Below are 57671 nucleotides of genomic sequence, written 5' to 3' on the forward strand. Positions count from 1 at the left end.
TGGGCTACATGTAGTCAGTAGACAACCCAAAACCGCAGGTCAACACCCACCCGTCAACACATCAGGGGGAACTTCGGTTTAGTCTATTGGCCCATCTTCGTGTCGAGTTCATCGGAGTTACCCCTGTATATTCTTTGCGATTTCAGACTGTTGCGTCTCAGATCGACAGTGCGATGTGTATCTCATTTCGGGCATCCCAGGAACGACGACGTACATATCGCACCTATGGCTGGCGTAGGAGTGCGCTCGGGTCCGCGCAGCAGGTCTGTTCTGTATGGAGGTCTCGACGCGTACGTTCTCGTTCTGCGAGCGGGTGGCGATTCCTCTAGCCGCGGCTTCTGTGGGATTCTCATCGAGATAGCGGAGGCCATTCTCTCATCTTTGTGGCGGATCCTCGGGAGCATCGTGCTCGGCGAAACCTTGGCGGTCGGCGGCTGGTGGCAGTGGTCGGTCCTCGCGGCGGCGGCGGTGGTGATCGTCGCGACGGTGGGCCTGGCGCGCGGTGAGGCCGCCTCCGTGTCGGTCGGCGCCGGGCGCGACGTGAAATCCACCGACCGGCCCGAGGCGGCCTTCCAAGCTTGAGCGGGGCCGCTACAGCAGCCCGAGTAGCTGCAAGCCGATGACGTACTGGATGATGATGGTCGGCGAGACATGCGGAATGTCGTTGTCGGGGCCAACTTTCGCGTCTTGGACCGCGGCACGGAACCGATCGGTCGGCGCAACGGGACCCGAGATCGGCTCCGCCGGCTGCAAATAATGGGAATTCCTCGACAGCAACACCCCCAGAATTGAATGCTCGCGCTGTCGATCCGGCAGGGCGCGCAGCCCGGCCTCGAACCGGTGCAGCCACTCGCTGAAGTCATCGATGCGCTCGATCGGATAACCGGCCTCGATCAGCCAGTCGACGTACTCATCGAGCCCGATGCCGTCGTCGTGCTGATTCATCACGTGGTAGGTCTGGTACCCCGTCGACGATTCCCGGCCGACCCGGGTGCCCAAGGTGGCTATGGCCTCGGCGACGAATTCCACGGGTAGCCCGTCGTAGTGCGCGCGTTGCCGATTGCCTTGGGCGTCAAGCTGATAGAATGAACGCGGTGCAACGCCGGTGGCCACCACACTGAGTACCATCCGGGTGACCATGTCGGACAGATTGAGCTGGCCAGCATAGGTGGTGTCGGCCAGAATCATTCCGCTGCGGAAGACCGCGACTGGTAACCCACACAGGTCGTTGGCCTCCCGCAGCAGCACCTCACCGGCCCACTTGCTGTTGCCGTAGCCGTTGACGCGGCTGCCGTCGTTCTTCCGGCTGGGGCTGATGATCCGGATGTCGGCGTCCTCGGTGAACGCCGACGGCGCGATCTGATCGCCCACGTTGGCGGTCGACACGTAGGTGTAGGGCTTGAGCTTGGTGGTGAGCGCCAATCGGATCAGCTCGGCGGTCCCGACGACGTTGGGCACGAATAGCTCGCTGTAGGGCAAGACGCCGTTGACCACGGCCGCCGGATCGACGATCAGATCGACCGTGTCGGCAAGCCGCTGCCAAGTCTGTTGATCCAATCCCAAATTGGCTTCGCCCTTGTCGCCGGCGATGACCTCCAGATGGTTCTCGGCCAATTCCCGGAAATACCGCAGCAGCTGCGGGTCGCCGGTATCGAAGGTCTTCTCCAGACGCGCGCGGGCTTCCTCGTCGGGCTTGGCCCGCACCAGGCAGATCAGCTTTCCGTCGGCCAGTTCGAGCCATTCGAGCCATTGCAGCACCAGGTAGCGGCCGAGGAACCCGGTTGCCCCGGTCAGCAGGACGGTGCGTACCTCCGCGTTGGGACCCGGCAGCGACGGCGCGGCGCCCAGCGTGGTGGCGTCGATGAACTTGTCCAGCGTCAGGTCGGTCGCGTACACCTCGGTGGCGTCGGGCCCGTGCGCGGACACGAAGCGCGGATCGTCGGCGTGTTTGTCCACCTGTTGGCTCAGGCCGGCGACTGTGGGGGTGTTGAAGAGGGTGCGCACGGTCAGGTGGGTGTGCAGGGTTTTGTTGAGGGTGGCGATGAGGCGCATTGCGGATAGGGAGTCGCCGCCGAGGTCGAAGAAGGAGTCATCGATCCCGACGCGGTCCAGGCCGAGCACCTCGGCGTAGGTGTCGGCGAGGATGTGTTCGATGTCGTTGCCCGGCGCCCGGTAGTCTGCGTCGCGGTAGGCCGGTGCCGGCAGCGCGCGCGTGTCCAGCTTGCCGTTGACCGTCAAGGGCAACGCCTCGATCACCACCAGGGCGGCCGGAATCATGTAGGCCGGCAACCCTTCTCGCAGCCGCGCCCGCGTGGCGACCATGTCGAGTGCCCCCGGCACCGATTCGGTGACATAACCAACCAGGCGCTTGTCACCGGGGCGGTCCTCACGCACGATCACCACGGCCTGATCCACGGCATCCAAACCGTTTAGCGCCGTCTGGATTTCGCCGAGTTCGATGCGGTACCCACGGATTTTGACCTGCTCATCGATGCGGCCCAGATACCACAACTGTCCATGAGCGCCCCAGCGCACCAAATCCCCGGTGCGGTACATGCGCTGCCCGGGGGCCCCGAACGGGCACGCCACGAACCGCGATGCGGTCAGCCCCGCCCGGCGCAGATAGCCGGTGCCGAGTCCGCGCCCGGCCACGTACAACTCACCCACGGTGCCCGCCGGCACGGGTCGCAACCACGAGTCGAGGACGAAAAACGCCGCCCCGGGCACCGGCGCACCGATCGGCGGTGCCCCCGCCCCGGCGCTCAGTCGTGGACTGACCGCCACACACATGGTGGTCTCGGTCGGCCCGTAGGCATTGGTCATGATCCGGCCCGGCGCCCACCGATCCACCAGCTCGGCCGAGCATGCCTCAGCGGCCACCACCAGCGCCATCGACGTCAACGCCTGCGGTGACAGCGCCGAGACCGCCGACGGGGTTTGATGCAGCACCGTCACGTGCTCGTCAATCAGCAAGGCCTGCAGGTCTTCTGGCAGCGCAGCTACGGATTCTGGCACGATCACCAACCGCGACCCGTGTAACAACGCGCCCCAGATCTCTTCCACCGAGGCATCGAAGGCATACGAATACCACTGCGACCACACCTGACCCGGCCCCGACGGCAACCCCACGTGCAGCGACCCCAACAACTGCGTGACGTTGTGGTGAGTGGTCGCCACTCCCTTGGGGACGCCGGTCGTACCCGAGGTGTAGATGATGTGGGCGAGGTCGTCGGCAGCAGGCAACGGCAACCCTGTGCACGGCTTGGTAGTTAGCGCGGGGTCAGCAACATCGATGATCCGCACATCGTGCCCGTCGAACCGCGCCGCCAATCCCGTACTCGTCACCGCCGCCACCGGGCGGGCATCGCCAATCATGAACTCAATCCGCGCATCGGGTACCGCCGGATCGATCGGCAAATACGCCGCCCCCGACTTGAGCACGCCCAAAATCCCCACGATCGCGGGCACCGAACGCTCGAACAACACCGCCACGCACTCACCGCGGCGCGCGCCATGATCAACAAGCAAGTGCGCCAACCGATTAGCAGCCTGGTCCAACTCCCGATAAGTCATCGAGGCACCGGCACAACTGACCGCCACCGCCTCCGGGGTACGAGCCACCTGCGCCACGAACAACTCCGGAACGGACACCCGGACCACCGACTCACCCAACGCCGCCCGATTGCCCAGCGCATCGAGGCGCGCACGCTCGGCGGTATCGAGCACATCCACCGACGACAACCGCCGCAACGGATCGGCCGTCATCGCCACCAAAACGCGTTCCAGCCGATCAATCAGCGCCCCAACGCTTTCCACATCGAATAAATCGGTGCGGAATTCCACCGCGCCGCCGATTCCGGCGGGTTCGCCGTCCTCGGTGAAGCGTTCGCCGAGCGAAAATGTCAGGTCCATGCGCGCCGTGCGGGTCTTAAGCGGTAACTGGGTGATCCGCAGGTCACCCAAGCCCAGGGCCGCGGCGGGATCGTTGTCGTGGTCACGCAGGTTCTGCCAGGTCATCGACACCTGGACCAGGGGGTGGTGGCTAAGCGACCGGATCGGGTTGAGCCGCTCCACCAGCAACTCGAAGGGCACGTCCTGGTGTTCAAGAGCCTCCAGGCTGCGGGTCCGAACCTGGGTCAAAAGGTTGGCGACGGTGACGTCGCCGCCCAGATCGACACGCAGTATCAAGGTGTTGACGAAGAAGCCCACCAACTGATCGAGGGCGGCGTCACTGCGACCCGCGATTACAAATCCCACCGAAATATCGTTGTTCGCAGTGATTTTGGAGAGCATCACTGCGAGGGCCGCCTGGATGACCATGAAGCTGGTGGCATTGCGCTGGCGGGCCACCGCGCGCACCCGCTGTTGCAACTCCGCCGGCCATTCCACGGCCACGCTCGCACCGCGGTCGTCGGCAACCGACGGGTAGGGCCGATCGGTGGGCAGCTGCAGCCGCTCGGGCATCCCCGTCAACGCTTCCTGCCAATAGGCCAGGGCGACTCCGATGGGGCTGCTGGGGTCCTCGAGATCGCCGAGGTGGGCGCGCTGCCACAGCGTGTAGTCGGCGTATTGGACGGGCAATGCGGCCCACCCAGGGGCCTGCCCCGCACACCGGCTGGCGTACGCAGCCCCCAGATCGCTGACCAGTGGGGTCACCGACCAGCCGTCGGCCGCGATATGGTGCACGGTGGCGACGAGCACATGCTCGTCCTCGGCGACGCGAAAAACCTTTGCGAGCAAGGGGATGTGAGTTCCCAGCTCGAACAAGTGATGCGCGGCAGCGCCAACGGCCTCATCCAGTCGGGCGGGCGGCCATGCGGTGGCATCGATGACCTCCCAGCCGAAGTCCGCACGCTCGGCCGCCACCACTTCCTGGTAAGGCACACCGTCGCGATGCGGAAACACGGTGCGCAGCGATTCGTGCCGGGCCACCACGTCTGCCAGCGCCGCGCCTAGCGCGCCGACATCGAGGCGGCCGCTCAGCTGCAAGGCCGCCGCCATGTTGTAAACCGGTGAGCCGCCGTAAAATTGGTCGAGGAACCACAATCGGCTCTGACCGAACGACAAAGGGATCACGGCGGGCCGTTCGCCGGCCACCAACGGCTCCGGTGCGCCCCCGTCCGTACGGACCCTGGGCGCCAGTTGGGCGACGGTGGGTGTGTCGAAGAGGGTGCGCACACCAAGGCGGGTATTCAGGGTTTTGTTGATGGCGGCGATGAGGCGCATCGCGGTCAGCGAATCGCCGCCCAGGTCGAAGAACGAGTCATCGATGCCGACGCGGTCCAGGCCCAGGACCTCGGCGTAGGTGTCGGCCAGGATTTCCTCGACGGCATTGCTCGGTGCCCGGTACTTCGCGTCGTGGTATTCCGGTGCCGGGAGGGCGCATTTGTCGAGTTTGCCGTTGACCGTCAACGGCAGCGCCTCGATCGTCACGACCGCGGCCGGAACCATGTAGGCCGGCAGCTGCTTGGCCAGCTCGGCACGTGCGGCGGCCGGGTCGATGGTGCCGGTGATGTAGCCCACGAGACGTGAGGCGGCGGGGCGGTCCTCGCGGGCGACGACCGCTGCGGCGTCCACGCCGTCCAAACCGGCTAGCGCAGTGCGGATTTCACCAAGCTCGATGCGATACCCGCGCAGCTTGACCTGCTCGTCGACACGCCCCACGTAGTGCAGCTGCCCATCGGCGCGCCACCGCACCAGGTCACCGGTGCGATACATGCGCGCGCCGGGCGCTCCAAACGGGCATGCCACGAATCGCGACGCGGTCAACGATGCCCTGCGCAGGTAGCCGACGCCCACGCCGCGACCGGCCACATACAACTCACCGACCACGCCGGGCGGCACCGGCCGCAACCACGCATCGAGCACAAACAGCGCCGCGCCCGCCACCGGCGCGCCGATCGGCACCATCGCGTCCCCGGCCTCGAGCGGAGCGCTGATGGTGACATCCACAGTGGTTTCGGTTGGGCCGTAAGCGTTCGTTAGCACTCGCCCCGGCGCCCACCGATCCACCAATTCGGCCGGGCAAGCCTCGCCGCCCACGATCAACGCGGTCGATCCCAGACCGTCAAGCGACAACGCCGCCAAAGCAGAGGGGGTCTGGCTCAACACGCTGACCTGCTCGTCAATCAATAGCGAGCGCAGCTCTTCCGGTGATCCCGCTACTGCCTCGGGTACCACCACCAGCCGCCCGCCGTGCAGCAACGCACCCCAGATCTCGCGGACCGAGGCATCGAATGCGTAGGAATGCCATTGCGCTGAAACCTTAACGGGTCCCGGTGCGGCCAGGCCGGCGTCCAGCCCTTCCATTAGTTGGGTGACGTTGCGGTGAGTGACCGCAACGCCTTTGGGGACGCCGGTGGTGCCCGACGTGTAAATGATGTGAGCGATTTCTTCGGCAGCCGGCACCGGTGGCGCGAAGCTGGGCTGGGCGTCGACCGGCGCGTCGACGTCGAAGACCTGCAGGTTGTATCCGTCCAGCCGGCCGGCCAACTCGGCGGTGGTGATTGCGGCGATCGGCCCGGCGTCGCTGAGAATGAACCCGATCCGGGCATCGGGGACCGCGGGATCGATGGGCAAGTACGCAGCCCCGGTCTTCAAGACGGCCAGGATGGCGACGATTGCCTCAGTCGAGCGCGAAAACAGCAGCGCCACAGCCTGACCCGGTCCCACTCCCTGGCCGGCCAAGAGGTGCGCCAATCGGTTGGCGGCCTCGTCTAGCTCGAGATAGGTCATCGAGCGGCCGGCGCAGCTGAGCGCCGTCGAATCGGGCGTGCGGTTCACTTGTGCCGCAAACAGTTCCGGTATCGACACGCTGACGACAGGCTGGGTCAACACCGCGCGATTGCCCATCTCGTCCAACCGCGCGTGTTCGAGCTCATCGAGGACGTCGATGGAGGACAACCGGCGGGTGGGATCCGCCGTCATCGCCGTCACCACCCGCTCCAACCGGGTGATCAGCGTCTCGATGCTTTCCGCGTCGAACACATCCGTGCGGAATTCCACCGTCCCGGAAATCCCGGCGGGCTCACCGGCCTGATTCCACCGTTCGGCCAGCGAGAAGGTCAGGTCCATCCGGGCGGTGTGAGTGTCCAGCGGCATCGGGGTGATGTGCAGATCGCCCAAAGCGAGTCCCGCAGCCGGGTCGTCGTGCTGCCCGGGAAGGTTCTGCCACGCCAAGGCCACCTGGACCAGCGGGTGATGGGCCATCGATCGGGTCGGATTGAGCCGGTCCACCAATACATCGAAGGGCACGTCCTGGTGCTCGTAAGCGGCAAGACTGCGCGAGCGAACCTGGGCCAACACTTCGGCCACGCTGCGATCACCGGCCACCTCGACCCGTAACACCAGTCTGTTGACGAAGAAGCCCACCAGTTCATCCAGCGCGGAGTCACGCCGCCCGGCGACCGGGAACCCCACCGCCACATCGCTAGTCGCGCATAACTTGCCCAGCAGCACCGCTAGCGCGGCCTGCATCACCATGAAACTGGTCGCGTCATGCTCACGGGCCAGCGCGCGCACCCGCCGCTGCACTTCGGCGGACCACTCCACGACCGCATTGGCGCCCCGATAATCGGCTACCGGCGGATACGGCCGATCCGTCGGTAGCTCCAGGCGTTCGGGGATTCCAGCCAGAGCCTTTTCCCAGTAGGCCAACTGGTCGGCGATCGGGCCGTCGCTGTCGTTGAAATCCCCGAACCGGGCACGCTGCCACAACGTGTAATCGGCGTACTGCACCGCCAGCGGCTCCCAGTCGGGGGCCTGCCCGCCACAACGGCTGGCATAGGCCACCCCCAGATCACGCACCAGCGGCGTGATCGACCACCCGTCGGCGGCGATATGGTGCACGGTGGCCACCAGCACATGCTCGTCTTTGGCGATCCCGAAAAGCTTTGCACGTAACGGTGTTTCGGCCGCCAGGTCGAACGCGTAGCGCGCTACACCGTCGATGGCCTCCTCCAGACGGGCCGCGGACCAGCCACTGACATCGACAACCTCCCAGCCCAGCTCCGCCCGCTGCGGTGACACGACTTCCTGGTACGGCACACCGTCGATGTGCGGGAATACCGTGCGCAGCGATTCGTGGCGACCCACCACATCCACTAGTGCGGCCCCCAACGCATCGGCATCCAGACACCCGCGCAGCCGCAGCCCCACCGTCATGTTGTAAACCGGTGAGGGCCCGTGCAACTGGCCAAGGAACCACAACCGGCTTTGGGCAAACGACAACGGAACCAACGCGGGCCGTTCACCGGCTACCAACGGCTCGCATCCACTCCCGTGCTTACCGAGATGGGGCGCAATCTGGGCGACGGTGGGGGCGTCAAAGAGGATGCGCACGGTCAGATCGGTGTGCAAGGTTTTGTTGATGGTGGCGACCAGCCGCATTGCGGACAGGGAATCTCCGCCAAGGTCGAAGAAGGAGTCATCGATGCCGACGCGGTCGAGTCCCAGGATGTGAGCGTAGACGCCGGCAAGGATTTCCTCGACGGCGTTCGACGGGGCGCGGTATGCGGCGTCGCGATATTCCGGCACCGGCAGCGCCCGGCTGTCCAGTTTGCCATTGACCGTCAGGGGCAGCGCCGGCACGACCACGACGGCGGCCGGAACCAGGTAGGCCGGCAACCGCTCACCCAGTCGGGTGCGCGCGGCGCCAGCATCCAGCGCACCGCTCACCGATTCGGTGACATACCCGACCAGACGCTTGTCACCGGGGCGATCTTCGCGAACGATCACCGCCGCCTGATTCACATGATCTAATTCGGTTAGCGCTAATTGGATTTCGCCCAACTCGATGCGATACCCACGGATCTTGACCTGCTCATCGGCGCGCCCCAGATACTGGAGCTGCCCATCGGGGCGCCAACGCACCAAATCCCCGGTGCAGTACATACGCGTCCCAGGACTTCCGAAGGGACATGCCACAAAGCGCGACGAGGTCAGCCCGGCCCGACCCACGTATCCAGCGGCTACCCCTTGACCCGCCACATACAACTCGCCGACCACACCCACCGGGACCGGCCGCAACCACCCGTCGAGCACGAACAACGCCGCCCCGCCCACCGGGCCACCGATCGGCGGCGTCCCCGAACCGGCCGCCAAGGGCGCACTGACCGTCACCACCATCGTCGTCTCGGTCGGCCCGTAGGCATTGAACATCACCCGCCCCGGCGCCCACCGATCCACCAACTCCGCCGAGCACGCCTCGGCGGCGACCACCAACGTCACCGACCCCAATGCCTCTGGAGACAGCGCTGATACGGCGGACGGAGTCTGGGTCAGGAAGCTGACTCGTTCGGCGGTCAGCAAGGCCTGAAAGTATTGTGGCACAGCGGCTACCGACTCGGGCACCACCACCAGCCGAGACCCGTGCAACAACGCGCCCCAAATCTCCCACACCGAGGAGTCGAATGCATAGGAGTGCCACTGCGACCACACCTGTCCGGGCCCCGACGCCAGACCCAGGTGCAGCGACTCCAGCAACTGCGTCACGTTGTGATGAGTGACCGCAACACCTTTGGGCACGCCTGTTGTCCCCGACGTGTACACAATGTGGGCGATGTCATCACCGGCCGGCACCGCCAATCCCGCACTGGACTGGGCAGCAATGCCAGGATCGTTTACGTCAACCACCGACAGTCCGTACCTGTCGAACCGCGGAGCCAACTCCGCGGTCGTCACCGCAGCGACGGGTGCGGCATCACCGAGCACGAATTCGATCCGCGCATCCGGCACCGCGGGATCGATCGGCAAGTACGCCGCTCCGGACTTCAGCACGGCCAAGATCGCGACGATCGCCTCCGCCGATCGCGAAGACAGCACCACCACACACTGACCCGGTCCGGCGCCCAACCCAACCAGCAAGCGCGCCAGGCGATTAGAGGCCAGATCAACCTCGCGATACGTCCACGAATCCTGACCACAACTGATCGCCACCGCCTCAGGCGTACGGACCACCTGCGCGCCGAACAAGTCCGGTATCGACGGCCCGGCCACCCCCTTGCTCAACACCGCGCGATTGCCGAACTCAGCCAGCCGAGCATGCTCGTCGGTATTCAGCAAGTCCACCGTCGACAACCGCCGCAACGGATCCGCCGTCATTGCCAATAGCACCCGCTCCAACCGATCCGCCAGAGCCCCAACACTTCCCGCATCAAACAACTCGGAGTCGTATTGGATGCCCAGCGCCAGCCCGGGGCCTGGTATGGCTTGTAGGGTCAATGGGTAGTGGGTGGATTCGTGGCTGGTGAACTCGGTGATGGCCAGGTCGCCGAGTTCCATCGAGGCCGCCGCGTCGAGAGGGTAGTTCTCGTAGACGAACAGGGTGTCGAACAGCTGGTCGTGGCCGGTGATGCGGTGAATCTCGGACAGCGCCAGGTGTTCGTGATCCAGCGTGTGCTGATTGGCGTTGTGCAGCTGGCTCAGCAGGTCAGCGATAGTAGTCTGCGCCGTCACTTGCGCCCGCACCGGCACCGTATTGATCAGCAGGCCCACCATCGATTCGACCCCGACCAGGTCGGCTGAGCGCCCCGAGACCGCGGCACCGAAGACCACGTCGCGCTGTCCGGTCAGCGATATCAACAGCTGCGCCCAGCCTGCCCGCAGCACGGTACTGATGGTGGTGTGGTGCGCCCGTGCCAGTTGGTGCAGCGCGCGGGTGGTCTGCTCGGAGAGCCGGTACGATTCCATGCCTCGCGACCCCGGCCGTTGCCGGTGCGGGGAGCCCACCAGCGTCGGTGTATCGAAGCCGGTCAGCACGTCTCGCCAGGCCGCCTGGGCGGAATCGAGGTGTCGGCCGGCCTGCCAGGTCACGAACCTGCGGTACGGCACCGGCGCGGCCAGGCGCTGTTCATGATAGGCGGCAAAGATTTCCTGGAGCAGGATCGGCAGGGACGAACCATCGAGCACCACGTGGTGGTTGGTGAGCACGAACCGGTAATGGTTTGGGGCCGTGCGGATTAACGCCACCCGGAAGACGGGTGGATTGGTCAGGTCGCAGACCGCGACGCACTCGTCGGCGCACAATCGTGCGACCAGATCGCCGAGCCCGGCGTCGCCATCGAAATCCACGTAGCGCCAAGGCACCGCGGGTTCGGCGGGAATGATCTGCACGGGTGGGTCGATTTCCGGACAGAAGCGGGCGGCCAGGTTAGGGTGGCGGTTGACCACGGCGTGCACCGCGGCACGCAGCCGGTGCGGGTCGAGTGGGCCGGCTATGCCGATGTTCAGCTGAATGGCGTACAGATCGACGCCGCCGGGTGGGGCGGTTGTGGCGTAGAAGAACAGTCCCTGTTGAAGTGGGGTGAGAGGCAATATGTCGGCAACGCGGTCGTGCCGTTCGAGTTCGTCGATCTGCTGCTGGGTCAGACGTGCGGGGGCCACGTCCGACGGACTGAGACCTCCCCCGCCGAGGCGCACGTGTGCGCAGATCCCGGTCAGCGCCTCAAACCACAACTGGCTCAACCGGTTTACCTGAGCGTGATCCAGCGCGGAGGTCGCCCATGTCCAGTTGGCGTGCAGCTGCGGGCCGGCGTCGCTGTCCAGGGTGCCGGCGTTGAGTGCCACGGTGTGGGTCAGCGGCGTGGGCACCGCGGTTGCGACGGCGGTGGCCGACAAACTGTCGAGGCTGGGCCGCCATACTTCTTCGGAGAGCTCGGCCGTGCCGGCCAGTCGGCCCAGGTAGTTGAACATGAGCACGGGGTCGCAATCACCCAGGTCGACATCGGAATTGAGGTAGCGCAATAGCCCATAGGTAAGGCCGTCGGGCAGTAGGCGGAGCTGTTCTTTGGCCTCTTTGATCACCGCGCCCAGTGCGGCCTCACCGGTGACCACCTGCGCCCAATGCAGGCCACCGGCGTGCAGTACCACCGGGTATTTCGCGGTGAACCAGCCCACCGTGCGGGATAGGTCGCCATCGGCGCTCAGCTCCTCCTGGCGCCCATGGCCCTCCACGTCGATACCTATCGGCGCCTTGGTGTTGCCCGAAAGCTGCACGACCGCCAGCGCGAATGCGATCAACAGAATGTCTTGCACGCCAGCGTGAAACGCCGCGGGGACATCGCCGAGGAGCATGCGGGTCGTCTCGGCGTCGAGTAGCGCCGACAGGTTGCCGGCGTTGGCATGGGTATCGATGCGTCGAACCGTCGGCAGTGCGGCCGGGGTGGCCGAGACCTGGCGCCACGCGTCGGCCTGGGCCGCCACCTCGGGGCCGCGCGCGTACTCACCCAGCAGCGAGGACCACCGGGCAAAGGAAGTGCCGCCCGGCGGCAAACACATCGGCTGCCCGCTGCGATGCTGGGCCCACGCGATGTTCAAGTCTTCTAACAGGATTCGCCAGGAAACCCCGTCGACGGCCAGGTGGTGGATGATCAACAGCAGCTGGCCGGTGCCTGCCGCCCAGAGCGCGCTGAGCATCACCCCGGCGCCCGGATTCAGCCGCGACCGCGCGTCGATGATCGCCTCACGGGAGAGTTCGTTGACCGACCGCACGCATCCGCCGGCGTCCACTGAGCCCGCGTCGGGCACCGACAGCGACCATTCCCCGGCGCCATCGTCGCCGACGCGCAACCGCAACATGGCGTGCCGATCCAGCAGGGCCTGCAGGACCGCCACCACGTCGGCCTCGCTGACCCCGGCCGGGGCCTGCACCAGCATTGTCTGGTTGAACTGATCGACCGGGCCCTCAATGTTATGCAACCACCGCATGATTGGGGTCGCGACCACCTCACCCACGCCCGGGTCGGCCACGTGATCATCGCCGGTGGCCATCGTGGCGACCCGGGCCAGCCGGGCCACGGTCTGCTCGACGAAAACGTCACGCGGGCGGCACATTACGCCTGCGGCCCGCGCGCGGGTCACCACCTGCAACGACATGATGCTGTCGCCGCCCAAGTCGAAGAACGAGTCGTCGATCCCCACCCGCTGCACGCCCAGGACTTGGGCATAGATGCCGGCCAGAATCTCTTCGACCGCGTCGCCCGGGGCCCGGTATGTCCCGGCGGAGTATTCGGGCGCCGGGAGCCCGCGAACGTCGAGCTTGCCGTTGGCAGTCAGCGGCAGCGCGTCGATCGCCACGATCGCCGACGGGACCATGTAGGCGGGCAGCCGCTCGCCGAGCCGGGTACGGAGCTGGGCGGGGTCGGCGCTGCCGGTGACGTATCCGACTAGACGCAAGGCAGCGGGGTGGTCCTCGCGCGCGATCACCACCGCGGCCGTGATGCCGTCCAGTGCGGCCAGCGCGGCCTGCACTTCGCCGGGTTCGATGCGGTGTCCGCGGATTTTGACCTGCCCGTCGGCCCGTCCGAGGTAGCGCAGTCGCCCGTCCGGGCCCCAGCACACACGGTCCCCGGTGCGATACATCCGTGTTCCGGTGCCGCCGTAGGGATCGGCGACGAATCGCTCCGCGGTCAGTTCGGGCCGGCCCAGGTAACCGTGCGCCAGGGCGGGGCCGCTCAGGTACAGCTCGCCGACCACCCCGACCGGGGTCGGGCTCAGGCGCGCGTCGAGGACCAGGGCGCGCACCCCCGGAATGGGCGCACCGATGCCGACCGGCTGTCCCGGCGCAAGCGGTGCACTGCAGGTAGCCCAGATAGTGGCCTCGGTGGGGCCGTAGGCGTTGAACATCCGCCGGCCCGGTGCCCACGTGGTGACCAGCTCTGCCGGGCACGCCTCCCCGGTCGCGATCAGCGTCCGCACATCGGGTAGCCGGGTGCGATCCAGCGACGAGAGCACCGTCGGGGTGAGCACCGCCGCGCTGATTTGCTGGTCGCGCAGCAGCGCGGTCAGCGCTTCGCCGGCGGAGGCCTCCGGTGGTGCCACCACCAACGTCGCGGTCGCCCCGACCGCCAGCAGCAACTCGCCGACAGACACATCGAACGTCGGGGCGGCCACCATCAGCACCCGCGCGCCACCGGTCAGCCCGAAAGCACGGTGGTGGGCGGCTACCCCGTGCAGACCAGCGTGGCTCACCGCCACCCCTTTGGGGACGCCGGTGGAGCCGGACGTGAAGATCACGTGGGCGGTGTTGTCCGCCCGCAGCGGGGCGAGCCGGTCGGCGTCGGTGATCGGGGCCGTCGACCGCCCGGACATGTCCAGGCCGTCGACGGCGAGCACTGGGCGCGACCCGACACCGGCCACGGTGTCGCCGCCGCGGGTCAGCACACACAACGCCGCGACCGTGTCCAGCACCGTGGCGATGCGCTGCGCCGGATGCGCCGGGTCCAGCGGCACATACGCGCCGCCGGCCTTGAGCACCGCCCACCACGCCACGACCAGTTCCAGGCAGCGATCCATCGCCACGCCCACCGCGGACTCCGGGCCGACCCCAGCCTCGATCAGCGCCCTGGCCAGCCGTGTCGAGGACTCATCGAGCTCGCGATACGACAACCTCCGGGTACCGTCGACCACCGCCACCGCGTCGGGCTCGGCCGAAACCGCCGCGGCCAACAGCTGCGGCGCCACCCCCACCGGTGTGGATGCACCGGCGCCGGACCAGGCCGAGGTGACCTGGTCACGCTCACCGTGATCCAGCAACGACACCTCGCCCAGCGCCTCCGAGGGATCCGCCGCCAGAAGGCGGTCGAAAAGTGACTCCAGACGGGTTATGTGCCTTGCGATTTCGTCGTCGGTATAGCGGTCGGGATTCCATCCGAAGTGAACCTGCGGCGCTTCGTCGTCCAGCTGCGGGTAGACGCTGAGCGCGATGTCTTGGATCGGGAAGTTGGTCAATACGGTGCACGTCGCCAGCGAGGGCCCGAAGTGAATGGGTTCCGCGAAGCCGAGGACGTTGATCACCGGCCCGAACTCGACGTTCGTGTCGAGACGGGCCCCGTCTCCGATGATGTCCGGGAAACCCCCGAACTGCTGGTGGCGCAGCGCACCGACCAGGGCCGTGCCGACCCGGTCGGTCAGTGCGCCGATGGTGTCGGTGTCTTCGACACGGATGACCAGCGGCACCATGTTGGATACCATGCCCGCACACTTTTTCAGCGCCGCGGTGGTGCGCGCCGACACCGGAAGAGACAATGAGATCTCTTGGCGTCCTGTTGTTTTCGCGATGAATACGGCCATCGCCACAACGACCCTGGCAACGTCGAACCGGTGATTCTCCGCGAGCCGATGCGTGCACTCCAACTCGCGCGTCAACTGATGGCGTGGCGGCACCGACCGCTGCGTGCCCGCCAGGTCGACGACTTCCAGCGGCCCGCGCACGACGGTCTTCCAGTACTCGGCGTCGGTAGCGCTGCGCGAAGACCGTTGGTATTTCAGATCCGCGTCGCGGATTACGGCGAACCCCGAGAAATCGACTTCGCCGGTCTGTGCCGGCGCCCCGGAGTAGACGTCCGCGATGTGCCGGATGAAATTGTTGGTGCCATACCCGTCCAGCAGAACGTGGTGGGTGCGCAGGTAGAAGTAGGACAGACCGTCGGCGATCCGCAGCAGCGCAAAGTTGGTGAGCCGGTCACGGACCAGGTCGACCGGCCGGCGGTAGTCCTCATCCATCCAGCTGCAGGCGGCTGCGACCGGGTCGGGCTCGGCACGCAGATCAAGAGTGTTCAGGGTTTGCGGAATCGAGTGATCGAGCACAAAGACGGGCTCGCCATCGACCAGCGCTACCCGCGCGCACGGTGAGCCGAATCGGGTGGCCGCCGATTCACAAGCGGCCATGAGCTTTTCGGGGTCGACATCGTGATCGATCGCGAGGAACCCGGCAAAGTTGTACGGGACTTCAGGCCGAAGTTCTTGGGCGGCCCATATCGCGCGTTGCGCGATGGTCAACGGCCCCAGCAGGTCTGGTTGCGTACCGTAGTTGAGCATCTGACGACGAACTTTCTAGTTGGGCGAGCGTGTGGACGACTCGCGACGTTGGCATCGTTGGGCCGCCTTATGTCACAGTCGATACGACCGACAGAAGCCGCCACTGGAATCATCAAATGGATGGTGCTGCATCGTATTTTCTAGCCGATTCCACTGGCAGAAATGTCGCCGCGATGATCGCGACAATCGCCAGTGCGGCGGCCACAAAAAACACCATCGCGTAGTTCCTCGGCACTGCATCTTCGTGGCGATTGAACTGAGCCGTCAACAGCACCGTCATCAACGCGGCTCCAGCGGCGCCGCCCAACTGATTGTTGACGCTTCGCAGCGTCGTGCCCCGAGCGATCTGATGCGGCGCCAACGGCTGCACGCAGGCCGCCGACAGTGGCGTCGCGGCACAGCCCACACCCATGCCCATGAGCATCAGTCCGGCCAGCAGCGTCGGTGAGTAGTCTGCTTGTCGGACGACTCCGATGGCGAAGGTGCCCAGGCCTGCTGCCATCAGGGGGAAGGCGATCAGCACGATCTTGCCCGGCCCGGATCTGTCCATAGATGCCCCGGCGAAGGGTGTGGTCAATAGGATGCCGATCCCCATTGCGATCAAGTGCATCCCCGACTGCATCGGCGTCTGGTGCAGCGCGACCTGGAAATAGCTTGGGACAAGCAACAAGATGCCCACATAAGTGGCCGCGAAGATCAGCAACGTCACGTTGGCCTGTCTGACCACGCGGTTCTTCAACAATCGCAGGTCGATGAGCGGGGCATCTGTCCGGCGCCAGGCGTGAATAATGAAGGCGGCGATCAATACCAGGCCGGCAATTGAGGGGATCAGCACATGGTGATCGGCGATCGTGCGATGTCCCGGGATGGATGATACCCCAGCCAGCAAAGTCACCATGCCGGATGACAGCAGCAGCATGCCGGTCACGTCGAGTGCCTCCGACGGCAGGGGACGATCCTTCGGAAGCATCACCGCCGCGAGTGCGAAGGCGCTCAGCCCGATCGGCAGGTTGATCAGGAAGATCCACTTCCAGCCATAGGTGCCGATCAACCACCCGCCCAGGATCGGCCCTCCAATAGGGCCGAGCAAGAAGGGAGCTGCTCCTAGCGCAACCAGGCGGCCGAGCCGCTTTGGACCCGACTCGCGGGCCAAGATCACAAAGCACAGCGGTGTCATAATGCCGCCTCCGCATCCCTGGAGCATACGAAAACTGATGAGCAGCAATATATTCGGAGTTATCGTGCACAGCAGTGACGCCAGCGTGAAGACTAAAACACCACCCGTGAAGAGCCGCTTGGTGCCGAATCGGTCGGCTGCCCAACCGGTTACCGGGACCACGGCGGCAAACGCCAACATATAGCCGCCCATCGTCCACGAGACGATCGCCTGAGTTGACCCGAATTCGGCGACAAAGGTCCGTTGAGCAACGGCGACCGCGGTACCGTCCAGCTGCCCCATCATGCTGGCCAGACCGCAGACTCCGCCGATCCAGAGCAGCCTGGCGTCTATCCTGTCCGGGTAGCCATCGACGGATTGCTGACAGACGGAGTCAGTCGGGAGAAGGCAACTTCTCATGGCCGGCCGGTCAGGTAGCCGCCTCGCCGAAAGAACTTCTCCCCGCCGCACTCGACGCCGTCCGCGGAACGGACGCGGGTGATCACCAGGCCGCGGTTGCGGCCGCGATGGGCGTCGGGTCCGCAGACCACGACGCCGCCCTCCTCCTGGACGATCACCCGGCCCGTCGTTCCGCCGTAGCCGGCGTCGGAGACACGCGCCTCGAGGATCTCGATCTGCTCCCCGCGGTAGAAGGTGAACGCGGGGGGATACGGATCGGACAAAGCGCGGACGAACCGCTCGAGATCGCCGGCCGACCAATTCCAGTCGATCAAACTGTCGCGCTCCGAACGCTTGTGGAAGTACGTCCGCTCGGCCTTGTTCTGGGGCCGCCAGACCGCGGTGCCGGACTCGAGTGCACTCAGCGCTTCCTCCAGCACATCCGGAATCAGATCCATGCCTCGCAGCACCAATTCGGTGCCGGTGTCGGTGGGGCCGATCGGCACCGATCGCTGGACGAGAATGTCCCCGGTGTCCAGCCCGTCGTCCATCCGGTGCACCGTCAACCCGAATTGGGACTCGCCACTGATCAACGCCCACAGCACCGGGGAAAACCCGGTGAAGCGCGGGAGCAACGAATCGTGCAAGTTCAGGGTTCCGTGCAGAGGCAGATCATACAGTTCCGCCGGCATCCGGTAATACCAGCTGTTGACGACGACGACGTCGGGTTCCACGCGCTTGACCAGGTCGATGGTCTCGGCGTCAACCGTCTCGGTGAGATGCAGAGGGATACCGTGCTTACGCGCGAGGTCGTCGACCGGCGCCGACCAGATCGCCTTGTACGATTCCTCGCTTGAGGGGTGGGAGACGGCCAGTAAGACGTTATGGTCCGTCTCGATGAGCGCCTTCAAAGTCCTATAGCCCCAGGTCTGGAACCCGAAGAAAACGATGCGCATGCGCGAAACCCTTCTAGCTCGTTACCGACCGACCAGTGGCTCCGCCATCGATCGAGGCAACGGCGCCCACCAGAAAGTGAGCTTACGGTAGCCTTACCTAAGTTGCACGGCGGGGCATACACATGCCGAATAGCCGTCTTATGGGCCGCGGTGTGCTGATCACGGAACCGAGCGAATTACCGTTTCTAACAAGGCTTTTAGCGTAACAGCGTTGAGCTACGCGGCACTTCCTGTGCCCGAAGACGCTACGGGTTGATCGTGTTGTCGCCGACCTGGCGGCCCCAGACGTACTCGATCGCATACGGCGATCCAGTGTCCAGGTGGTTGTACGGCGCAATGCTGTTGCCGGAGTCGATGATCAGCTCGGGTGCCGGCCACAAATAATGCGTGATCGGCTGCCAGCATCCCGGCGCATCCCCGGGCCCACCACGAGCGTTCACCCGCGGCAGATTCTCCGGGTAGATGTAGGGGTTGGGTGGCCCGCCGACCAGGCCGGGCGTAGCGCCAAGCCCCAGTGTGAGCGCGGCGAAGGCGACCAACGATCGCGGGTTCGCGACCAGCCCCAATCCAGATAGCGCCCCGGTGTTCATGTTCAGCGAGTGGGCGTTGAAGCCGCCTTCGGCGGCACCCGTCGCGGCCAACGCATCGTGTTCGTTGCGCATCAGGCAGTAGATTTCCGTGAGGTAGGCGTCCAGCAGTTGCGCCGTCGGCACCAGGTCGGCGGCCCCACGCGCCAGGTACGGCCCACCCTTGTTGAACTGATCCGCGCCGGTATTGCCAAACCCGGCCGCCGACAACAACGCCTGATCCAAATCCTTTTGCTGCGCATTGATCGTGCGCGAGGTGATCACCGCGTTGTTGAGGAAGTCGAACAAATCCGGTGAGGCGTTGGCGTAGGTATCCCCCAACCGCGCCAACCGTGCAATATCCCTACGCTGGTGCTTCTTGACCAGCTGCGGCTCGAACGTGCCTACCTGGTCCCGGGGCACGTCGATCTCGACCTGGACGCGGGCATCTGTGAGGACCGTCTTCCTGCGGATTCCGTTGCGGGAGTCGCCACTTCCATAACCTGCCGGTCGTGGCGGTCATAACCCAAATGTTCGGACAGTTCTTCGTCCAGAGCGGTTTCGATGACCGTCTTGGTCATCGCCTCGAGCAGCCCACCCGGGCCGGTCAACGCCACGCCCGCTTCGCGGGCCTGGCGCACCAACTCCCGGGCAACTTCGAGCGCGTCGACGTCCCGGGCGTCGGGGATTGATCGCCGCCACAGCGGCGGCTTCTTCAGCATTCTGCGGTGGCTCCGCAGCCACGACAGTCTCGGTCATCATCAGACGACCTTTCCGACTCCGACACACCGGGATCGATCAGGCCGTTTACACCCTTACTGCGATAGTCCCGGCACACGCGCGTAGGCAGCTGGCTGCGTTGATGATCGAACGACTCATGTAAAGGCGACTCCCATGGCTTGAGGGGCGAGGCTGGGAATGGCTTGGCTTCCTCGAAGCTCTGTCGGTGTTGGAGGCAGTGATGCAGCTGGCCGAGGAGTTTGTTGAACAGGTGTTGGGTGGCGGCGGCCATATCGCGGCCGTTACCGATAATCGTCCTCGGCTAGGTGTACCGGGACATGACGTTGGTGGCAGGCGTGTCGGCTTGATGTGAGGAGAACCCCCGGGTGGGGTGTGGCTTGTCTAGGTCCACTACCGTCCGGAGGTTCTCGTGTCCCACCGTAATGCCCGCACCACCTTTCATGGCCGCCTGTTGATGGTGCGGCGGTATCGGGAGGGATGGGCCAAAGCTGATATCGCCACCGCAATGGGAGTGTCACGCAAGTGCGTACACACCTGGACCAGCCGGTTCGATGCCGAGGGTGAAGCCGGCCTGCTGGACCGATCCTCGCGGCCGCACACGATGCCCAATCGGACCTGCCGGGTGCTGGAGAACCAGATCGTGGCCTGGCGTCGGCGCCATCGCTGCGGCCCCGATGATATCGGCGCGAAATTGGGAGTCAGCGCCCGCACGGTCTCGCGCGTCTTGCGCCGGCGAGGGATTCCCTACCTGCGTGACTGTGACCCTATGACCGGGATGGTGATCCGGTCCTCGAAGGCCACCGCGGTCCGGTACGAACGGACCCGGCCCGGCGAGCTGGTGCACATGGACGTCAAAAAGCTGGGGCGTATCCCGGACGGCGGCGGATGGCGCGCCCTCGGCCGCGGCGGAGGCGAAAATCGAGACCGCAAGCACGGCAGTGGATTCGACTACGTGCACTCGCTGGTCGATGACTACTCCCGGCTGGCCTACAGCGAGGTACTGCCCGACGAGAAAGGCCCGACCTGCGCAGCATTTCTCCGCCGTGCCGCCCAGTACTTCCACCGCCACGGCGTCGCGACCATCGAGCGCGTCATGACCGACAACGCCTGGGCCTACCGATACTCATTGCGCCAGGTATGCGTCGAACTGGGAATCTGCCAAGTCTTCATCAAACCGCACTGGCAGAACGGCAAGGTAGAGCGCCTCAACCGCACTTTGCAGACCGAATGGGCCTACCGACGTGTCTTTACCTCCAACAGCCAGCGCGCCGCAGCCCTTGCGTCCTGGCTGCAGTACTACAACACTCAACGACGCCACCACGCACTCGGCGGCCTACCGCCCATCAGCCGACTGCAACCAACGTGGTGACCCGGTACAGCTAGGAGTGTTTGGGCGGTGCCGGCTCCGGTCGAATCCTGAGCAGTTTCTTCCAGCGTCGACCGCGACGCGTAGCCATATTCGAACATACGAGTTCGATGATAGGCACAGCCACCGACAAACCTCGCGCCAGCGGTTACGGCACCCGGGTTCGGTGCCGCTTGTCGTGCGGCGGGACGCCGTTCACGCCGCCGATGGACTGCGCGTAGCTGCCCACCGCGTAGGCGGCGCCAGAACCCATGACGGCCAACGCATCCCGGTTGATGTTGTCGACGGTTTCGCGGGGGCCCTGATAGTTGGGGTCGAACGGCACGCCGGCTTGGCCGCCCCACAGTCGGGCCTGCACCGTGGTCTTCGGTTGCGAGGCACCGGCCGTCATGCCCCCGATCGGCACGCCCGCGACCATGAAGGGGTGGTAGTCGGCCAGAGTGTTCAGCGGCATGTCCGCGGGCCGCTTGCCGGCCAGGTTCAGATAGCCGGCCAGGGTGCGCTCGATGCCGGCCGACCCGTCCGGGACATCCGCGTAGGTCACCCCCGGCGCCGGCGGGCCGGACTGATCGCCGTCGTCGGTGAAGAAGCCGGCGTTGGGCGAACCCAGCGTGGTGAAGTTCAGGTACATCGCGATGTCGTTGAGCTGATCGCTGTTCATGCCGAACACGTAGTCCATGACGCCGTTGAGCCCGTCCTCGTCGGCACCCCAGAACGTGAACCGCACCGCATTGTTCACCGGCGCCAGCGGGCCCAGCTGCAGGGCCGTTTCCAGCACCGCGGCCACCCCGGATCCGTCGTCATTGATGCCCGGACCACCGCGCGCGCTGTCGAGATGCGCACCCACCATGATCACTTCGTGTGGCGAGCCGGTCTTGGTCTGCGCCAACACGTTTCGCGATGTGATCTTGACGTTCTGGGCGTCCAGCACCAGGCGGATGGGCGCGCTCGCGCCGGCGAGCGCGCTCGCGGCATTCGGATTGGCAACCGCGACGGGCACGGTCAGCTGCTTGAAGTAGCCCGGATTGAACAACGTGGCCGGGGCGCCCTGGCCGGCGGGCGCACTGAGCACGACCAGCGCGGCCGCACCCTTGGCCACCGCGCTGTTCTGCTTGTCGACCACCGAACAACGCGCGTCGTCGACGATGGCGATCGAACCCTTGGGCAGCGCCGCCGGGTAATCGCTGGCCGCACAGCCCGACGGTTGGGTGGGCCGGACCGGCTGCCCCGTCAGACCGCCGGGCGGTGTCTGAACCAACAACGAGGCCTGGTCGACGGCGTAGCTGCGGCCGGCGACCGTCATCGCCGGCCTGCCCGGGGAAACAGTGTACAGCCGGTCGAACTGCGGCGTCAGTACCTCGAAGCCACTGTCGCGCAGGGCTTTAGCCACGTAGTCGACGCTGGCGTCGTAGCCCGGCGTGCCGTCCGCCCGGTTTCCTTTGTTGGCGTTGGCGATGCTCTGCAGCGCGTGCAGATGGGTGAGCATCCGATCGGCTGTCACTTTCCCGGCCAGTCCGCGACCCAGATCCGGTTCGGCAGCAGGCGATCCCGGCCGCGACGACGAGCAACCCGCCAACAGCGCGGCCGCCAGCAGCAATGTCGCGCCCCGCCGGCGGGTCATGGCTTGGTTAGCACGTGGCGGGTGCGGTCCTCCATCGTGGGCACCCCGTTGTGGCCGCCGAGGTCCTGGGCGTATAGGCCCACCGCGACGGCGACGCCACCACCATTGACGCCCAGGGCGGTCCGGTCGATGTGATCGAGGGTGTCGCTCTTCTGGTGATAGTTGGGGTCGAACGGCTGATCGGCGGTCCCTCCCCACAACTTGGCCTGCTCCGCAGACATTTTCGCCTCGGCACCGGAAAACAGGCCGCCGGCGGGGACGCCCGCCAGGGTAAATCCGTCATAGTCGGAGCGGCCGTCAAACGCGGTGTCTTGGGCGGTCTTTCCGGCGGATTTCAGATAGGCGACCAGCGTGCGCTCGATGCCTGCCGACCCCTCGGGAACCACCGGCTGGCCGCGGACATCAGCCGGCAGCGATTGGTCCCCGTCATAGGTGAAGTAGCCGGGGTTCGGCGACGCGAGCATGTCGAAATTGAGGTACAGCGCAATGCTTTTGAGTCCAGTCAAGTCCAGCGACTCGACGTAGTCGCGCGATCCGATCACGCCGGGTTCTTCCGCGCCCCAGAACGCGAAGCGCACCGCGTTGCGCACCTGTGGCGAATTCCCCAGCCGCAGCGCGGTTTCCAACACCGCGGCCACTCCCGACCCATCGTCGTTGATGCCCGGCCCTTCGGGCACGCTGTCCAAGTGCGCGCCCACCATGACGACGTTGTTCGTCGACCCCGTCTGGGTCTGCGCGATCACGTTGCGGGCCTTGAAGCTCTGGACGCTCGCGTTGAGCTTGATGGTGGCGGGCCCCGGCTGGGTGCGCAATTGCACGCCGACTGACCTCGTCACGCTCACCACCGGGATCTTGACGATCGTGTTCGGTCCCAGGGTGCCGCTCATCTGTTGCTCGTCGACGTTGTCGGCGACGATCATCGCGACCGCCCCACGCTGCGCCGCGACGTCCTCCTTCCGAGCGAAGGGGCACGTGCCGCGGTCCACCAGGACCACGGCCCCCTGCGCCGGGAGGTTGCCGTAATCCGTGGGCGCGCAGCCGGGGCCATTCGTGGCGGGCAGGACCACCAGCGGCCCGCTCACCCCGTCCGGCGGGGTGCCGAGGCTGAAGTCGAGCGCGTGCGCCTCCACCGACTGGCCACCGACGGTCACCACCGGCTTGTCCCCGTGAAACACCCGCGCCGAGAAATCGGGGGTCTGCACATCGAAACCGCTGCCGCGCAACGTGTTTACTACGTAGTCGACGCTGGCTTCATAACCGGGGGTGCCAACCGCCCGAGTGCCGTTGTTGGCGTTGGCAATGTCCTGGAGCTTTGTCAGGTGGGCCATCATCGCATCGGTCGTGATTTTGTCGTGCAACGCACTGGCGAACTTGGCCGCGTCGGGGTCACCGGTCCCTTGTCGCGAGTTGGCCGAGCGATGGAAGCAGCCGGTCGAAAATGCGGTCAAGGCGACCGCGACGAGAACCGCCGGGATCGTCGTGGATTTGTTCACCATCGCGCCCCAGGTTAGACCGCGGCACGAGCGGCCGGGATCAGGACACGGCGGTATCAGACGTAGAGCGCAGTGAACGGCGCAAAGGGGATGTTGCGCACCACAAACCACGCTGCGACCAGCACCATGGTCAACACCGCGGCCCAGCGGCCGTGTTGCCAGCTCCGGATGCGTCTGCCCGCCAGCCGTCCATAGGTCCAGGCAAGGTACGCCCACACCAAAAGCACGACAGCCGCCAGGCCCAACGCGTTGAACCTGGCGGCCGCCATTATGTTGCCGTGCATCAGGGAATACAGCATGCGCAAGCTGCCGCATCCCGGACAGTCGATACCCAACAGCGCCTTGGTGGGGCACACCGGCAGCGGACCGTTGGGAGTGGTCGGGTCACCCGCCCAGATGGCGGCGCACATCAACGTCGTGGAAGCGGCCACCACCAGTGGCGCACCCAGACTCAACGGCACCGACCCTTGGCGGGTCACCATGGTCGCGAACCGTGCTCAGAACATCGCGGCAAGCGCCGCATTGGTGTTCGTGTTCAGCGCGCCGACCGCCATCAAGATGCCGTAGATGATGCCCACGACGACGCCGATGACCGCCGACCAGATCACCCATTTCTTGGCGCTGTCGGCGGACGCCTGCGCCTCGGCATAACGGCCCTGCGCCCAGAGACCGTTGACTTGGCTGGACTTGACGATCGCCACGATCCCGAAGGGGAGGCAGCAGAACAGCGTCACCAGGATGGACCACACCAAATAGTTATTCGGCGCTTGCCCGGCGGGCTGCTGCGGCGGGTAACCAGGCGGCGGAGGGGGCGGTGCCGGCGGCTGTGTCATGGATTCTCCAGTCCCGAGAAGTTAGCTGGCGTAAGGCGGTGCTAACCATACCCGAGCACAGTCGCGGCGGCACTAGCAATTTGAAAATCCCCTTTGGACGCGCAGAGGTGCGGCGCGACGGCCTCGTAGCGTTCAGCCCCCGTTCTCCTGCCGGCCCAGCTCGGCCGCCTCGGCCGCCAAAGACGACCGGGCAGGTGAAAAGAACTGATTGGCAGCACGTTTCGAAATGGCTGGATAGCGCCCGTTGCGCCGCGGTGTTTGAGAAGGATGCCCAGACAGACAGTTGCCAGCGGAATGTGTTGCTTTGTCACGACATAGCCCTACGATCCCTACTTAGCGGAAGAATGTTTCTCCGGTGAGCGACGCCGGTTCGACAACCGCTTAGGAGCCATAGGATGTCCCATCTCAGCAACGCGTTGCGGGCCGCCACGGCGGCGGCGCTCGCGGGCGGTTCCGCCTTAGCGGGCACCGTCACCGCAACCGCGGATCCCGCCAATACCGGTAGCTCGTCGGACATCAACACGCTTGCGGCATCGCTGTCAAAGGGCTACGGGCTGAACAACTGCACCGCCCAGAGCATCACCACCGGCGAACTGGCGTCGTTGACCTGCGGGCAGAGCCCCGACCCGAGCGGCCCGGTCCAGGCCAAGTACATCCTGTTCAACAACGGCGAAAACCTGGTCGGCTCATTCAAAGCCAGCATCAAAGACGACGTGCTGGGACCCTGCGGGGACAGCGGCCAGTCGCCCACGAGCTGGCATCAGGGCAGCAACAGCAGCAACGCCGGACAGGTGGCGTGTGGGACGTATCAGAACGCCGCCGAGATCATCTGGACCTCGGACGCGAAGAACATCTTGAGCTACATCCGCGGGTCCAACACCGACGCCGCGGCGCTGTACCAGTGGTGGCGGGCCAACGGCTGACGTTCACAGTTGGGGGGCAACGGATTTCTGCATCACCAACCAACAACCGCAGGGAGGCAACGAAAATGTCACATCTCACCACCGCGCTGCGAGCCGTTTCGGCCGCAGCTCTCACCGGCAGTTTGGCTTTCGCGGGCGGCGGCACCGCGGCCGCGGAACCCAATACCGGCAGCGCCGCTGATATGAACACCCTGGCCGCCAACCTGTCGAAGGGCTACGGCCTCAACAACTGCAAGCCGCAGGAGTTGACCGAATCCGGTGAACTGGCCGAGCTCCTGTGCGGGCAGAGCCCCGACCCCAGCGGCCCGGGCTCTGGCGTCTACGCCCTCTTCTCCAACGGCACGAATTTGAGCTCCGCGTTCAGTTCCACCATCAAGGACGTGTCCCTGGCCGCGTGCGGGGACGCCGGCCAGTCGCCGGGCACGTGGAAGCAGAACGGCCAGACGGGCGGCCAGATCGCATGCGGCACCTACAAGAACTATGCGGTGTTGACCTGGACCACCGACGCCAAGAACGTGTTGGGCCATCTCACCGCGTCCAACTCGGACGTCAACGCCCTCTACCAGTGGTGGCGTACGAACGGCTGACCCGTCACCACAGCGCGGACACCAGTTCGGCTGCGGCGCGCATCCCGGCGGCGTTGGGGTGCAACGGCGCCGGCCGGCCCGGCAGCGGCACACCGGGTCTCGTGGTCCAGGGGTCGCCCGACCACGCGTGGTGCTCCCGGCTGGCCGCGGCGGCCCGGACCGCCTCGCAGCCGCTTGCCGACGCCGCGTCGGCCGTGAGTCGTTCCAGCGTCGCGGCCACGTGGCGACCGAGATCGGCATTTGTTTCCGACAGCGGGGCGGCCGGCGTGCCGGCGGGCGGCAGGACGGTCAGGTAGTCGACGAATAAGACCCGGGCCCGCGGGGCACGCTGGCGCACCGCGCGACCGACCGCGCACAACGATTCGAACACCGCGTCAAGGGCTGCGATGCGCGCATCGCGGTCCAGCAGTTCGGAAATGCGCGCCCCGAGCAGCGGCAGCCGGCGGAGCGGGCGCGGCACCGAGGCGGCCATCAGCAGCGGAATGTAGCCGACGTCGTTGCCGCCGATCGTGATGGTCACCAGGCTTTCGGAGCCGTTCAGGGCGGTGATCTGGGGCGGTGCGCCGCGCTGGTGCTCGGCGAGCACGTGGGCGGTGGTCGCGCCGGAGAAGGTAACGTCTACCAGTTCGAGGTCGCATCGCTGCGCGACCAGGTGCGGATAGTTGCGCGCCGACCGGCCCGAGCCCCAGGGAGCTCTCGCGGCGCGGGGCCGGATGCCGGGACCGGCCGCCATCGAACTGCCGAGCGCCACATACCGTTTCATCGTCGGGGGCTGGATGCCTGCGCCCAGAAGCGTTTGGGAATCCGCCCGGCCCGGCGGGCCAGGTAGCCGGCGGTGACGGCGGCGGCCATCGCGGCCGCCATCGTCGCCGGGTCGGCGGCCCGGGTCACTGCGGTGGCCAAAAGCACGGCGTCGCAACCTAACTCCATGGCCAGCGCGGCGTCACTGGCGGTGCCGATGCCGGCGTCGAGCACCACCGGAACGCCGGCCCGCGCGACGATCATCTCGATGTTGTGCGGGTTGGTGATGCCCAGCCCGGTGCCGATCGGCGAGCCCAGCGGCATGACCGCCGCGCATCCGGCGTCTTCGAGCCGACGGGCCAACACCGGGTCGTCATTGGTGTAGGGCAGAACGACGAACCCGTCGTCGACCAATTGCTCTGCGGCACGGATCAATTCGACCGCGTCGGGCAGCAGCGTGCGTTCGTCGGCGATCACTTCCAGCTTGACCCAGTTGGTGTTCAGCGCCTCGCGGGCCAGCTGCGCGGTGAGCACCGCCTCGGCCGCGCTGCGGCACCCCGCGGTATTGGGTAGCGGCGTGATGCCGAGACGGTTGAGCAGGTCCAGTAGCCCCGTCCCGCCTTCCGCGTCGACCCGTCGCATCGCGACGGTGGTCAGCTCGGTGCCCGACGCGACCAGGGCCTCCTGTAGCGAGGCCAGGCTGGTCGCTCCCCCGGTGCCCATGATGAGCCGCGAGGCGAAGCTGCGATCGCCGATCGTGAGTTTTGCTTCCGTCCCGTGACGATGCGGGCCCCCATGGCCCGAGGAAGAACGGGACACTTCGGATTCAGCCACCCTGCACCGCCGTCACCACCTCGAGCCGAGCACCATCGAAAAGCGTTGTCGTCCAGTTGGATCGGGGTAGCACGGCGTCGTCCATCGCCACCGCGACCCCCCGGTCCGGGTAGCCCAGCGACTCCAGCAGCGCGGCCACCGTGGTCCGCTCGTCGACGTCGACCTTCTGCTCGTTGACCACGACGATCATGACGGGGCTCCGACCGGGGCCAGTTCGGACACGATCTGTTCCGCGGTCCACGGCGCCAGCAGAAATCCGGATCGGCCGTGGCCGCCGGCCACCAGGGTTCGCTCGTCCAGGCGTTGCACCAGGGGCAGGTTATCGGGCGTCATCGGGCGCAGCCCGGCGGCACACTCGGCCAGCTCGTATTCGCCGAGCGCCGGCAACACCGCACAGGCGTCGTCGAGCAGGTCGCGCACCCCCGAGACCACCGGGGCCGTGTCGCGCCCGTGTTCGTACTGGGTGGCGCCGACGACCACCCCGTCCGCGCGCGGAACCAGGTACACCTGCCGCCCGTGCACGCGGGCGCGAATGACGCGCTGCGGCACCGGCATACACCCCGGTCGCCAGCGCAGCCGCAGCACCTCACCCTTGACGGGCCGCACCGGCAGGCCGGGCCACAACGCGGGGGCGTCGATGCCGTTGGCGATCACCACCGCGTCGCCGTCGACCGCGGACAGGTCGTGCGCCGGCGGCGCCCATCGCACGCCGAGGCGCTCGCATTCCGCGCACAGGGCGTCCAGTACCGCGCGGTTGTCCACCGCCAGCTCGGTGGGCGCCCGGAAGCCATGCCGGATGCCTTGCGCCAGCAGCGGTTCCAGGTCCCGGGCGGCCGACTCCCAGACCACCGGATGCCCTTGCGCGGACAACCAATCGGCGACGGTGCGCAGGTCCGCGACGTCGGCTTGGTCGACGGCGACCACCAGCGACTCCCGGGCGGTGACCACCTGCGGCGGCAGCCCGTCCAGGAAGCCGCCCTCGCGCCACAGCCGCAGCGACTCCAGACCCAGTTGCAGCAGCCGCTCCTCGCCGGGCCAGCCCTCGCTGTGCGGGGCGAGCATGCCGCCCGCGACCCAGGACGCGCCCTTGTCGGCCGTGCGGTGCACCCGCACCGACCACCCGGCCTGCGCCGCACGGCGTGCGACCGCCAGCCCGATGACACCGCCGCCGATGACCGCCAACGACCCAGGGTCTGATGGCATCCTGTCCATTCCGGGGCCTCCCTTCGCCGGCATGACCCGGATCAGGTGTGACGGTAAGGGCAGGTCCCGCTGACCCTGGCTGTGCCCACTCTCAGCCCCGCAGATGACTACCCGGGACTCCCGTGACTACTGAGTTCTTCGGCCTCCACGCTAGCGCGCTAGCGTCGCGGTGTGCATCAGCGAGTTACCCGGCTGGCGGCCGCGCGGCTGTATCTCTGCACCGACGCGCGTCGGGAGCGTGGTGATTTGGCCCAATTCGCCGACGCCGCCCTGGCCGGCGGGGTCGACATCATCCAGTTGCGCGACAAGGGGTCGGCCGGTGAGCAGCGGTTCGGTCCCCTCGAGGCGCGCGACGAGCTGGCGGCGTGCGAGGTCCTGGCCGATGCGGCCCGCCGGCACGGCGCCCTGTTCGCGGTCAACGACCGGGCGGACATCGCCCGCGCGGCCGGCGCCGACGTGCTGCACCTGGGCCAGGGCGACCTGCCGCTGGACCTGGCCCGCGGGATCGTCGGCCCGGACACGCTGCTCGGCCTGTCCAGCCATGACCAGGATCAGGCCGCGGCGGCTAGCTCTTCGGGGCCCGCGGGGCCCGACTACTTCTGCGTCGGGCCGTGCTGGCCCACCCCCACCAAACCAGGGCGAGCGGCGCCGGGCCTGCCATTGGTGCGCGCGGCCGCCGTTTTCGGCGGCGAGAAGCCGTGGTTCGCGATCGGCGGTATCGACGAGCAGCGGCTGCCCGAGGTGCTCGCCGCCGGCGCCCGCCGGATCGTGGTGGTGCGCGCGATCACCGCCGCCGAAGACCCGCGGGCCGCGGCGCAACGGCTCAGATCAGCTCTTGCAGCAGCGAGTTGATTCGGGGATGCAGCGGCGTCTGATCGGCTTCCCCCGGCATGCACCAGACGAAGACGCCCGCCTCGATCTCGATCGTGCGCGGCAGGTGCCGCCGTCGTTCGTCGGCGTGGCCCAGCGGCACCAGCGCCGTGGCCGTGCGCAGCCGTTGCCAGCTGGCCGCGAACCCGGGATGCAGCGGCAGCTCGGCCACCTCGTCCTCGGCGACCCAGCGCATCTCGGCGCTCTCCCGGTTGGGCACGGTGTGCAGCAGCTCGGCCGCGTCGGCGACGACCGTGGTGTAGCTCCAGCGCTCGCCGCCGAGCCCGGCGACCTCGGCGGTGACCACCGTCGACCGCACGGTCAGCAGCTCGCCGTGCAGGCCGGCCTCCTCGTGCGCCTCGCGGACCGCGGTCTCCTCCGGCGTCTCGTGGCTGTCACGGGCGCCGCCCGGCAAGCCCCAGGTTCCGCCCTGATGGCTCCACACCGCGCGATGCTGCAGCAGCACCGCGGGGGTGCCGTCCGGCCGCGGGGCCCGCAGCAGCAGACCGGCCGCACCGAAGCGGCCCCAATAGTGGGCGCCGCTGTCGGAAACCACCCAACCGTCACCGTCGCCCTGCACGAGTTCAGGATATGCACGTGACCGCCTGGTCAATTGGCCTGCCTCCACCCATCCGGCGCAACATTCTCTTAGAATTTGCTTATAGAGTTTGGTGCAGCGTTCCAGTGGCCGCGAAAGTTGAGGGCTGATTCGACGTGACGGTTGAGCTGGCGCACCCGTCGACCGAGCCGCAGGGGTCGCGGTCGCCGGCCGAGCCAGCCCATCCGCGCTGGTGGTTCATCTCCACCACGCCGGGCCGCATCCTGAGCATCGGAATCGTCCTGGCGGTGCTCGGCGGTATCTGCGCCTTTGCCACCTCGACCACCATCAACCACCGGCAGCAAGTGCTGACCACGGTGCTCAATCACACCGAACCGCTGTCGTTCGCCGCCGGACGGCTGTACACCACCCTGTCGGTGGCCGACGCCGCGGCGGCCACCGCGTTCATCGCCGAAGCCGAACCGCCGCCCGTCCGGCAGCGCTACGAGCAGGCCATCACCGACGCGTCGGTGGCGGTGACGCGGGCGTCGAGCGGACTCACCGATGAACCGCTAATCCAGTTATTGGGCCGGATCAACGCCGAGTTGGCCGTCTACACCGGCCTGATCGAAATCGCGCGCACCAACAACCGCGAGGGCAACCCGGTCGGCTCGTCGTATCTGTCGGAGGCCTCGGGCCTGATGCAGTCGACGATCCTGCCCGACGCGGCGCAGCTGTATCAGGCGACGTCGGAACGGGTGGACGCGGAAACCACCGCGTCCACGGAGATCCCGGCTCCGGTCATCCTGGTGGTCACCGCCACCGCGGTCTTCGGCGCCTTCGCCCATCGATGGCTGGCCAGGCGCACCCGGCGCCGAATCAACCCGGGCCTGGTCGTCGGCGGCCTCGCTATTCTCGTCATGGTGGTATGGGTCGGAACTGCGTTGACCATCTCCACGGCCGCCAGCCGTAGCGCCAAGAACACGGCCGCTGACTCGCTGCGGATCGTGACCAACGTCGCGATCACCGCCCAGCAGGCGCGAGCCGACGAGACGCTATCGCTGATCCGTCGCGGGGACGAGGAGAAGCGCAAGCAGTCGTTCTATGAGCGCATCGACTCCATGCATCAGCAGCTCGACCAGTACATGGGCCGCAGCGATGCCGTCGACAAACCAGACCTGGAAGGCGCCGACCAGCTGCTGCTGCGCTGGCGGCAGGCCAACGACCGGATAAACTCCTACATCTCGGTGGGCAACTACCGGGCGGCCACGCAGGTCGCCCTGGGCAGCAGCGAGGACGACTCCACCCCGGCGTTCGACAAGCTCGAGGACCAGCTGGTGAAGGCCATGGACCAGAGCCGCACCCGCCTGCGCAACGACGTCCTCAACGCGCGCAGCGGGCTGTCCGGCGCCCAGGTCGGAGGCGTGGTGCTCAGCCTCGGCGCCGCCATCGCGGTTGCGCTGGGCCTGTGGCCCCGGCTGAAAGAGTATCGATAGTGACGCGGCCGGCCGGGTTGCGGCGGGCGGGGGCCGTGCTCGCCACGGTGGCCGTGCTGGCGGGGTGCGCGCACACGGAATCGCTGACTGTGGCCACCGTGCCGACGCTGCCGCCGCCCACCCCGGTCGGCATGCAGCAGCTGCCGCCGGAGCCGCCGCTGCCGCCGGACGACCCCAGCCAAGGCTGCGACCTGACCGCGAGCCTGCGGCCCTTCCCCACCAAGGCCGAGGCGGACGCCGCGGTCGCCGACATCCGCGCCCGCGGCCGGCTGATCGTCGGGCTCGACATCGGCAGCAACCTGTTCAGCTTCCGCGACCCGATCACCGGCGAGATCACCGGTTTCGACGTCGACATCGCCGGGGAGATCGCGCGCGACATCTTCGGCGCCCCGTCGCACGTCGAATACCGCATCCTGTCGTCCGACGAGCGCGTCACGGCGCTGCAGCACTCCGAGGTCGACGTGGTGGTCAAGACCATGACCATCACCTGCGAGCGACGCAAGCAGGTCAACTTCTCGACCGTCTACCTCGACGCGAACCAGCGCATCCTGGTTCCACGGGATTCGTCCATCGCCAAGGTGGGCGACCTGTCCGGCAAGCGAGTGTGCGTGGCGAAGGGCACGACGTCGCTGCACCGGATCCGCCAGATCGACCCGCCGCCGATCGTCGTATCGGTGGTCAACTGGGCCGACTGCCTGGTGGCGATGCAGCAGCGCGAGATCGACGCGGTCAGCACCGATGACTCGATCCTGGCCGGGCTGGTCGAAGAGGACCCCTATCTGCACATCGTCGGGCCCAACATGGCCACCCAGCCCTACGGCATCGGGATCAACCTGACCAACACTGGACTGGTGCGGTTCGTCAACGGCACGCTGGAGCGGATCCGCCGGGATGGCACGTGGAACACGTTGTACCGCAAGTGGTTGACGGTGCTGGGGCCCGCACCCGCCCCGCCCACGCCGAGGTATGTGGACTGATGGCCGAGTCGGAGAAGATCGAACAGCCGGAATCCGGCTCGGAGGACGTGAGCCCGGGCACCCAACCGCCGGACACGCAGGGCGGCCCGACGACGGGGCGCATCCAGGCCACCCAGGCGCTGTTCCGCCCCGATTTCGACGATGACGATGACGACCACTTTCCGCACATCTCGCTCGGCACCCTGGACAGCGAAGCGCAAGACCGGGTGACGATGGGGACGCGGGTGCTGCCTCCGGTCAGACATCTCGGCGGCGGCCTGGTCGAGATCCCACGGGTGCGGGACATCGACCCGCTCGAGGCCCTGATGACCAGCCCGGTGGTGCCGGAGGGCAAGCGATTCTGCTGGAACTGCGGAAAGCCCGTCGGCCGGTCCGGCAAGGAGGGCAGAGGAACGTCGGAGGGCTGGTGCCCCGCCTGCGGCAGTGCGTATTCGTTTCTGCCACAGCTGAGTCCGGGAGACATCGTCGCCAACCAGTACGAGGTCAAGGGCTGCATCGCGCATGGCGGCCTGGGCTGGGTGTATCTGGCGGTCGACCACAACGTCAACGACCGCCCGGTGGTCCTCAAGGGCTTGGTGCACTCCGGTGACGCCGAGGCGCAGGCGATCGCGATGGCCGAACGGCAGTTCCTCGCCGAGGTGGTCCACCCGCAGATCGTGCAGATCTTCAACTTCGTCGAGCACAAGGACCGGAACGGAAACCCGGTCGGCTACATCGTCATGGAGTACATCGGCGGGCAGCCACTCAAGCACGGCAAGGACAAGAAGCTGCCCGTCTCCGAGGCCATCGCCTACCTGCTGGAGATCCTGCCCGCGCTGACCTATCTGCATTCCATCGGCCTGGTCTACAACGACCTGAAGCCGGAGAACATCATGCTCACCGAGGAGCAACTCAAGCTGATCGACCTGGGCGCGGTGTCGCGGGTCAATTCTTTCGGATATCTCTACGGCACACCGGGTTTCCAGGCGCCCGAGATCGTGCGGACCGGCCCGACGATCGCCACCGACATCTACACCGTCGGCCGCACCCTCGCGGCGCTCACGGTGAACCTGCCCACCCGCAACGGGCGCTACGTCGACGGCCTGCCCGAAGACGACCCCGTGCTGACCACCTACGACTCGTTCCGCCGGTTGCTGCGCCGGGCCACCGACCCCGACCCGCGGCGCCGGTTCGGCAGCACCGAGGAGATGTCCGCCCAGCTGATGGGCGTGCTGCGGGAGGTGGTGGCCCAGGACACCGGGGTGCCGCGGCCCGGGCTGTCGACCATCTTCAGCCCCAGCCGTTCGACATTCGGGGTGGACCTGCTGGTCGCGCACACCGACGTCTACCTGGACGGCCAGGTCCATTCGGAGCGGCTGACGGCCCGCGAGATCGTGACCGCGCTGCAGGTGCCGCTGGTCGATCCGGCCGACGTCGCCGCTCCAGTCCTGCAGGCGACGGTGCTCTCCCAGCCGGTGCAGACCTTGGATTCGCTGCGTGCGGCGCGCCACGGCACGCTGGACGCCGACGGCGTCGAGGTGTCCGAGTCGATCGAATTGCCGCTGATGGAGGTCCGCGCGCTGCTGGACCTGGGCGACGTGGCCAAGGCCACCAGGAAGCTGGACGACCTGGCCGAGCGGGCGGGGTGGCAGTGGCGGCTGGTCTGGTATCGGGCCGTCGCCGAGCTCCTCACCGGCGACTACGACTCCGCGACAACGCATTTCATCGAGGTGTTGGACACCTTCCCCGGCGAGCTGGCGCCGAAACTGGCGTTGGCCGCCACCGCAGAGCTGGCCGGAGACGTCGACGAGCAGAAGTACTACCAAACGGTGTGGAAGACCAACGACGGCGTGATCTCGGCGGCCTTCGGGCTGGCCAGATGGCTTTCCACCGAAGGTGATCGAGCCGCCGCGGTGCGCACCCTGGACGAGGTGCCGCCCACCTCAAGGCATTTCACCACCGCGCGCCTGACCAGTGCGGTGACCCTGCTGTCCGGCCGGACGAAGAGCGAGATCAGCGAGGAGGACATTCGCGACGCCGCCCGGCGCGTGGAGGCGCTGCCGCCCACCGAACCACGCGTGCTGCAGATCCGCGCACTGGTGCTGGGCTGCGCGATGGACTGGCTGGAGGACAACAAGGCCAGCACCAACCACATCCTCGGCTTCCCGTTCACCGAGCACGGGCTACGGCTGGGCGTGGAGGCCGCGCTGCGCAACCTGGCCCGGGTTGCGCCCACCCAACGCCATCGCTACGCGCTGGTGGACATGGCGAACAGGGTGCGACCCACGAGCACGTTCTGATTGGGCTGCTCTCCCCCACCCGCTCTCCTCGCATCGCGTGTGCGCCCAGGGCGGCGACACGCCGGGCGGTTTCAACCCTGAGCGCACACTCAAAGCCGTGAACGCACACTCGATGCGGCCAGCGCGGCCCGAACCCGACGGACGATGGCGGCGGGGCGGTCCTCCGCGACGACCCGGACGACGATCCACCCCATCCGCTCCAGCGTTTCGATCCGCCGAATGTCCTTGACGTATTGCCTTCTGTCCGTGCGGTGTTGGTCGCCGTCATACTCGACGGCGACCATGGCCTCCTCCCAGCCCAAATCCAGGAAAGCGACCGGGAATCCGTCGTCACCGAGCACCGGTAGCTGGGTCCGCGGCCGCGGCAGACCCGCATCGATGAGCAGCAGCCGCAGGTAGCTCTCCCTGGGCGACTGGGCGCCGGCGTCGACCAGCGGCAGCGCGGTTTCCAGTCGCCGCAAGCCGGGTGAGCCGGGATGGCATCGCGCGACCCGCAGTACGTCGTCGGCCTTGAAACCCGTCGCCCTGGCCAGCGCGTCGAGTCGCACCACGGCCGAGCGGACGGCCCCGCCCCGGCCGATGTCGAAGGCAGTGCGCTCGGGCGTGCTGACCGCGTAGCCGCCCATGATCTGCGTCTCGCCCTCCAGCAACCCCTCGCGCCGCGTCAGCACGCCGGGCGGCGGGCGGCCGTTGGTGTGCGCCAGCTCGACGGGCACATCGTCGGGAATCCATTCGGCGCCATGCAATCTGGCGGCGGCCGCCCCGACGACCGTCGCCCGGCGGCCCGACCACAGCCAGGCCGCCAGGATCCGCAATTCAAGCGACGGCTCGACGCCGTTCGGCAGGTAGACGTTCGGAAGCACCGCGCGGTAGCGCGTTCTCAGTTGATGCCGGGTCACCGCCCCGGACGCCAGCGCCTCGCTGCCGATGAACGGATCTCCCATGCCGGGAACGTTCGCACGGGAGCGGCGGCCGGGGTGTGCGGCTATCCACAGGGCCGCTATGAACCGCTCAGCACGCTGACGCAGTCGCGGGCGATGGCCAGCTCTTCGTTGGTCGGGATCACCAGCACGGCGATCGGGGATTCGTCGGCGGAGATCTGCCGGGCGCCCTTGCCGCCGCCGAGGTTGCGCCGTCCGTCGAGCACGATGCCCAACTCCTCCAGCCCGGCCACCGCGTCGCGACGCACCGCGGCGTCGTTCTCCCCGATGCCGGCGGTGAAGGTGATGACGTCGGTGTGCCCCAGCACCGCCAGGTAGGCGCCGATGTACTTGCGCAGCCGGTGGGTGAACACGCTGTAGGCCAATTGGGCTGCGCCGTCGCCCGATTCGATCATCGTGCGCAGCCGGCGGAAGTCGCGCTCACCGGACAGGCCCACCATCCCCGACCGCTGGTTGAGCATGGACTCGACCTCGTCGACGCCCATCTTCGCCATGTGGCAGAGGTAACTGACGATGCTGGGGTCGATGTCACCGCTGCGGGTGCCCATCACCAGGCCCTCCAGCGGTGTCAGGCCCATCGAGGTGTCGAGGGGCCTGGTGCCGGCGATCGCCGAGGCGGAGCAGCCGTTACCCAGATGCAGCACAATCTGTTTCAGGCCATTCAGCGGCCGGCCCAGGAAGGTGGCGGCCTGCTGGCTCACATACCGGTGCGACGTGCCGTGAAACCCGTAACGGCGGATCTGCCAGCGTTCGGCCAGGCCGCGGTCGATGGCATAGGTCGCCGCCGCGGGCGGCATGTCGTGGAAGAACGCCGTGTCGAAGACCGCGATGTGCGGAACATCCGGCAGCAGCTTGCGCGCCACCTCAATTCCCTTGACCGCGGGCGGATTGTGCAGCGGCGCCAGTTCCGACAATTCGTCGAGCTTGCCGATCACCGCGTCATCCACCGGTGTGGGCTTGTAGAACGTGTTGCCGCCGTGCACGACTCGGTGGCCCACCGCTACCAGGCCGCAAGCACGGAGGTCGATCCCCTCCTCGTACAGCGTGTCGAACGCTTGGCGCAGGGCCGCGTCGTGGTCGCGGACCGGGGACGACTCTTCTCCGATCCGTTCGACGTTGCCGGTCGCGCGGGCCACGCCCGAGTCGGGATCGACCAACTGGTATTTCAGTGAGGACGAGCCGGCGTTGATCACCAGCACAACCCGGTCGGCGCTAGCCATGAACGCCCTGCGCCTGGATCGCGGTGATGGCAACGGTATTCACGATGTCCTCGACCAGCGCGCCGCGGGACAGGTCGTTCACCGGTTTGCGCAGGCCCTGTAACACCGGCCCGATGGCGATCGCCCCGGCGCTGCGCTGGACGGCCTTATAGGTGTTGTTGCCGGTGTTGAGGTCGGGGAAAACCAGCACCGTGGCGCGGCCGGCCACCGCTGAGTCGCGCAGCTTGGTGGCCGCGACGGACGGTTCTATCGCGGCGTCGTACTGGATGGGGCCCTCCACGGGCAGCTGCGGCGCCCTGAGTCGAACCAATTCCGTTGCCTTCCTGACCTTCTCGACATCGGCGCCGGTGCCCGATTCGCCGGTGGAGTACGACAGCATGGCCACCCGCGGCTCGATGCCGAACTGCGCCGCGGTGCGCGCGGACGAGATCGCGATGTCGGCGAGCTGCTCGGGCGTCGGGTTCGGGATGATCGCGCAGTCGCCGTACGCCAGCACCCGATCTGGCAGGCACATCAGGAAGATGCTGGACACGGTGGCGACATCCGGGACGGTCCTGATGATCTCGAAGGCCGGCCGAACGGTGTGCGCCGTGGTGTGGGCGGCGCCGGACACCATGCCGTCGACAATGCCGTTATACACCAGCATGGTGCCGAAATAGGTGGCGTCGCGCATGATCTCGCGGGCGTGCTCGACGGTGACGCCCTTGGCCTTGCGCAATTCTGCGTACTGGTCGGCGAACTGGAAGCGTAAGTCGCTGGTGAGCGGGTCGATCACGTGCGCACCATCGAGATCCACCCCGAGTTCCCCCGAACGCTGGCGGATCTGCGCCTCGTCGCCCAGCACCGTGAGGTCGGCCACGCGGCGCTGCAGCACACGGCCGGCCGACTTGAGGATGCGGTCGTCGTCGCCCTCGGGAAGGACGATGTGCTTGCGGTCCGAACGCGCCTGCAGCGTCAGCCGGTGGATGAACATCTGCGGCGTGGTCACGGTGGGTATCGGAATGGCAAGCTGTGCAAGGAGATCCGTGACGTCGACGTAGCGGTCCATCAGCTCCAGCGCGGTGTCGATCTTGCGCTGCGAGTTCGCCGTGACGCGGCCTCGGGCCGCGGCGGCCGCACTGGCGGTGTCGTAGGTACCCAGCGCGGTGGCGATGATGGGCAGTCGCAGCCGCAGCCCGGCGACCAACGCCGCGATGGAGGGATGCAGTGGGAAGCCGCCGTTGAGGACGATGCATGACAGCGACGGAAACCCTTCGGCCGCATGGGCGCTCGCCACGGCGAGCACCACGTCCGAACGGTCGCCGGGGGTGATGACCGCCATGCCGTCGCTCAGCCGTTCCAGCACGTGGTCGGCGGTCATCCCAGCGACCAGCACGCCGGTGACCTCGCGTTCCCGCAGCGACGCCTCACCGCTGACCGGCGTTCCGCTGACGGCCTTTTCGAGTTCGGCTACCGTCGGCGCGGACAGCAGCGGCTCTTCGGGCAGCACGTAGCTGCGCTGGGTGAAGGCCTGCAGCGCCTCGGCGACCTCGCCCAGCTGTGCCGGTTCGCAGCGGTTGGCCACCACCGCCGCGGCGTGGGCGCGCTGGGTGGCCAGCTCCGTCAGACACACCTCGACGACGCGCGCCACCTCCTCGGGGGTGCGGCCCCGGCCGCTGACGGTGAGCAGCACGGGCGCACCGAGGTTGACGGCGATCCGGGCGTTGACCGAGAGCTCAGCGGGCTGGGTGACGTCGGTGTAATCGCTGCCCACGATCACCACCGCGTCGCAGTCGTCGGCCATCGCGTGATAGGCGTCGACGATGGTGGCGATCGCGGCGTCGCTGTCGGCGTGCAGCTGCTGGTACGTCACGCCGACGCACTGCTCGTAGGACAGGCCCGCGGTGGTGTGCTGCAGCAGCAGGTCCAGGATGTAGTCGCGGTCGTTGCCGTCGGGAACCCGTGTGATGGGCCGGAAGACGCCGACCTTGGCGACGGTCGCGGTCAACCGGTGCAGCAGCCCCAGCGCGAGTGTCGACTTGCCGGTCTCCGGTTCCGGAGCGGCGATGTATATCGCTGAGGGATCAGGCAAGTCGCCGCAGCCTGGGAGCCAGGTCCTTTTCGAAGAGGTCCAGGAACCGGCGCTGGTCGTGGCCGGGGGCGTGGAACACCAGGTGGTTGAGCCCCCAGCCGACGTAGCCCTTGACCTTCTCGACGGCCTCGTCGGGATCGGACGCCACGATCCAGCGCTTGGCGACCTGCTCGATCGGCAGCGCGTCGGCGGCCTTCTCCATCTCGATCGGATCGTCGATGCTGTGCTTCTGCTCGGCGGTCAGCGACAGCGGCGCCCAGAACCGGGTGTTCTCCAGCGCCAGCTCGGGATCGGGATCGTAGGAGATCTTGATCTCGATCATCTTGTCGATGTCGTCGACGTTGCGGTCGTTGGCCGCTGCGCCCTCCTGCACGGCCGGCATCAGCTTGTCCTTGTAGAGCTCCTCGCCCTTGCCGGAGGTGCAGATGAAACCGTCCCCGGCCCGCCCGGCGTATTTGGCCACCGCCGGTCCGCCGGCGGCGACGTAGATGGGGACGCCGCCCGCGGGCACGTCGTAGATCGAGGCGCCCTTGAGCCGGTAGTACTCGCCGTCGAAGTCGACGCGGTCGCCGCGCCACAGCTCGCGCATCAGGCGCACCGATTCGCGCAGCCGGGCGAACCGCTCCTTGAACTCCGGCCACTCGCCCTCGTAGCCGGTGGCGATCTCGTTCAGCGCCTCGCCGGTGCCCACGCCGAGGAAGATTCGGTCGGGGTAGAGGCAGGCCATGGTGGCGAAGGCCTGCGCGATGACGGCGGGGTTGTACCGGAAGGTCGGCGTGAGCACCGAGGTGCCCAGCACGATCCGCTTGGTGCGTTCGCCGACGGCGGTCATCCAGGACAACGAGAACGGGGCATGCCCACCCTCGTGTCGCCACGGCTGGAAGTGGTCGCTGACGGTTGCGCTGTCCATGCCGTGACCTTCGGCGGCGACAGCGAGTTCGACGAGCTCGCGCGGTGCGAATTGTTCGGCGGATGCCTTGTATCCAAGTTTCAGTTCAGCCACCCGTTCTTTCTACTCCTACACTCGCGGGCATGGCGGAGCTAGTTCAGGTCACCGACACGGTGCACCTCGCCCAGGGCGACGCGGTCAACTGGACGCTGGTCACCGACGACAGCGGCGTCATGTTGATCGACGCCGGCTATCCCGGGGACCGCGAGGACGTGCTGGCCTCGCTGTCCAAGCTGGGCTACGGCCCGGGCGACGTGCGCGCCATCCTGTTGACGCACGCGCACATCGACCACCTGGGCACCGCGATCTGGTTCGCCGGCGAGCACGGCATTCCCGTGTACTGCCACGCCGACGAGGTGGGACACGCCAAACGGGAGTACCTGGAACAGGTGTCCATTATCGATGTGGCGCTGCGGATTTGGCGGCCCCGGTGGGCCAAGTGGACCGCCCACGTGGTCCGCAGCGGCGGCCTGATCCGCGACGGCATCCCCACCGCCCAACCGCTGACCGCCGAGGTGGCCGATGGACTGCCGGGCCAACCGAGGCCCGTTTTCAGTCCCGGCCACACCAACGGACACTGCTCGTACCTGATCGACGGCGTGCTGGTCAGCGGTGACGCGCTGATCACCGGCCATCCCCTGCTACGTCACCGCGGACCGCAGCTCCTGCCGGCGATTTTCAGCCACAGCCAACAGGACTGCATCCGTACCCTGTCCGCGCTGGCGCTGCTCGACACCGAGATCCTGTTGCCGGGGCACGGCGACGTGTGGCGCGGACCGATTCGTGAGGCGACCGCCGCGGCCCTCACCCTGGCGAACGGCGAATGACCCAGACGCGCGTCACCCGCCACATCCGCGCGCCGCGGGGGTCGGTATATCGGGCCCTGCTCGACGCCGACGCGGTCGCGGCCTGGCGGGCGCCCGAGGGGATGACCGCGATCGTGCACTCGTTCGACGCTCGCGTCGGAGGCCACTTTCGGGTGTCGCTGACATACGAATCACCGGACGGCAGAGGCAAGACCGCCGATCGTACGGACACCTACCACGGCCGGTTCGTCGAGCTGGTGCTCGACGAGCGCGTCGTCGAGGAGATCGAGTTCGAAACGTCCGATCCGGCTTTCGCCGGCCCAATGCGGATGACGACGACGCTCAGCGACGCCAACGGCGATACCACCGTCGTCGTGCACCATGACGGCATACCGTCCGGAGTTTCCCCGCAGGACAACGAGATTGGCACCGAGATGGCGTTGGATAAGCTCGCGGCCTTGGTGGAGAGGGATCCGTTGTGACGGTTGCCAAGTCGATCGTCTTGTTCGCCGGGGCGGCCCTGTTCGAGATCGGGGGGCGTGGTTGGTGTGGACATGATCGCGCTCGGCGCTTGCGGCTTTGTGGCCACCCTGCGGCCCGACGGCGCATTTCGGTCGCATCTTGGCGGCCTGCGGCCGGGTGTTCGTCGCGGCAGCGCCCTCGCGTCGCGGGGCTTCGCCGAAGCGGCTCGGTAAGCGTTCCCGCATCGGCGATGTCGTCGTCTCACAGGAGTGCGCTTTGGCGGGCGCCGGTGAACGTAGACTCGATCGGGGGCTTAGCGCGAAGGGCATGGATGACCGCCGTTGATCAGGACCTGGTCTTTGCCGGGGTGGCACGGCAGGCACAGTTGGTGCGCGATCGTGAGGTTTCGCCACGCGAGTTGGTCGCGTTCCTCCTGGAGCGGATCGCGCAACTGGACCCGGTGTTGAATGCATTTCGCGTCGTGCTGGGCGAGCAGGCGATGGCGGAAGCAGCGCGGGTCGAACGGCGGCTCGCCGCCGGGGAGGTGCTGCCGCTGGCGGGCGTGCCGGTTGCGGTCAAAGACGACACCGATGTGGCGGGGGTTTCGTCGATGTGCGGCACCGGGATTGACACGGGCCCGGTGAGCAGCGACAGCGCCGCGGTGCGGCGCCTTCGAGCGGCCGGCGCGGTGATCATCGGCAAGACGCATCTGCCCGAGTTCGGTGCCGTCCCGATGTGCGAGTCGCCGACCTGGGGAGTGACACGCAATCCGTGGCATCTGGACCGGACAACCGGGGGTTCCAGCGGTGGTTCGGCGGCGGCGGTGGCAGCCGGCATGGTGCCCGGGGCACTGGGCACCGATGGGGGCGGGTCGGTTCGCATTCCGGCCGCGTGCTGCGGGCTGGTGGGCCTGAAGGGTCAACGCGGGTGGATCAGCACCATGCAATCACCCGAGCGGGCCTACCGGTTCCACGGCCTGCACCACATCGGCACGCTGGCCCGCAGCGTGGTCGATGCGGCGCTGCTGCACGACGCGATGGCCGGCGCCGAGCCCAACGACGAGATCACTTCAGCGTCACCGGCACCAGCGTTGACGGACGCGGTATCGCGCGCGCCGCGCCGTCTGCGGGTCGCGATCTCGTTCAAGCCGGTGGTTCCCGTGCCGGTCAGCGAGGAGGTGCGCCGCCCAGTGCTGGAGACCGCCGAGTTGCTCCGCTCGCTCGGCCACGAGGTCGTTGAGCGTGACCCGAGCTATCCGCCGGCTGCGACGCTCGCCGTGTTCGCACTGATGATGAATGGTCTCGCCCATGAAATCGACCGGCTGCCCACACCTGAGTTGCTGGAGCGGCGGATTCGAGCGGAGGGGCGTACCGCCCGCCTGGTCCCCGACTGGCTGGCTCACCGCGCGCTGGCCATGCGGGACCGGATGAGCGAGCGGGGGTTGCGGCCCATAGCCGATTGCGACGTGCTGATGACGCCGGTGCTGGCGAAGCCGCCGGTGCCTGTCGGACACCTTGAGGGGCTGGGGCCAACCCGCGCCATGGCGCGGGTATTGGCGTTCATGCCGTTCACCCCCCCGCAGAACTACACGGGGCAACCGGCCATGTCGATTCCGGCCGGAGTCTCGGCCGACGGCGTGCCCGAAGCTGTCCATCTGGTCGGGCGACCCCACGACGGGTCTACACTCGTTTCGCTTGCCGCGCAACTGGAATCGGTGCGCCCGTGGGCTCACCACCGGCCGCCAGCCGCGCGGTACCCCGCACCGGCCCAAGGTTGACCCGAACCGATGGCACACGCCCTGGTAACCGGAGCAAGCGGGCTGCTGGGATCCAACCTGACCGCCGAACTGATCGCGCAGGGGCACACCGTGACCGCCACGCGGCGCCCGAGCACCGATACGAGTTCGCTGGCCGACCTCCCGGTCAAGTGGGTCTTCGCCGACCTCGGTTCGGTAGCAGACCTCTGCAATGTGTTCGTCGGCGCCGACGTTGTCTTCCATTGCGCCGCATGCGTTTCGACCAGGAGAACGATCACACCTGCGATCTCGGCCGTCAATGTTGACGCGACGCGAGCTGTCGTCGAAGCCGCGATTGCCGTCGGCACGCCGCGGGTCGTCCATACCTCGACCGCGAACACGATCGGACCTACACCCGACGGCACACGCGCCGACGAGCAGACCCCATGGGGGTGGGACGAAGCCGGGCTGGCATCGGCCTACCCAGTCACCAAACGGCGTGGCGAAATCCTCGTGCAGCGGGCCTGCGACAAGTTGGATGCAGTCATCGTAAACCCCACCTACCTGGTCGGCCCGCGCGATGCCAGACCCAGTTCCGGCCGTCTCATCGTCGAGGTTGCCAACCGCCGAATTCCTTATTGGACACCGGGATACAACAACTTCGCGGATGTCGGCGAGGTGGCGCGTGGAATGATCGCCGCCTGGTTGCATGGGAAACGTGGCGAACGCTACATCCTGGGCGGCCAGGAGCTGACGTATCACGCCTACATCGAGCGAGTGGCACGGGAGGTCGGCGTCGACCCGCCGCATAGACGGTTGCCCTATCCGGTCGCATGGATCGGGGGTAAGGCCGGCGACCTGCTCGAGGCCGTCACCGGTCGGGAAACCACGGTGAACTCGATGTCCGTCGGGTACGCGTTCACCGACCGTTACCGGTACCGCAGCGATAAGGCGGTGCGAGAACTGGGTTATGTACTGGCCCCCATTGAGCCTGCAATCCGCAACGCGGTCAAATGGTTTCGCGCTCGAGGCATGATCCGATCCGGGGAGATTCCATGACGCCACAGCGCAACACGAGATACCACGCGTCGCCGCTCGTTTCGGCGTCTACGTTCACGTATCCGTTGCGGGCTCAATGTTTTGATTGAGGGCGAAGCGGTTTTCCGGGTCGAGGCGAGCCTTCAGCTTGGCGAGGCGCCGATAGGCGACTTCGCCGAAGCTGGCCCGGATGCGGGCCTGCCCCTCATCGCCGACGAAGTTGAGATATGCGCTCGCCGGACCGAGGGGACGCAAAGATTCGTACGCCTCATCGGTCCATGACTGACATCGTTCGGTGTCAGCGGGGTCGGTCCACGTGGTGACCAGATGGACGATGTAAGGATGGTTGCGGGCCGAAAAGGCCGTCGCCTCCGGCGGAACCCGGCTGGGAAAGCCGCCGAGCCGGATCAGGTGCAGGTGTGTTTGCGGCGCGGGGCGAGTCGGCCCGAGCAGCGCGATACGCCTGATCGCTTCGTCGGACAGCTCCGTCAGGAAGATCGACTTCCAATAGTTCAACCGACCGAACGGGGCCGTGTGGTCGAGGACTTGCTGCCAAGTGGGATAGGCGATTTCGCGCTGCAGTGACATCACCGGTTCGCGAGTCACCCCGCGGACCTGCAGCAGCGCACCGATCGCGGCCTGACCGACTTGTTCAGCTGCCGTCGAGCAGCCGAGGATCGTGACCAGGCGCCGTCCTGAACCCTCATCGGTGCCGAAGTCGACGAGGGCCGCCAGGTGATCGTCGGCGTTGTCCATCTGGGCGCGGAAGTGTTCGAGCACGGCCTCGGCGTCGGCGTCGTCGTAGGCTCGCACGCCCCCGATGACGTGATCGACCGGATGCAGGTCGAGCACGAAGTGTGCGACCACCCCGAAGTTGCCGCCGCCACCGCGCAGTCCCCACAGGATCTCCGGGTTCTGCAACTCGCTGACGAACAGCACCTCCCCGCTGGCGAGCACGAGCTCCGCGGCGGTCAAGTTGTCGCAGGTCAACCCGTATGTCCGGGACAACCAGCCGACCCCGCCGCCGAGCGTGAACCCGCCCACGCCCGTCGATGACACCACACCGCCGGGGCAGGCCAGACCGTGACGGGCGGTGGCCTGGTCGATGTCGCGCCAGGTCGCGCCGGGCTCGATCACGGCGATTCGGTGCTCGGGGTCAACGACCACACGCCGCATCAGGGAGAGGTCGATGAGGATACCGCCGTCGGTCGAGGAGTGTCCTGCAACGCTGTGCCCACTGCAACGCACCGCGATCTCGGCTCCCGAGCCGACGGCGTATCGGACGGCGGCCACGATGTCAGCGCGGGAGCGGCAGCGCAGCACGACGCCGGGCCGTTTGTCGATCAGGCCGTTGAAAACCTGCCGCGCCGAGTCGTAGTCGGCGCCGTCGGGATAGACCACGTCGCCGGTGAAGCCGGGAACCGGGTCGATCGTTCGTGTCATCAGAACCGGTAGGTCGTGCAGCCGACGGTGACACCCGAGCCGACCGCCAGGATCAGCGCGATGTCGCCCGGCCGTGCCAGCCCATGCCGCCGGGCGTGATCCAGCCCGTACGGCAGGGACGAGGTGAACAGGTCGTCATCGGAGCCGAACTCGACGAATCGTGATCTCGGAATGCCGATCTGGGCGGCAAGTTCGTCCAGCTCCGCCGTCGACAGCCGCGGCGGGAGCACGACCGCGATGTCGGAGGGGTCGAGCCCCTCCAGCGTCAACAGTTCCTTGGCGGCCGACGGGATGCAGCTCAGGTAAATGGCGGCGAGGTTGGGGTCGCGTTCAATCTGCAGCCGGCACCGCCCGTCCCGCTGCTGGGTGTAGGTGGTGAGCGCCCCGCCGTACTCGGGGTGCTGCTGGAAGACGAATCGGCCGAAGCCTTCCGTACCGTCGCTTCGGCTGAGCAGGATGGCCGAGCCCGTCTGGCGGATGCCGTTCAACGGATAGCCGCTTTCGGGGGTGTTGTTTTCTATCTCCGAGGCCACGACCATCGCACGGTCGGTCTTTCCCGCGCCGATCATTCCCGCGGCGACGTGGCAGGCGTTGAGGAAGCCGACCGCACCGTTGAGGACGTCGAAGGCGAGGGTCTTGGGCCCGTCCGGGGACTGCACGTCGCCGTTGATTCCGAGTTCGCCCGCGACGAGCGAGGCAACCGCCGGTTCGCTGAGAAAGTCGTCGCGGTAGACACCGGCGTGGAGGATCAGACCGACCGCTGCCCGATCAACGCCACTTTCGTCGAGGCACGCCGTGGCCGCTTGAACCGCGAACTGTATCGAGCTGGGAGACGTCGATTGCCCGGCGGGAGCGATGCCTACGTTGTCGATACGCACGCGGGGCGTCGCCGCTAGCTCTTTGCGGTGGTTGTCGGTCCCAATGCTGAGGCCGCGCTGGTCGCTGGTGCCTCGGCGCATTCGGTCGGGCAGGTCGTCGAAGGTGTACAGCGCGGCGCCGATGGTCTGTCCGGAGCCGGTGATGGAAAAGACCACGTTGTCGCCGGACTTGATCCGGTTGCTGAGGATGTAGTCGTGCAGCGCGACGAAGTGTGTCGTGCTGGCGGTGTTCCCCCGCTCCGCCACGTTGTAGATGGTGTTGTTCCGGTTGGCCGCGCCCTGTCCGAACACTTGGTTGATGGCGGCGACCGCGTCGTTGAGCGATGCCTCCGAGGTCTGGTGCATCACCAGGTGGTCACAGGTCTCGGGCCGCCACCCGTGCCGCTGCATTACCGCCGCGACGTAGGGCACCGCATGCTTGACCGCGATCGCGGTCTGCGTGACGGAGTCGGTGAACATGATGGCGCCGCCGTGCGAGGCTTCGGTCGCCTTGGCGATGCACAGTTTGCTGTAGCGGCTGAACGTGGCGATGTCGATGTCGTGGAAGCCGACCCGGCCGTTGGGCCCGCGCTCCAGGATCACCGCCGCGCCGGCGTCACCGAGGGTCAGGCAGGCGAGCCTCGGGTCCATCGGCCCCTCGATTTCCTTTTGCGCGGTCTCGGTGAGGTGGCTGATGTATTCGCCGCTGACCACCAGCGCGTTGCGAACCAGTCCGGTCTGCAGGAATGCGTCGGCAACGGTGATGCCGGTGAACATCCCGGCGCACGCGTTGCTGATGTCGAAGGCCAGCGCGTTGACAAAGCCACATTGGCCGCGCAGCCGCGAGGCGGTGCTGGGCTCGAAAGTGAACCTGTGCCCGAGCCCGTCGCGACGGGAGATGTTGCAGGCGATGACCAGGTCGATGTCCTCGCGGCGATAGCTCGACCGGGACAGGCAGTCGTCCGCCGCCTTCCTGGCAAGGTCGATCGAGAACTCGTCCTCGCCGACCACCCGTCGGTTCTTGATGCCGGTCAGGCGTTCCAGCGGTATGCGGACCTCGTTGGCGCACTCCGCCATGACCGTCTCGGTCGACACCGTCCGCGCCGGCAAGTACACGCCGATGCTTTCGATCACCGTGTTTCGCTTCTCGTCGGGTCTGGCTTGCACCGGTTTAAGGGCTGGTGCAGTGACGACCGCCTCGGCGGGGCTTTCGTGGTGATCCAGCCCCTCGCTGGCGACCGGCCCGTATTCGGCGGCGACCTCGGCGATCGTGCCGTACACAAACATCGACTCCGGTCGCAGTGGCAGGCCGGCCGCGTTCGCCCGCACCGAGACCTCCAGGCTCTGGGTGGAGGCACCACCGAGAGCGAAGAAGTCGTCGTTGACGCCGACCCGTTCCAGACCCATTACTGCACACCAGATCTCGGCCAGGACCCGTTCGGTGCGCGTGCGCGGAGCCACGAATGCCGGCTCCTGCGGCCCCGACGCGCCGCCTGCTGCCATCAAGGCCTTGCGGTCCACTTTTCCGCTCGACGTGAGCGGCAGCGCGTCCCTCACCTCGAAAACGGCCGGCACCATGGCGGCGGGAAGCAGCTCCAGCAGGAAGCGGCGCAGCTCTGCTGTCGACGGCACGGCGTCGCCGGCCGCCACGACATGGGCGACAAGGATGGTGTTCCCGCGGCTGTCGGTTCTGGTCACCACCGCGTCCTCGGCCACCGCGGGGTGTTTCGCCAACGCCGCCTCCACCTCGCCCGGCTCGATCCGGAAGCCGCGGACCTTGACCTGGAAGTCGATGCGCCCCAGGTAATCGATGTTGCCGTCGGGCAGATATCTCGTCAGGTCCCCGGTGCGATAGAGCCGCTGGACGGGGTCCGCGGTATCGCCGCCGAACGGATCGGCGACAAAGATGCTGGCCGTCAGATCGGGCCGGTTGAGGTAGCCGCGCCCGAGCCCGACACCGCCGATGAACAGCTCGCCGGGCACACCCACCGGCACCGGTTGTAGGTGCGCGTCCAGAATGTGCGCGCGGATGTTGGCGATCGGTCGCCCGATCGGCACCAGCGTGCCGGATTCGCCTCGCTGGCAATGGAATCCGGTGACGTCGATCGCGGCCTCGGTTGGCCCGTAGAGATTGTAGAGCTCGGCATCCAGCGTGGCCAGGAAGTGGTCCCGGAGGTCATACGGCAGTGCCTCGCCGCTGCAGAACACCTGGCGCAGCGCGGTGCACGCGGCCACGCCGGGCTCGGCGAGGAAGCGGCGCATCATTGACGGCACGAAATGCATTGTGGTGACGCCATTTTCGACGATAGTCCGAACCAGGTATGCGGCGTCCTTGTGGCCCTCGGGTTTTGCGATGACCACCCGGGCGCCGATGATCAGCGGCCAGAAGAGCTCCCAGACGGACGGGTCGAAGCTCACCGGGGTCTTGTGCAGCACCCGGTCGTCGCCGGTCAGCCGGTAGGCGTCTTGCATCCACAGCAGGCGGTTGCGGATCCCGGCGTGGGTGTTGAGCGTCCCCTTCGGCTTACCGGTGGAACCGGACGTGTGAATGACGTAGGCGAGGTTGGCCGATGTCGTCCCGGCGACGGGGGCGACGGTGGCGTCATCGTCCGACGGTGTGGACGGCGCATCCAGGCAGAGCCGGTGACCGGTGAAGCCGGTCGGCAGGTGCTCCAGCTGGCGCTGGTGGGTGACGCAGACCGGCGCGTCCGGTACGTCGTCCAGCATCGCGGCCATGCGCTGCGCCGGCTGCGCCGAGTCCAGCGGCATGAAGGCGCCACCCGCCTTGAGGACACCCAGCAGCGCCACCACCAGGTCCTCGGAGCGCTCCAGCAGGACGGGCACGACGACCTCGGGACCCACGCCGAGGTGCCGCAGCCGGTGCGCCAGGCCGTTGGCTCGCCGGTCGAGTTCCGCATAGGTCAACTCGCGGTCGTCACACGTCACCGCGACGGCGTCCGGGACGCGGGCGACCGTTGCGGCCACCATCTCGTGCAGGCAGGCCGGGCCGTCATAGACGACCTCGGTCTGGTTCCAGGCAGCCCGCTGACGTAGCTCCTCCTCGGTGAGCAAGGGCAGCTGCGAGACCCGCCGGCTGGGATCGGCGACGATCCCGCCGAGGAGTGTGGCGAAGTGCCCGGCCGTCCGCTCGATCGTGGTGGCATCGAACAGATCGGTGTTGTACTGCAGCACGCCGGACAGCTTCCCGTCGTGTTCGCCTATCTCCATCATCAGATCGAACGGCGCGCCGCCCTGCCCGACGTGGAGGGTTTCCAGCCGCAGCCCGCCGCTTTCCGCGCCGGTTCCGTCCGAGAAGCGGCGCGTTTGTTCCCAGGCGAACGAAACCTGGAACAGTGGCGTGCGGCCCGGGTCGCGCACCGGCCGAAGCCGCTCAACGAGCAGCGGGAAGGGATAGTCCTGGTGTTCGAGCGCGCCCTGCACGGTTTCCTTGACGCGGCCGAGCAGGTCCGTGAACGTCGGATCGTCGTGTAGGTCGGTGCGCAGCGCCACCGGATTGGTGAGGTAGCCGACCAGACCCTCCTGCGCGACCCGGTCACGGCACGCGAAAGGTGAGCCGATCACCAGGTCGTCCTGGCCGCTGTAGCGGTGCAGCAACGTGGCGTAGGCCGCCAGCAATGTCATGTAGGGCGTCGCCCCCAGGCTCCGGCCCAGCTGCTTGATCCCGTCCGTCACCGTGTCATCGACGGTGAAGCGGTGCACGGTGCCCGGGTAGGTCTGGACGGCCGGTCGCGGCCTGTCGGTGGGCAATTGGAGGGCCGGCAGGTCGCCGGCCAACTGCTCACGCCAGTAGGCCCAGAGGTCCTCGCCTTCGGCACCTGCGAGCATCCGGGCCTGCTGGTCGGCGTAGTCGACGAAGCTTTGCGCGGGCGGCGGGGGCGGGGCCGCACCGTGCTCGGCGGCGTAGAGCAAGCGCAGCTCGTCGAGAATGATGTCGATGGACCAGAAGTCGACGGCGATGTGATGCAAACCCAGGAGCAATACGTGTTCCTCGGGTGTGCGCTCCAGCAGCGTCAGCCGCAGCACCGGGCCGGTGTAGAGGTCGAAAGGACGATCGGTCTCCCGGCGGATCCACTCGTCGACCCCGGGCTCACCCGGGCCGAGATGGTGCCGGGCGATGCGCGCCGGCCAGTGCGGATGAACGAGTTGCACCGGTTGCCCGTCGCGCTCGGCGTACGTGGTCCGAAGCGCCGGATGCCGGTCGACGAGTGCCTGGGCCGCGCGTTCCAGCGCCGGCACGTCGAGCTCGCCGCTGATCCGCCCGGCATACGTGACGTTGTAGGCGGCGCTGGCCGGTGCAAGTTTGTGGATGAACCACATGGATCGCTGGCCGTACGACATCGGATGTACCGAGGCCGACTCCTCCGCTTCCTCCATCAGCAGCTGGGCCAGCAGCGCGCGTTTTTTCTCGGGAGACAGACCGGAGACGTCGATGGACTTATCCATCTTCGCGAACCTCCTGCGCGACGAGCTTTGTCTCGCCCCCGTTTTGGGCCCCTCTTTCGGCCAGCACCTTCTGGAGCATTTCTTCCACGGCCTCGTCCGAAAGATCAGGCACCTGGGTCAGCAGGTCGATCCCGTTGATCCCGCGCGACGGCGCACCGTCCGTTTGCCGTGTGGCCGATTTCTTCGGGGCGGCTTTCTTCGAGGCGGCCTTCTTCGGGGCGGCCTGCCGCGGCGCCCCGTCGGGCTGCGCCGCGGGTGTGCCGGCCGCCACCAAAGCCAGGTGGTCGCAAAGCCATTCGGCGAGACTGGCCACGCTCGGCCCCTCCAGCAGCTTGGTGACCGGCACGACGACGCCCAGGTCGCGTTCGACCTGCATCCGCAGCTCCAACGTGATGAGCGAGTCGACGCCGAGGGTGTTGAGGGGCGCCTGAATGTCCAGGTTCGATGGGGCCAGACCGAGTTTGCCCGCAGCGAGCTCGCACAGGTACGACTCGAGCAGCCGTCGGCGCTCTTCCGGTGTCGCACCCTGCAGCTCGTCGGAAAGACCGTTGCCCGGCCCGGACGCGGTCGCACCCTGCGGCTGGTCGCCCGAGGGCGCAACGCCCAGCTCCGCGAGCAGTGGCGGCTGCACGTCGGGCTGCCACCGCGCCCAGTCGATGTCGAGGACCACGGCCTGCGTCACCGACCTCGCCAGCAAGGACGACAGTGCTCGGAGGCTGTCGGCCGCCGACATGGCCTCGACGCCGTATTGAGCGAAGTAGCTCTGCAACTCGGACCGGGTGAAGAAGCCGAGCTCGGCCCACGGCCCCCAGTTGACGCTCAACGCCGGCCGGCCTTCGGCACGGCGATGCCACGCCAATGCGTCCAAAAAAGCGTTCGCTGCCGCGTAGTTCGCCGCCCCGGGCGGGCCCAGCAAGGACGCGGCCGACGAAAACAGCACGAAGAAGTCGAGTTCCGCGTCTGAAGTCAGCGCGTGCAGGTTCCAGGCGCCCTGAACCTTGGGCGCCATGACCTTGCGGAGTTTCTGCTCGTCGAGGCATTGCAGGATGGCGTCGTCGGCGATCCCCGCCGCGTGCACCACCCCGCGCAGCGGTGGCATCGACTCGCCGATCGACTCGATGACAGCGGCAACCTCGTCGGCTTTGGCGACGTCGGCCTGCGCGACGATCACCTCGGTGCCGCCCGCTCGCAGCGCGTCGAGCGACTCCTGCGCCGATGCCGAGGCGCCGCCGCGCCCCATCACGACCAGATGCCGGGCACCGTGCTCAGCCATCCATTTGGCCACCACGAGTCCGAGCGCACCGAGCCCACCGGTGATGAGATAGGTGGCCTCTTCGGTGAAGGCAACGGTCTCGGTGGGTTCCGGTGCGTCGTAGTGGTTCAGCCGCTCGACATAGCGGCGGCCGCCGCGGAGTGCCACGTCACCGTCGCGGCCATCCGCCCACACCTCCCGGAACAGGGCCCCGACTTCTTCCGGACCGCCACCGACGGACAGGTCGACGCACGTGCAGCGCAGTTCCGGGTGCTCATGCTCGATGGTGCGGGCCATCCCCCACACCGGAGCCTGGGCGATCGACACGGGTTCGGCTGCGGTTTCTGAGGTCGTTTTTGAGGTCCCTGTCACCTGCGATCCGCCGGTCACCAGCCACAGCCGCGGCGGAGCCGACCAACCCGCCCGCGCCAGCGCCTGCACGAGATGAAGCACGCTCACCGGGCCAAGGGTGGTGGCCGAGTCCAGCGACTCAGGCGACGTGTCGGCCGCCGGTGCGGCCAGCAGGTCCCACAGGTGCACCACCCCACGGCACGGTGGCCGCGCGTCGGTGAACGCGTCTTCGAGCAGCAGCCGAAAGTGTTCGGGCTGCGTCGGGTCAAGGCGGTAACTGTTCGGTGTGAGGCGCTCGAAGTCTTGATTATCCAGGCCCGGCTCGACCAACGCGCATGTCTGAGAATGCGATTCGAGGTGATCCCGGAGGGTTTCCGCGGTGATCCCGCCGTCACTCAAGATGAGCCAGCTTCCGGCTTCGGCCGGCGGGCTCGATCCGTCCCGCTCCGACAGGGACGCGGGCTGCCACCGCAGCTGGTACATCCAGTCGCGCAGACCCGCCTCCGTCGTGTCGCCGGGGACCTGTTGGAGCAGGTCGGGTGCGGTGATCGTCCCGACGTCCATCCAGGAGTGGACACGCTGCCAGGGATAGGTCGGTGCGGCTACGAAGTGGCTGCCCGCGGGGTACAGGTGCTCCCAGGCGACGGGCTGACCAAGGGTGTAGAGGGTGCCGAGCGACGCCAGCGCGGTCGCTCGTCCCCCGTCGTCACGCCGCATGGATGGCAGCGCGGTGCAACTCCGCTGCATGTCATCGGCGTCCTCGCGGATAGAGGTCAGCAGGACCGGGTGCGGGCTGATCTCAAGAACCGAGTCATGCGCACTGTCCAGCAGCCTCCGCAGTACGGGCGAGAAATGCACCGACGAGCGCAGGTTCTGCGCCCAGTAGTCGGCGTCGGACAAGCGGTCGGTCAGCAGGTCGCCGGTCACCGTGGAGTAGATGGGTATCGCCGGCGCGGTGGCCCGCAGTCCGGCGAGACCGGCGCGCAGAGCGGGGACCAACGCGTCCATCTGCGGGCTGTGGGCGGCCACATCGACGTCGACCCACCGGCAGAACCGCTCGCGCTGCTGCAACTGTCCCATCAGCTCCGCCAAGACCGTTTGATCCCCGGACAACACCGTCGACCGGTGGCTGTTGCTGGCGGCGATCGCTACCTCGCTCTCCCGGCCGGCGATGAGCTCCTGCGCTTCGTCGAGGCTGAGCTCCGCCGCCATCATGGTTCCGCGGCCACGGACCGTGCGGAGCATCAAGGCTCGGGTGCTGATCACCCGTGCGGCGTCCTCGAGGGTCAGCGCGCCGGCGACATGTGCCGCCGCGACTTCACCCATGCTGTGCCCCACCACTGCGGTGGGTTCGACCCCCCATGAGCGCCACAGGGCGGCCAGCGCCACCTGGATGGCGAAGATCGCGGGTTGGATCAGGCCGATGTCGGTGAGTTCCTCGTCCTTGGCCAGCACCTCGAGCACCGAGCTGCCCAGATAGGGCCGGATCGCGCGGTCGCACGCCGCCAGGGCTTCGCGGAATACCGGCTCCTCGGCCTGCAGTCGCTGCCCCATGCCGTGCCACTGTGAGCCCTGGCCGGGAAAGGCGAAGACCACGTCGGGTCGCTGGCCGGGACGGCACTTTCCGACGGAGATCCCGGGCCGCGACTGCCCGTGCCGGTAGGCGGCCAGGGACTCCAACATCGCGGCGGGGGAATCTGCGACCACGGACAACCGATGCTCGAGATGGCCGCGACGGGCACCGGCCGTGTAGCACAGGTCGGCCAGCCCAACCCCGGATGCCAGGGCCGACTGGTACCGGTCGGCCAGTGCGGCCAGGGCCTCGGGCGAGCGCGCGGAAAGCGGCAGCAACTCCGCTCGATCCGGTGCCGGGCCGGGCTCGACCGCGGCGGGCCGCACCTGCGGGGCTTCGGTAAGCACGGCGTGCGCGTTGGTGCCCCCCATGCCGAACGAGCTGACGCTCGCGACCGCTCGCCCACCATTTGCCGGCCACGGGGTGAGGGTTTGCGCCACCCGCACCGGCAGGTCATCGAAGGGGATCTCGGGGTTGGGCTCGCTGAAGTTCAGACTCGGCGGAATCGCCCTGTGCTGCAACGCCAGCGCTACCTTGATGAGCCCGGCCACCCCGGCCGCCGCCTCCAGGTGGCCGATGTTGGTCTTGACCGAGCCGATCAGGCACGGGCTGCCCGGCGGGCGGCCGTCCGCCAGGACGGTGCCCAGCGCGTTCGCCTCGATCGCGTCACCGAGGAACGTTCCGGTGCCGTGCGCTTCGACGTACTGGGCGGTGCCGGGCGAAAGACCGGCGCGTCGGTAGGCCGCGGCCAGCACGGCTTCCTGCGATTGCCGGCTGGGTGCGATCAGCCCGTTCGTCCGGCCGTCCTGGTTGATCGCGGTGCCGCGGACCACCGCATAGATCGGGTCGTTGTCGGCCAGCGCCCGACTGAGCGGTTTGAGGACGACGATCCCGGCGCCTTCACCCCGTACGTAGCCGTCCGCGCCGGCGTCGAAGGTCTTGGAGCGGCCGTCGGGCGCCATCAGCTTGGCCTTGGTGAAGTTGATCATCAGCGCCGGCGACAGGATGACGTTCACGCCGCCGGCCAGGGCCAGCGAGCACTCGCCGTCGCGCAGGCTGCGGCAAGCCAGGTGCACGGCGACCAACGACGAGGAGCAGGCGGTGTCGATTGCCATGCTCGGTCCGTGGAAGTCGTAGAAGTACGAGAGCCGATTGGCGGCGATGCTCAATGCGTTTCCGGTGCCCGTGTAGGCGTCGACAAGCTGGAACTGGCCGGCCCGCAGATTCGCGTAGTCGGTGGTGGAGATGCCGACGAATACGCCGGTGTCGCTACCCGCAAGCCGCTCGGGCACCTGCCCGGCGTCTTCCAGGGCCTCCCAGGCCACCTCCTGGATCAGGCGCTGCTGGGGATCCATTTGCGCCGACTCCCTCGGCGAGATGCCGAAGAACCGAAAGTCGAACTTGTCGATTTCCGGCACGAAACCGGCCCGTCGCGTGACCGAGGTACCCGGCACGGACGGATCCGCGTCGTAGAAGGCATCGGCGTCCCAGCGGTCCGGCGGTATCTCGCTGATCGCGTCCACGCCGTCCGACAGCTCCCGCCAGAAGGCCGCCGGCCCGTCGGCGCCCGGAAAACGGCAGCCGATGCCGATGATGGCGATCGGCTCATCCGCGGCGCGCACGCCACTGCCCGCACTGGCCGGTGCGGCGGTGCGGTCGGTGGCGGGGGCCTCCTCGGCCAGATGGCGGGAGAGCAGGTCGATGGTGGGGTATTCGTAGGGGAGTGTGGGCGAAAGTTCGCGTCCGAGCCAGGATTCCAATGCGGCGGTCAGCCGGATGGCACGGACGGAATCGAGGCCGTAGTAGGCGAACGGACGGGATGGGTCGATATCCGTTGCCGGGACGCCGAGTTCACCAGAGAGCTGGGTGACGAACCAGTCCGCGAGCTCCGCGGCGCTGCGCCCGCCGGGTTCCGACGAAGCGGCCGCAGGACGGATGTCGAGCCGCGGTGCACGCCATTGCGCGACCGCCTCAAGCTGGCCGTCGAGGAACTGCTGCCGGCAGACGGACCGCTGGATCTTACCGCTGGACGTCGTCGGAATCCGCAACGGCTCCAACAGAATAACGGCATCTACCCGAACCTCGTGGCGCTCGGTGATCGCGGTCCGGATTGCGTCGACGATTTCGTTGAGTTCGGCCTCACCGAGCTGTTGGTGGCTCACCTCCTGCACGACAACGAGCTGCTCGTCGGCGCCCGGTCCGGGAGCGATTGAGAAGACCGCACCCCTGCCGTGCAGGAGTGCCGGGTGGCAGGCCTGCACGGTCAGCTCGATGTCCTCGGGGTAATGGTTGCTGCCGCGGATAATGATCAGATCCTTGCGGCGTCCCGTGACGAACAACTCCCCGGAATGTAGGAACCCCAGGTCCCCGGTACGCAGGAACGGGCCGTCCCCGGTGTCCGCAAGATGCGCCGAGAATGTCGCTTCGGTCTGTTCGGGCTTTAGCCAGTAACCCTGTGCAACGCTAGGCCCGGCGATCCAGATCTCACCGACCTCGTCAGCCCCGCACGGCCGCCGGGTCTCGGGGTCGACGATGACGACCTGCTGGCCACCTTGCGGCTGACCGCAACCGACCAACGTTGAAGCGCTCGGATTTTCCGGCGCGACCTCCGTGACCCGTCGTTCGCGTAGTGCGATGCGATCGATGTGCCGAACCAACGGTAGCGGGGCGTCCGACCCCCCGGAGACCAGCAGCGTCGCCTCCGCCAACCCATACACCGGATAAAACGCCTCCGGCCGAAAACCGGCCGGGGCGAACGCCTCGGCGAAACCCTGCAGGGTCGCGCTACGCACCGGCTCGGCACCGCACATCGCAATCGCCCAGTTGGACAGGTCAAGCGCCGCACGCTCTTCGGGGGTACTGAGTTCGACGCACATGTCGTAAGCGAAGTTGGGTGCGGCGGTGATCACGGCGTGGTGCCGAGACATCGCTTCCAGCCACCGCATGGGGCGCTTGATGAACGTGCCCGGCGGCATGAGGGCGGAAGTACCCCCGACGTAGAGCGTCTCGAGGATACCGCCGATCAGACCCATGTCGTGATAGGGCGGCAGCCAGAACACACCGCGGGCGTTCGTATCGAATCCCGAATTCCACGTCCGCCGAATGGTTTCCAGG

At 67.3% G+C, this 57671-nt stretch carries 30 protein-coding genes and 2 pseudogenes (1 of these 32 running past the window's edge); 12 read left to right on the forward strand and 20 right to left on the reverse strand.

Annotation, left to right across the window (positions count from 1 at the left end):
* Window positions 1-390: 390 nt before the first annotated feature.
* A pseudogene (locus AWC17_RS21755) lies at window positions 391-582 on the forward strand (DMT family transporter); the annotation flags it as partial.
* A 9-nt stretch (window positions 583-591) separates the two neighbouring features.
* Here the strand turns inward: AWC17_RS21755 and AWC17_RS21760 are convergent.
* The 4 genes and pseudogenes from AWC17_RS21760 to AWC17_RS33625 all read right to left on the reverse strand — a co-directional run bounded on the left by AWC17_RS21760 (window position 592) and on the right by AWC17_RS33625 (window position 19655).
* The gene (locus AWC17_RS21760; RefSeq protein WP_052742735.1) at window positions 592-15816 is read right to left on the reverse strand and encodes a non-ribosomal peptide synthetase; all 15225 of its coding nucleotides are present in this window, start codon (window positions 15814-15816) and stop codon (window positions 592-594) included.
* 112 nt (window positions 15817-15928) lie between these two features.
* A complete protein-coding gene (locus tag AWC17_RS21765) occupies window positions 15929-17392 on the reverse strand; it encodes a DHA2 family efflux MFS transporter permease subunit (RefSeq protein WP_047322836.1) in 1464 nt (487 codons plus the stop codon).
* Entirely contained in the window at window positions 17389-18327 is a 939-nt protein-coding gene (locus AWC17_RS21770; RefSeq protein ID WP_046183013.1) for a methionyl-tRNA formyltransferase, read from the reverse strand. Before AWC17_RS21770 ends, AWC17_RS21765 begins: the two co-directional genes overlap by 4 nt.
* 245 nt (window positions 18328-18572) lie before the next feature.
* Window positions 18573-19655 (reverse strand): annotated as a pseudogene (locus AWC17_RS33625) (MCE family protein).
* A 388-nt stretch (window positions 19656-20043) separates the two neighbouring features.
* On the opposite strand from AWC17_RS33625, the gene AWC17_RS21785 reads away from it, so the two are divergent.
* A complete protein-coding gene (locus AWC17_RS21785) occupies window positions 20044-21003 on the forward strand; it encodes an IS481 family transposase (RefSeq protein ID WP_046183014.1) in 960 nt (319 codons plus the stop codon).
* 145 nt (window positions 21004-21148) lie between these two features.
* On the opposite strand, the gene AWC17_RS21790 is transcribed toward AWC17_RS21785, so the two are convergent.
* From AWC17_RS21790 to AWC17_RS21805, 4 genes are read right to left on the reverse strand one after another with little or no spacing between them, the layout of a single operon-like run.
* Entirely contained in the window at window positions 21149-22621 is a 1473-nt protein-coding gene (locus AWC17_RS21790; RefSeq protein ID WP_046183015.1) for a M28 family peptidase, read from the reverse strand.
* Window positions 22618-24117 carry a M28 family metallopeptidase gene (locus AWC17_RS21795; RefSeq protein WP_046183016.1) on the reverse strand — a complete coding sequence of 500 codons (1500 nt, stop codon included), beginning with the start codon at window positions 24115-24117 and terminating at the stop codon, window positions 22618-22620. The genes AWC17_RS21790 and AWC17_RS21795 overlap by 4 nt, the downstream gene beginning before the upstream one ends.
* A 53-nt stretch (window positions 24118-24170) precedes the next feature.
* On the reverse strand, window positions 24171-24596 hold the full coding sequence (locus AWC17_RS21800) for a DUF2752 domain-containing protein (protein WP_046183017.1): 426 nt from the start codon (window positions 24594-24596) through the stop codon (window positions 24171-24173).
* Between the two features lie 15 nt (window positions 24597-24611).
* A complete protein-coding gene (locus tag AWC17_RS21805) occupies window positions 24612-24947 on the reverse strand; it encodes a CD225/dispanin family protein (RefSeq protein WP_046183018.1) in 336 nt (111 codons plus the stop codon).
* Between the two features lie 395 nt (window positions 24948-25342).
* Here AWC17_RS21805 and AWC17_RS21810 point away from each other — a divergent pair, with 395 nt between their 5' ends.
* Window positions 25343-25870: a hypothetical protein gene (locus AWC17_RS21810; protein ID WP_046183019.1), complete on the forward strand. Its 528-nt coding sequence runs from the start codon at window positions 25343-25345 to the stop codon at window positions 25868-25870.
* Window positions 25871-25935: 65 nt separating this feature from the next.
* A complete protein-coding gene (locus AWC17_RS21815) occupies window positions 25936-26457 on the forward strand; it encodes a hypothetical protein (RefSeq protein WP_046183020.1) in 522 nt (173 codons plus the stop codon).
* A 4-nt stretch (window positions 26458-26461) separates the two neighbouring features.
* Here the strand turns inward: AWC17_RS21815 and AWC17_RS21820 are convergent, their stop codons facing one another.
* The 4 genes from AWC17_RS21820 to thiO form a co-directional block, all read right to left on the reverse strand.
* Window positions 26462-27220 (reverse strand): SGNH/GDSL hydrolase family protein, encoded by a 759-nt coding sequence (locus tag AWC17_RS21820; protein ID WP_047322835.1) that lies wholly within the window; start codon window positions 27218-27220, stop codon window positions 26462-26464.
* The gene (thiG, locus tag AWC17_RS21825) at window positions 27217-27921 is read right to left on the reverse strand and encodes a thiazole synthase (RefSeq protein ID WP_046187022.1); all 705 of its coding nucleotides are present in this window, start codon (window positions 27919-27921) and stop codon (window positions 27217-27219) included. The genes AWC17_RS21820 and thiG overlap by 4 nt, the downstream gene beginning before the upstream one ends.
* 103 nt (window positions 27922-28024) lie before the next feature.
* Entirely contained in the window at window positions 28025-28222 is a 198-nt protein-coding gene (gene thiS / locus AWC17_RS21830; RefSeq protein WP_046187019.1) for a sulfur carrier protein ThiS, read from the reverse strand.
* A complete protein-coding gene (gene thiO, locus AWC17_RS21835; RefSeq protein ID WP_046187021.1) occupies window positions 28219-29235 on the reverse strand; it encodes a glycine oxidase ThiO in 1017 nt (338 codons plus the stop codon). Before thiO ends, thiS begins: the two co-directional genes overlap by 4 nt.
* Window positions 29236-29406: 171 nt before the next feature.
* On the opposite strand from thiO, the gene thiE reads away from it, so the two are divergent.
* Window positions 29407-30087, forward strand: a complete 681-nt coding sequence (gene thiE / locus AWC17_RS21840) for a thiamine phosphate synthase (protein ID WP_047322834.1) — start codon at window positions 29407-29409, stop codon at window positions 30085-30087.
* Here thiE and AWC17_RS21845 read toward each other — a convergent pair.
* A complete protein-coding gene (locus AWC17_RS21845; RefSeq protein WP_047322833.1) occupies window positions 30059-30685 on the reverse strand; it encodes an NUDIX hydrolase in 627 nt (208 codons plus the stop codon). The two genes, thiE and AWC17_RS21845, sit on opposite strands and share 29 nt — an antisense overlap.
* A 134-nt stretch (window positions 30686-30819) precedes the next feature.
* Between AWC17_RS21845 and glnX the strand changes: the two genes are divergently transcribed.
* From glnX to AWC17_RS21860, 3 genes are read left to right on the forward strand one after another with little or no spacing between them, the layout of a single operon-like run.
* Entirely contained in the window at window positions 30820-32139 is a 1320-nt protein-coding gene (gene glnX / locus AWC17_RS21850; protein WP_046187191.1) for a protein kinase G-activating protein GlnX, read from the forward strand.
* Window positions 32139-33116, forward strand: coding sequence for a glutamate ABC transporter substrate-binding protein (locus tag AWC17_RS21855; RefSeq protein ID WP_047322832.1), 978 nt, complete (start codon window positions 32139-32141; stop codon window positions 33114-33116). The genes glnX and AWC17_RS21855 overlap by 1 nt, the downstream gene beginning before the upstream one ends.
* Window positions 33116-35395 (forward strand): serine/threonine-protein kinase PknG, encoded by a 2280-nt coding sequence (locus AWC17_RS21860; protein ID WP_046182196.1) that lies wholly within the window; start codon window positions 33116-33118, stop codon window positions 35393-35395. Before AWC17_RS21855 ends, AWC17_RS21860 begins: the two co-directional genes overlap by 1 nt.
* 89 nt (window positions 35396-35484) lie before the next feature.
* Here the strand turns inward: AWC17_RS21860 and AWC17_RS21865 are convergent, their stop codons facing one another.
* Genes AWC17_RS21865 through fgd form a run of 4 tightly spaced genes read right to left on the reverse strand, consistent with a single transcriptional unit; the run spans window position 35485 to window position 40630 of the window.
* The gene (locus AWC17_RS21865; RefSeq protein WP_046182195.1) at window positions 35485-36339 is read right to left on the reverse strand and encodes an endonuclease domain-containing protein; all 855 of its coding nucleotides are present in this window, start codon (window positions 36337-36339) and stop codon (window positions 35485-35487) included.
* A 56-nt stretch (window positions 36340-36395) separates the two neighbouring features.
* Window positions 36396-37556 (reverse strand): acetate kinase, encoded by a 1161-nt coding sequence (locus AWC17_RS21870; protein WP_046182194.1) that lies wholly within the window; start codon window positions 37554-37556, stop codon window positions 36396-36398.
* Window positions 37549-39627 carry a phosphate acetyltransferase gene (gene pta / locus AWC17_RS21875; protein ID WP_046182193.1) on the reverse strand — a complete coding sequence of 693 codons (2079 nt, stop codon included), beginning with the start codon at window positions 39625-39627 and terminating at the stop codon, window positions 37549-37551. Before pta ends, AWC17_RS21870 begins: the two co-directional genes overlap by 8 nt.
* Window positions 39620-40630: a glucose-6-phosphate dehydrogenase (coenzyme-F420) gene (gene fgd, locus AWC17_RS21880; RefSeq protein WP_046182192.1), complete on the reverse strand. Its 1011-nt coding sequence runs from the start codon at window positions 40628-40630 to the stop codon at window positions 39620-39622. The genes pta and fgd overlap by 8 nt, the downstream gene beginning before the upstream one ends.
* Before the next feature lie 29 nt (window positions 40631-40659).
* On the opposite strand from fgd, the gene AWC17_RS21885 reads away from it, so the two are divergent.
* The 4 genes from AWC17_RS21885 to AWC17_RS21900 all read left to right on the forward strand — a co-directional run bounded on the left by AWC17_RS21885 (window position 40660) and on the right by AWC17_RS21900 (window position 44638).
* Entirely contained in the window at window positions 40660-41403 is a 744-nt protein-coding gene (locus AWC17_RS21885) for an MBL fold metallo-hydrolase (protein ID WP_046182191.1), read from the forward strand.
* Window positions 41400-41864, forward strand: a complete 465-nt coding sequence (locus AWC17_RS21890; RefSeq protein WP_046182190.1) for an SRPBCC domain-containing protein — start codon at window positions 41400-41402, stop codon at window positions 41862-41864. The genes AWC17_RS21885 and AWC17_RS21890 overlap by 4 nt, the downstream gene beginning before the upstream one ends.
* Window positions 41865-42175: 311 nt before the next feature.
* Window positions 42176-43621, forward strand: a complete 1446-nt coding sequence (locus AWC17_RS21895) for an amidase family protein (RefSeq protein ID WP_046182189.1) — start codon at window positions 42176-42178, stop codon at window positions 43619-43621.
* Between the two features lie 9 nt (window positions 43622-43630).
* Window positions 43631-44638: an NAD-dependent epimerase/dehydratase family protein gene (locus AWC17_RS21900; RefSeq protein WP_046182188.1), complete on the forward strand. Its 1008-nt coding sequence runs from the start codon at window positions 43631-43633 to the stop codon at window positions 44636-44638.
* A 54-nt stretch (window positions 44639-44692) separates the two neighbouring features.
* Here AWC17_RS21900 and AWC17_RS21905 read toward each other — a convergent pair whose 3' ends face one another.
* The 3 genes in view from AWC17_RS21905 to AWC17_RS21915 are tightly spaced (each overlapping or abutting the next) and all read right to left on the reverse strand, a layout consistent with a single transcriptional unit that may run on beyond the window.
* On the reverse strand, window positions 44693-46060 hold the full coding sequence (locus AWC17_RS21905; protein WP_046182187.1) for an FAD-binding oxidoreductase: 1368 nt from the start codon (window positions 46058-46060) through the stop codon (window positions 44693-44695).
* Entirely contained in the window at window positions 46060-51381 is a 5322-nt protein-coding gene (locus tag AWC17_RS21910; RefSeq protein ID WP_046182186.1) for a non-ribosomal peptide synthetase, read from the reverse strand. The genes AWC17_RS21905 and AWC17_RS21910 overlap by 1 nt, the downstream gene beginning before the upstream one ends.
* Window positions 51374-57671 carry the 3' portion of a type I polyketide synthase gene (locus AWC17_RS21915; protein WP_197083343.1) on the reverse strand. It continues 1730 nt past the right edge of the window, so the window shows 6298 of its 8028 coding nt (coding positions 1731-8028); its start codon lies off the right edge, out of view — the gene reads right to left on this strand; its stop codon occupies window positions 51374-51376. Before AWC17_RS21915 ends, AWC17_RS21910 begins: the two co-directional genes overlap by 8 nt.

The sequence above is a fragment of the Mycobacterium nebraskense genome, from assembly GCF_002102255.1.
Classification (GTDB): Bacteria; Actinomycetota; Actinomycetes; order Mycobacteriales; family Mycobacteriaceae; genus Mycobacterium; species Mycobacterium nebraskense.

Coding starts and splice junctions, on each gene's coding strand:
- AWC17_RS21760 (WP_052742735.1), bottom strand. CDS start 15,816: ATGCTCAACTACGGTACGCAACCAGACCTGCTGGGGCCGTTGACCATC.
- AWC17_RS21765 (WP_047322836.1), bottom strand. CDS start 17,392: ATGAGAAGTTGCCTTCTCCCGACTGACTCCGTCTGTCAGCAATCCGTC.
- AWC17_RS21770 (WP_046183013.1), bottom strand. CDS start 18,327: ATGCGCATCGTTTTCTTCGGGTTCCAGACCTGGGGCTATAGGACTTTG.
- AWC17_RS21790 (WP_046183015.1), bottom strand. CDS start 22,621: ATGACCCGCCGGCGGGGCGCGACATTGCTGCTGGCGGCCGCGCTGTTG.
- AWC17_RS21795 (WP_046183016.1), bottom strand. CDS start 24,117: ATGGTGAACAAATCCACGACGATCCCGGCGGTTCTCGTCGCGGTCGCC.
- AWC17_RS21800 (WP_046183017.1), bottom strand. CDS start 24,596: ATGGTGACCCGCCAAGGGTCGGTGCCGTTGAGTCTGGGTGCGCCACTG.
- AWC17_RS21805 (WP_046183018.1), bottom strand. CDS start 24,947: ATGACACAGCCGCCGGCACCGCCCCCTCCGCCGCCTGGTTACCCGCCG.
- AWC17_RS21810 (WP_046183019.1), top strand. CDS start 25,343: ATGTCCCATCTCAGCAACGCGTTGCGGGCCGCCACGGCGGCGGCGCTC.
- AWC17_RS21815 (WP_046183020.1), top strand. CDS start 25,936: ATGTCACATCTCACCACCGCGCTGCGAGCCGTTTCGGCCGCAGCTCTC.
- AWC17_RS21820 (WP_047322835.1), bottom strand. CDS start 27,220: ATGAAACGGTATGTGGCGCTCGGCAGTTCGATGGCGGCCGGTCCCGGC.
- thiG (WP_046187022.1), bottom strand. CDS start 27,921: ATGGGCACCGGGGGAGCGACCAGCCTGGCCTCGCTACAGGAGGCCCTG.
- thiS (WP_046187019.1), bottom strand. CDS start 28,222: ATGATCGTCGTGGTCAACGAGCAGAAGGTCGACGTCGACGAGCGGACC.
- thiO (WP_046187021.1), bottom strand. CDS start 29,235: ATGCCATCAGACCCTGGGTCGTTGGCGGTCATCGGCGGCGGTGTCATC.
- AWC17_RS21860 (WP_046182196.1), top strand. CDS start 33,116: ATGGCCGAGTCGGAGAAGATCGAACAGCCGGAATCCGGCTCGGAGGAC.
- AWC17_RS21865 (WP_046182195.1), bottom strand. CDS start 36,339: ATGGGAGATCCGTTCATCGGCAGCGAGGCGCTGGCGTCCGGGGCGGTG.
- AWC17_RS21870 (WP_046182194.1), bottom strand. CDS start 37,556: ATGGCTAGCGCCGACCGGGTTGTGCTGGTGATCAACGCCGGCTCGTCC.
- AWC17_RS21885 (WP_046182191.1), top strand. CDS start 40,660: ATGGCGGAGCTAGTTCAGGTCACCGACACGGTGCACCTCGCCCAGGGC.
- AWC17_RS21890 (WP_046182190.1), top strand. CDS start 41,400: ATGACCCAGACGCGCGTCACCCGCCACATCCGCGCGCCGCGGGGGTCG.
- AWC17_RS21895 (WP_046182189.1), top strand. CDS start 42,176: ATGACCGCCGTTGATCAGGACCTGGTCTTTGCCGGGGTGGCACGGCAG.
- AWC17_RS21900 (WP_046182188.1), top strand. CDS start 43,631: ATGGCACACGCCCTGGTAACCGGAGCAAGCGGGCTGCTGGGATCCAAC.
- AWC17_RS21905 (WP_046182187.1), bottom strand. CDS start 46,060: ATGACACGAACGATCGACCCGGTTCCCGGCTTCACCGGCGACGTGGTC.
- AWC17_RS21910 (WP_046182186.1), bottom strand. CDS start 51,381: ATGGATAAGTCCATCGACGTCTCCGGTCTGTCTCCCGAGAAAAAACGC.